A 41,223-nucleotide genomic window follows, 5' to 3' on the forward strand; every position below is an offset into this window, starting at 1 on the left:
AAATTCCATCGCGCACGGGCTCACCGGCCAGGTGGATTCCCTGCGTGAATCGCGTGACAAGATGCGCGTGGAGCTTGATCAACGCGGGGCGCAGCTCGATGCGGCGTCGACGGCGCTGCTCGGTGCCGGCGAGCAACTCAATGCTGGAACGCTAACCAACCGGCGCGTTGCTATCGTGGCGGCGGCCGGCGCGGACGGAGCCATCGTGGAGAAGACCCGGCAGAGCCTAACCGCGGCCGGTGCCCGTATCACGGGTGAAATCACCCTAGCCCCAGCCTTTACTGATACCGAATACGCCACCTACCGTTCCACCCTTTCCGGTAACCTCGGCTCTTATGTCAAGGACTTGCCGGCCGGTGGTTCCGCGGATGCGATTCTCGGGGCGGCCGTGGATACCGTGGTACGTTCCGCGCCCGAAGATGCGGGGGCGACGACGCTCATCACTCTTCTCACCTCCCCGGAAAATAAGCTGATCGACGTGGCGGTTGCTCCGAGTGAAGCCGCGGAGGTGGTTGTTTTTATCACCGCGGATCCGGCCGAGACCGCACCGGTTCCGGCCGACAAGGCGACCACCTCACCGCATATTACGGATACCTACCAGGCTGCCTTCGCAGCTATTGCCGGACGCGGTCCGGCCGTGGCCGTCGGAGCGGGAACAGACGGAAACTCGGTATTGGGAGCCGTGCGTTCCGCAAAAAACGGATCGACGGTGGATTCGGCGCAGACCGCGCTTGGTGATGTCAATATTCCCATGGCGGCAGCTGCTGAACTGCATGAACGCCACGTCCACCTCGGGGTAGCCCCCGGAGCGGATAGCGCGATTGGGGAGCGTCAAAATTCGGCAGCGCCGGCGCAAGCAGCGCCTGCCCCGCACCCCGAACAGGCTCCGGCGCCGGCTCCCGCGCCCGCGGAAGGCGGGCAGGCTCCCGAAGGTGGGCAGGCTCCGGCAGGGCAGTAACGGTACCATGGGTTCATGACCCTTTCTGCTTTCTGGAGGAACCAGGTGCGCCTGGGTGCCGCAGCCCTGGCCGGATACGCCGCCGCCCGCGCAGCCGAGAAGCTGCTCGCCCGGCGCACCGCACCCGCCTGGCAGCGCACTGCCAAGGATGGGCGCAGTGTCAGTTTGCGGGAAGGCCCGGTGGCGGTGGCGGGTGTCACCACGGGGTGCACGGTGGGCTCCCTGCTCTCCGGAGGCAGGTGTTCGGGCCATCCCGTGCTCGCGGCGCTTAGCGGCGGACTGGCCGGTTATATCGACGATTTCTACGAGGGCGCATTTTCGCGAACCTCCAAGGGGTTGCGCGGCCACCTCGGAGCACTGGCGCACGGCCACCTGACTTCCGGAGCTTTGAAAATAGTGATTATTGGGCTCGGCGCGGTCGCGGCAGCGGGTTTCCCGATCAGTGCTACCGGGTCTCGTTCCCGGCAGCTCGCCCTGCGCGCTGAACGCGCCGTGCTTATCGCTGCCACCGCAAATCTTATTAATCTCCTCGACCTCGCGCCGGGTCGCGCCTGGAAAGGTACCCTGATCGCGGCTGCTCCTTTTTCTCTTCTCAGTTACCCGCCATCCGGGCCTATTGCCGCCGCACTTGTCGGTACCGGCGTTGCCTGCCTGCCCGCGGATCTCGCGGGCACGGTCATGCTCGGAGATACCGGAGCAAATGCGGTGGGCGCGGCCCTGGGGTGGACGCTTGCCAGCCGCGGGCCTTGGGTGCGGCGCGGGGCGCTGGGCGTCGTCGTCGCCCTTAATATCGCGAGTGAAAAAATATCATTTTCGCGGGTCATCGCAACCCATCCGTGGTTGCGCGCCCTCGACCAGGCGGGCCGGGCATGAAAAAAGTTCTCGGAACGGCACTCGGAGCAGCCGGAACCATAGCGATTCTCACCCTGCTCTCGCGTGCCATGGGGTTTGTGCGCGCCTGGGTGCAAAACGGGGCGCTGGGGGATTCCCTCGCCGGGGAGGCTTATTCGACGGCGAATACCGTCCCCAATGTGCTTTTTGAAATCGCGGCCGGCGGGGCCTTGGCCGCCGCGGTCATTCCGCTGGTCTCCGGATTCCTGGCCAAGGCATTGGCCGCGGAGGTATCCCGCACCGCCTCGGCCTTGTTCACCTGGGTACTTGCCATCGGGATTCCGGTTGCCGGGCTCGTTACCCTGGGCGCCCGGCCCATTATGGACGTGCTCCTGGGGGAGGGATCGCCTGCCGCTAGCGTGGAGTTCGCTGCCACCCTGCTCCGGATTTTCGCCTGGCAAATCCCGCTCTATGGACTGTCGGTCGTGTGTACGGGACTTTTGCAGGCGCATAAAAAATTTGTGCTTCCGGCTCTTGCCCCGCTGCTCTCCTCCGTCACAGTTATTATTACCTTCCTTATTTTCACGCAGCTAGCCGCGGGCCAGCAGCACGATCCGGCGCGGATTTCGCGCACGGCTCTCTATGTGCTGGCCTGGGGGACCACGGCGGGGGTCGCGGTCTTTTCCCTTCCCCAGCTCATCCCGGTGCTCCGCCGCATCACCCTGCGGCCCACATTCCGTTTCCCGCCGGGGGTAGGGCGTCGGGCGCTCCGGTTAAGCGCGGCCGGGCTGGCTGGCCTGCTTGCTCAGCAAATTCAGATCATCGCGGTCATGCTTTTCGCCAATGCCCGCGGTGATGTGGGAACCTACCCGGTTTTCACTTTCGCGAACCAGCTCTATATGGTTCCTTATGCCGTGCTGGCTGTTCCGATCGCCACCGCGGTTTTCCCACGCCTCGCGGAAGCCGCCGCGATCCCCGGGCGCCCGGGCCTGGCTCGGATCACCGCCCGCTCCTCACGCCTTGTCTTCGATATCGGGCTGCTGTGCGTGGCACTGCTGGTGGCCGTTGCGGAGCCCGCCCAGGCACTCTTCGCGGTGGCGCGTCCGGTGGCTCATATGGATACCGCCATGCTGGCCATGGCGCCGGCTCTTCTCGGTTACGCCTTCATTTACCACGGGTCGCGGGTGCTCTACGCAGTGGAGGCGGCCCGCGCGGTCATTATTGTCAATTCTGCGGCGTGGCTGACGGTGGTTGTGGTTCTTATTGGGGCGGCGGGCTTGGGGGTGCGCGGACGCACCGAGGTCCTCATCAGCATCGGTGTGGCGATGTCCGTGGGAATGATCGTGGGCGGGGTTGGCCACATCTTCGCTATCCGGCGCGCGGTAGGCCCCGGGGCGCTGCGGGGCGTCGGATACTCCCTACGGATCGTACTGCCCGCCGCGATGGTAGCCGGCACGGTCGGATATGCCAGCGGGCGCGGAATACTACGCTGGTGGGGGGACGGTGCCCTTGGGGCGCTGGGGGCAACTGCCGGGGCGGGAGTGCTCACCCTCGCCATCGGGGGAGTGGCGCTCTACTTCGTTGACCGGCGGGCGCTCCGGTTGGCGCGCGACGCGGAGGCGCCGTCGACCCAAGAAATGCCCGCCATTGCCGTTGCTTTCGACGAGGCTAATGCATAAACGGGCCTGATGCTCGCACGCCTGCGCAGGGCGGGAAAGGAAATTTTATGTACCAGGATCTGCGTGACGAGTACTGTCCCGCGCATATGCGGCACGTGGGGCGGCGCAATGTGCTCACGTCCCCGTTCATTAACGTGTACGAGGACACGGTGGAACTGCCCAGCGTGGGGGCGCGGATGGATCGTTACTGGGTGGAGCACCGCGATGCGGTGGCGGTGCTCGCGGTACGGGGCAGCGGCGACGGCGCAGCTGAGGAAGTGCTGCTCATCCGCCAGTATCGGATTCCGGTTCGCTCGTTCCTGTGGGAAATTCCGGCTGGCATCCTCGATATCGAGGGTGAGTATCCGATGGATGCCGCGCGCCGGGAGCTGCGTGAAGAAACGGATTATACGGCCGGGGAACTGGAGTTTCTCACCCGTTTCTACACGTCGCCCGGTTTCACTAACGAGCAGCTCACGGTCTATCTCACTCGTAACCCCGCGCCAGTCGCGGCCGCTTTTGCTCGGGAAGATGAAGAGGCCGAAATTGAGGTGCGGTGGGTGCCGCTACCCCTGGTGCGAGAGGCGATTATGGCCGGACGGGTTGCTAATCCGCAGCTGGTGGCAGCGGTACTTGCGTACCTGGCACGTCGCTCTTAACGGCTAGGGGCGTTCGGGCCGGTAGCTCACCGGGGGCCGGTAGCTCACCGGGGGGGGGGGGCGGTGGCTCCGGGCAGTCTCAGCCACCGGCGTAACTCGGGCGGGCTGCGGATCCGCGCCGGTAAGAACGGGACTTTTCCCGTCCGGTTAGGCTGACCAAACTAGATTACGCAACGTCGGTGTTGTTTAATTGAATGGCGAGGTCCTAGATATGGCAGCCCGGCACGTGATAGGGCGGCGGCGGGACATTCGGGAGAACCTCGGGCTGCGGCTCAGGTACGCACGAGTGCTCGGTGAGGGTGTAGAACGGTGGACAGTGGAAGGGGTGGAGATGCAGATGGCTGACAAAGAAAGTGCAGGGATCCGCCCCCGGGAAGAAACAACCCGCGAAGGGATTCTGCGTCTCATTATGGAGCGCGGGCCCATTAGCGCCGCGGAACTGGCCCACCTGGCTATTCTTACCCCCGCGGGGGTGCGGCGCCATCTCGTGGCGCTCGAAGATGCCGGTGCGATCACCGAATGCGAGAAACCCGGGCAGCGTGAAGCACGGGCCGGGCGACCAGCGCGCTACTACGTGGCGACGGATACCGGGCAGAATGCCGGAGCAACCTCCTATCACACCATGGCAAATGCGGCCCTCGATTTTCTGCGTGAAAGTCTGGGGGAGGCCGGGGTGACAGAATTTGCACGCCGGCGTGAACGCGCTTTGGTGGCGCGCTACCGCGATGCGCTCGGGGATACGGAAAATCCGGCGGAGCGGCTGCGCCGCCTGGCGCGCGCCCTCACCCAAGATGGCTACGCCGCTTCGGTTCGCGATGTTCCGGGTACGCAAGATGGGCCGCGCCAGATGATCCAGTTGTGTCAAGGGCGCTGCCCTCTGCGCGACGTCGCCACACGGAATAACTTTTTATGCGCGGCGGAAACCCGCGCTTTTCACGAACTACTCGGGGTTCCCGTGCAACGCTTGGCAACCATTGCATCCGGGAGCCACGTATGCACGGTGACGCTGCACGCTGACAGCGTTTAAATCGGGAGGAAACACATGGCACAAACACGGCACGAGGCAGCAATTGCGGAGGCCGTGGCGCAGCAGGAACACGTTATTGCGAACCTGTCCGGCGCCTATGAATTTGGGTGGCACGATACCGATACCGCCGGGGCGCACGCGCGCCGCGGTCTGGATGAGGGCGTGGTACGCGCGATTAGCGCGGCGAAGAAAGAGCCGGAATGGATGCTCAAACGGCGCTTGCGTGCGCTGCGTCTTTTTGAGAAACGCCCCATGCCCACGTGGGGAGCCGATCTTTCCGGTATCAACTTTGATGACTTCAAATACTTTGTGCGAGCTACCGACCGCCAGGTTACCGACTGGAATGATCTTCCCCCGGAAATCAAAAACACCTACGACCGGCTCGGCATCCCGGAAGCTGAAAAAGAACGCCTGGTGGCCGGGGTGGCTGCCCAGTACGAATCCGAGGTGGTCTACAACTCGATTCGCGCGGATCTGGAAGAACAGGGCGTTATTTTCGTGGATACCGATACCGCGCTGCGCGAGCATGAAGATCTTGTGCGCGAATACTTCGGTACCGTGATCCCGGCCGGCGATAATAAGTTCGCCTCGCTCAATACCGCGGTATGGTCGGGTGGCTCCTTCATTTACGTCCCGAAGAACGTGCACGTGGATATTCCCTTGCAGGCGTACTTCCGTATCAACACCCAGGCAATGGGGCAGTTTGAACGCACCCTCATTATTTGTGATGAAGGCTCCTACGTGCACTACGTGGAAGGCTGCACGGCCCCTATTTATTCCGAAGATTCCCTCCACGCAGCCATCGTGGAAATCATCGTGAAGAAGAACGCCCACTGCCGTTACACCACCATCCAGAACTGGTCGAATAACGTGCTCAACCTCGTTACGCAGCGGGCCACCGTAGCAGAGGGTGCCACGATGGAATGGGTGGACGGTAATATCGGTTCACGCCTCAATATGAAATACCCGGCCTGCGTGCTCCTAGGTGAGCACGCGCACGGAGAAGCGCTGTCCGCGGCTTTCTCCGGCCCCGGCCAGCATCAGGATACCGGCGCGAAAATGCAGCACCTGGCCCCGAATACCACCTCCTCGATTGTTTCGAAGTCGATTTCGCGCGGGGGCGGGCGCTCCTCCTACCGCGGTCTCGTGCAAGTCTCAGAAGATGCGCGCGGCTCGAAATCGAATGTGGTCTGCGATGCGCTGCTCGTCGATGATATTTCCCGTACGGATACGTACCCCTATGTGGACGTGCGCACGGACGACGTCGAAATGGGGCACGAAGCGACCGTGACGAAGGTGAGCGAGGAGCAGCTCTTCTACCTCATGCAACGCGGCCTGTCTGAGCAGGAAGCCATGGGTATGATCGTGCGTGGTTTCGTGGAGCCCATCGCTCGGGAACTGCCCATGGAGTACGCACTTGAACTCAATCGTCTTATTGATCTGCAAATGGAAGGGAGTGTGGGCTAATGGTCAGTACTGATCATTCCCAGGCGGTGCTGGCAGATGAAGGATTCCATACCGCGCACGCCGACCGCTCGGATCGCTTCGCCTCCTTTAATCCGGAGGAGTTCCCGATTCCGCGCGGAACCGGGGAGGAAGAAGATTGGCGTTTCACGCCGATGGATCGGGTAGCCCCGTTTATTAAGGACGTGGAGGGCGTGCGGGATGCCACCGTGACCGCCACCGTTGTGGGCGGTGCCCGTGTGGAAGAAGTGGACCGCGCCGATCCGCGCCTGGGGACCGTCGGGAAACCCGACGACCGGGCGGCTGCCCTCGCCTGGTCGGCTTTCCAGCGCGCGCATATCGTGACCCTCGATGGAAGTGAGCACGCGGACGTCGTCGCCAACATCACGGGGGAAGGAAAACTGAGCGTTGCCCACACCCTCATTACCGCGGCACCGGAGGCCAGCGGCACCGTGGTGCTCGAGCACACCGGCAGTGGCAATCTCACCGAAACTGTGGAAATTGAGGTGGGTCCGCACGCTGATCTCACCGTCGTTTCCGTGCAGGAACAGGAACGTAGCGCCTCCCAGCATTCCGCCCAGCGGATCCGGGTGGGAGAAGGCGCGAAATTCCGGCATATCGTGGTGACTATCGGCGGGGATCTCATCCGCATGACCACCGCGTGCGAGCTGGAAGGAGAGCGTTCCGATAGCGAGCTGCTGGGTGCCTATATCACCGAAAGCCACCAGCATCACGAGCACCGCATTTTCGTGGATCACGTGGCCCCGCATTGCAAATCCCGCGCTACCTACAAGGGGGCACTCCAGGGCGATGAGGCACATTCGGTGTGGATCGGGGATGTGCTTATTCGCGCGCAGGCCGCCCAGACGGATACCTACGAACTCAACCGTAACCTGGTCCTCACCGAGGGAGCCAAGGCCGATTCGGTGCCTAACCTGGAGATCCTCACCGGAGATATCGCGGGGGCCGGGCATGCCTCGGCAACGGGCCGTTTTGATGATGAGCAGCTCTTCTATCTCATGGCGCGAGGCATTCCCGCGGATGTGGCGCGCCGCCTGGTGGTGCGTGGTTTCTTCGCGGAATTGGTGGAGCAGATCGAAGTGGATTCGGTGCGTACCAAGCTCATGGACGCCATCGAACGGGAACTCGATTTAGCCGATGCCGGGAACGGGGAGGAGGCATGAGCTGGCAGCAGGTGTGTACCACCGCGGATCTCGAACCGGAAAGCGCCTTGAGCGTGGAAGTCCGCGCTGCTAGCGGCGCCGTCGTACCTGTATGTATCGCGCGCGACTGCCACGGAACCTGGCATGCCGTGGGCGATATCTGTACCCATGAAGACGTCAATCTCAGCGACGGCGAAGTTTTTGATACCACAATCGAATGCCCCAAACACGGGGCGGAATTCGACCTGTGTTCCGGGCGTGCCCTCACGCTCCCGGCGGTCACACCCGTGCCCGTCTACCCCTTGACCTGCGATAACGACGGCCGCGTTTTTATTGACGTGGACACAAGACCTGAGGAGAAGTAATGGCTACTCTCGATATTATTGATTTGCACGCCTCGGTGATTACCCCCGAAGGCCCCAAGCCGATTCTGCACGGCGTCAATCTACATATTGGCGATAATGAGATCCACGCGATTATGGGTCCGAACGGTTCGGGTAAATCGACCACGGCGTACGCGCTGGCCGGGCACCCTTCCTATGAGATCACCTCCGGGCAGGTGCTGCTTGACGGCGTGGATATTACCGATATGACGGCTGATGAACGCGCCCGCGAAGGACTTTTCCTCGCCATGCAATACCCGGTCGAAGTGCCGGGGGTATCTGTCTCGAATTTCCTGCGCACCGCGAAAACCGCGATTGACGGAGAAGCTCCGAAGCTGCGGGAATGGTCCCAGGCCCTGCGCAAGGTCACGGAGAAACTGCGCGTGGATGCCGATTTCATTAAGCGTGATCTCAATGTGGGCTTCTCCGGTGGGGAGAAGAAACGCACCGAGGTGCTCCAGATGGAATTGTTGGAACCGAAGATCGCCGTCCTGGACGAAACCGATTCCGGCCTGGACGTGGATGCGCTGCGCGTGGTCTCCGAAGGGATTGTAGACGTGCATGAACGCACCGGTAATTCACTGTTGCTCATCACCCACTACAACCGAATTTTGCAGTACGTCAAACCCGATTACGTCCACGTTTTCGCCGGCGGCAAGATTGTGCGCACCGGCGGACCGGATCTGGCGAGCGAACTGGAAGCTTCCGGTTACGACAGCTACATCGAAGCGGAGGCGAAGTAGGTGAGCGCCGTGCGCCCGCTGGTGGCGCGGGAAGATTTCCCGATCCTCGCCCGGCCGATGCGCGGGGGCCAGGCCCTTGTATACCTAGATTCCGGGGCGACGGCGCAGCGCCCGCGCGCCGTACTAGACGCGATGATGGATTTTGATACACGCTCCAACGGAGCGGTCAAACGCGGTAGCCACCTGCTCGCGGAAGAATCCACCGTGGCCTACGAAGAAGCCCGCGCGAAAGTGGCGGCTTTCATCGGGGCGGCACCCCAGGAAATCGTGTGGACCAGCGGAAGCACCCAGTCCCTCAACCTCATCGCCTACGCGATAGCGAATGCCACGGCGGGACGCGGATGGGGTAATGCGGATCGTTTCCTGTTGCGTAGCGGTGACGATATTGTGGTCACCCGCGCCGAACACCACGCGAATCTGCTGCCCTGGCAAGAACTGTGTGAACGTACCGGGGCCCGCCTCACCTGCCTTGAGCTGGATAGCGAGGGGCGAATTGACCCGGCTAGTCTCGGGGTTATCGGGAGGCGCACCCGGATCGTTGCTTTCACCCACGTCTCGAATGTGACCGGGGCGGTATCTCCGGTAGCACAGATCGTGGAAGCTGCCCGCGCGGTGGGGGCTTTTACGGTTCTGGATGCCTGCCAATCGGTGCCGCACCTTCCCGTGGACGTGCATGCCCTCGACGTGGATTTCGCTGCTTTTTCGGGGCACAAAATGTACGGCCCCACCGGTGTGGGCGCGCTCTACGGGCGCGAAGAGCTCCTCGCGGATCTGCCGCCCTACCAATTTGGTGGCTCAATGATCGAACGGGTGACGATGGAAAAAACGCGCTACGCGCGCCCGCCGGCCCGTTTTGAGGCGGGAAGCCAACCGGTCACCCAGATTGTGGGCCTTGCGCGTGCGGTTGATTATCTCAGTGCTATCGGCATGGAGAAGGTGGCACGCTATGAAGACGCGCTCACGGTCCAGCTCCTCGAAGGCCTCGGGCAGATCCCGGGGATCCGGGTGCTCGGACCGCGCGGGGGAGGTGGCCGTACCGGGATCGCGGCTTTTACCGTTGCCGGTGTGCATCCCCATGACGTAGGGCAATTCTTAGATGCGCGCGGTATTGCGGTGCGGGTGGGGCACCATTGCGCCCAGCCCATTCACGATTTCTTCGGGGTGCCTGCCTCGGTGCGCGCCTCGGTGGGGATATATACAACAAGCTCGGATATCGATGCGTTTCTGGACGCGTTGAGCCAGGTCCGCGGCTATTTCCGGGCGGAAGGATAGGCACGTGAGCGAACTTGATGAGCTCTACCAGCAGATTATTCTCGATGCGGCGCGTGAACGGCACGGGGAAGGCGAGCTGGCGCCGGTGGAGGCCGGCGCGGGTGCGGCTGGCGCGGGCGCGCAATCCGGGCCGCGTGGGGAGTCCACCCAGGTCAATCCCATGTGCGGGGATGAAGTGACCCTTGAGGTGCGCCTGTCTCCGGATGGGGAGAAGATCGCCGAGCTGGCGTGGCAGGGGCAGGGGTGTTCTATTTCCCAGGCCTCGATTTCCATTATGAATGACCTGGTTGCCGGGCAGTCCATCGAGCATCTCGCCACGCTCTACAGCTATTTCCGCGAGATGATGGATAGCCGCGGGGCCGAGCTGCCCGAGGCCGCCGCGGATGCCCTGGAAGATGCCGCCGCTTTCCACGGTGTCGCGCGTTTCCCCATGCGTATCAAATGCGCGCTGCTGGGCTGGATGGCGGTCCGTGAAGCCACTGACGAAGCTCTTCGCCACCTCGGCACCTCCGATGGGCAGGAGAGTGGCTCCGCGGAAGATACGTCGCAGAACACAAAGGAGACCCCGGAACAATGACGGAGAAGAAGGACACAACCCCGCCGGAGCCCGAGGCCACAGCGCCCGTGGCGGAAACCTTGAGCGCAACGAGCACGCCTCAACCGCACCCGACCGAGGCCGGGGAACATATCGGCGAAGTTATTTACACGGACGGCGATAGCCCGGTGGACGACGTCGACCCCTATCTCGTTCTCGAAGCGATGAAAGACGTTATCGACCCGGAGCTCGGCGTCAATATTGTTGATCTTGGCCTCGTGTATGGCGTGACAACCAACGGCCGCCATCTCCACCTCGATATGACTCTCACCTCGCCGGCCTGCCCGCTCACAGACGCCATTACCGACGGCATTATTATCGCCACGGAAGATCTTGTTGATGACGTGGATATTAACTGGGTGTGGTTGCCTCCGTGGGGCCCGGAACGCATTACCGAAGACGGCCGCGATGACCTGCGTGCTCTCGGTTTCAATATTTAGCACGACGACGCACGGGCGCCCAGAAAACTCTGGGCGCTCGTGTTATCTCTACCGGCGCTACTTTAACGCCAGGTATTGCAGGCGTTGAAATCGCCTGTTTCGTAGCCGGTTGTCAGTGCATCCATCCGCTGGGCAGATGACCCGTGAGAGAATTTTTCGGGGTTGACATCCATTCCGGCGCTTTCTTGGATATGGTCATCGCCGATCGCGGCCGCGGCATCAATCGCGCTGGCGAGCTGCTCCCGGGTGGGGGCTTGCAGAATCGGGATTCCGCTGGCCGGATCCACCGTGCTGGCAGCGTGATGCAGCCAGAGTCCAGCGTAGCAATCAGCTTGCAGCTCCGAACGTACCTGCGAAGAATCCGGGCCGGTATCACGCGGATTAATACGTTCGAATACCCCGGTGAGGTTTTGGATATGATGCCCGAATTCGTGGGCAACCACATAGGCCTGCACCAGGGTGGTGTTCTCTGCCCCGAAACTGGTTTCCAGCTCGTCGAAGAAAGTGGTGTCGAGGTAGACGGTTCTATCGGCGGGGCAGTAGAAGGGTCCCACCTGACTGGACGCGTTCCCGCACCCGGTGCTCACTCCCTCAGAAAAGAGCGCGAATCCGGGAAGTTCATAGGACGTGCGAGCCGAGCGAGGAAGTTCACCCTCCCAAAACGTATCGAGTGATTGGGCTATCGCCACCATAAAACACTCGGTGGAAGCATTGGCATCCGCCCCGGTGCGGCATTTGTCCGCAAAATCGGAGGTGGTGGATTGCTGGGCGGAGCTGCTCTGCGCTGAGCCACCCTGGGAGAGGGCCGCCGGCGGGGGAGTACCGGTAACTATGTACCACACCAGGGCAATAATGATGCCGGTCACGCCCATACCGCCGCCGATGATGGTACCGCGCCCGCGGCCGCGATGTTGTACTCTCGCCCCGTCGAGGCGCACGCCGTCGTTAACACTCATGACGTTGAGCCTACCCTCCCGGTGCGCACCCCGTGCGCGTTTCCTCAACCGCGCTTCAGTATTGCGCGATGGCGTACCCGAGGGGCAGCGCGGCCACGATCACACACAGCACACAGGCGAGGAAGCTCCATCCGGCAGCCTTGCGGAACCGCAGCTGTCCGGGAGTGGCGCGTTGTTCGCGCGAGAGGGTGACAGCGGTGAGCACCAGGCCAGCTACCGTGCCGAGCCAGGCGAGGAGTTGGACGAGCAGGCGACCGTGCCCGAGGAATACGCAGGCTGCCGCGCAGACGGATATCATCACGGGCAGCACATAGGTGGTGTGGTTCTCCGGCTGTTCGCCGGGATTCGGCTCGGGTGCGGAAGAAGCTGTTATCACTTCTCCATTGTCGCGCGTGCGGGCTTGGCGCACCAGTGGCGCGTTGGCGTGCCGGCATATGTCGGCCGGGTCCACCCGTAGCGCGCTAGAGTGATGAGCAATGCGGCCCGCGTGCGGTTTTCTCGGTAAAGTAGGCCCTTGTGATTACGGCTTCTGATCTCACGATCCGCATCGGTACGCGTGAACTTGTCCAGCACGCTAGTTTTCAGGTTTACAAGGGTATGCGCGTGGGCCTGGTGGGGCGCAATGGCGCTGGCAAAACCACGATGACTCGCCTGCTGGCGGGCGAAGGCACCACGTCTGATGCCGTTGACTACGAAGGAACCCTGCACCGCAGCGGCACCATTGCCTACCTCCCGCAAGATACCCACGATGGGGATCCGAATCAGATAGCTCGGGATCGTATCCTGGAGGCGCGCGGAATCGACGCCACGATTCGCCGTATCCGCAAAGCGGAAAAGGATATGGCCGAATGCACCGGAGCGCGCCAGCAAAAAGCTATGGAGCGCTACGTACGTCTCGATCAGGAGTTCACCGCGGCCGGGGGCTGGGCCGCCAATGCGCAGGCCTCCCAGATGGCTGCCGCGCTGGGCTTGGATGAGCGTGTCCTCAACCAACCGCTGGGAACGCTTTCGGGTGGGCAGCGCCGCCGCGTCGATCTGGCGCGAGTGCTCTTCTCCCAGGCAGATACGCTGCTTCTGGACGAACCGACCAACCACCTCGACCATGATTCTCTCCTGTGGCTGCGCGATTACCTTTCTAATTATTCGGGCGGTTTCGTGGTGATTTCTCACTCGGTGGATTTGCTGGAAGAAACGGTCACGGCGGTGTGGCATTTAGATGCCAACCGGGCAGCTCTTGACCAGTACGCGATGGGATGGTCGGCCTACCTCAAGCAACGTGAAACCGATGAACGCCGGCGCCGGCAGATGCGCGCTAATGCCGAAAAGAAGGCGGACCAGCTGCTAGCGCAGGCTAATAAGATGCGCGCGAAGGCTACGAAGGCGGTGGCCGCTCAAAATATGGCGAAACGTGCGGAGAAGCTGCTCGAGGGCCTGGAAGAAGAACGCGCGGATGACAAAGTGGCAGCGCTGCGCTTCCCGGAACCGTCCCCGTGCGGAAAAACCCCGTTGCGGGCCCGGGGCCTGTCAAAATCCTACGGCTCGCTGGAGGTGTTTACCGGCGTTGATCTGGCGATTGACCGCGGTTCGCGCGTCGTCGTTCTGGGGCTCAACGGCGCGGGTAAAACCACGCTGCTGCGGCTGCTTTACGGAACGGAAACACCGGATACCGGTGAAGTAATCCCCGGCCACGGCCTCAAGCTGGGATATTACGCGCAGGAACACGATTTTATCGATACTGATAAAACTGTGGTGGATAATTTGCGCTACGTCGCCCCGGAGTTCGATGAAACAGGCTTACGCACCGTGCTCGGTTCGTTTTTGTTTTCGGGCGACGACGCCGATAAGCCCGCCCGCGTCCTCTCCGGCGGTGAAAAGACTCGTTTGGCGCTGGCCATGCTGGTGGTCTCGCGCGCCAATGTGCTGCTGCTAGACGAACCGACGAATAATCTCGATCCGGCATCCCGTGAAAAAATCCTAGCTGCTCTGGGTAAATACGAAGGCGCCGTCGTGCTCGTCACGCACGACGAAGGTGCCGTGACCGCACTTGATCCCGAGCGGGTGCTTCTCCTCCCGGACGGAGATGAAGATTTGTGGAACGACGACTACCTGGAGTTGGTCTCCCTCGCCTAAGCGGCGGGAGTCACTCGCGGAGGTGGAAAGCAGGGAAATATGGCTAGGGGTACGCCTGTGCCCGGTACCGGAAACCGATACCGGGCACAGATACTGGCTGCGGCTAGCAGCTCAGGGCACGCGCTGAGCAACTTAGGTGCTTAGCGGCGCACCACCGCATTCTTGGGAACCACGACCACGCCACCTTCGGAAACGTAGAAACCGCGTTCGCGATCATAATCGTGATTAACTCCCAGTTGCGCGCCTTCTTCGATCTGGACGTTCTTATCTACGATGGCGCGGATAACGGTGGCGTTGCGGCCCACGTTCACTCCGTCCAACAGGACCGATTCGCGCACCGAGGACCAGGAATTCACCCGCACCCCGGGGGAGAGCACCGATCCGATGACTTCACCGCCGGAAACAATCACTCCGGGAGAAACAATGGAATCTAGGGCATGCCCGAGGCGTTCGTGATGCCCGTACACGAATTTTGCGGGCGGTAACCCGGTGTACCCGGTCAGAATCGGCCAGCGTTCGTTGTACAGGTTGAAGTCCGGGGTAACGGAAATAAGATCCATATTCGCCGCGTAGTAGGCGTCAATGGTACCCACGTCACGCCAGTAGTCCTTATCGCGTTCACCTTCACCGGGGATGCGGTTGTAGGTGAAATCGTAGACGCCGCAATTACCGGCCTCCACGAAACGCGGAACAATGCTTCCACCCATATCATGGGCAGAGCTGGGATCGGAGGCATCATTCTGCAATGCTTCGACCAGCGCATCGGTATTGAAAATGTAGTTACCCATGGAGGCCAGGAACTGATCCGGAGCTTCTTCCAGACCCAAGCCGGTAGTATCTTGCGGCTTTTCAAGGAACCGGGAGACCTTCTGGTGGTTTTCTTCATCAACGTCGATAACGCCGAAAGAAGGTGCCAGTTCCAGCGGTTGGCGGATACCGGCGATGGTCAGATCAAAACCGGATTCCACATGCTGATCCATCATCTGGGAAAAGTCCATGCGGTAGATATTGTCTGCGCCGGTCACGAGCACAACATCAGGGCGTTCATCATCAATGACGTTCATGGACTGGTAGATAGCATCCGCACTTCCGGAGAACCATCCCTTGCCACGCCGCTGCTGGGCGGGAACCGGGGCTACATAATTGCCCAAGAGGTTGGACATACGCCAGGTTCTCGTAATATGACGGTCCAGCGAATGTGACTTGTACTGGGTAAGTACGATGATCTGGAGGTATCCAGAATTCACGATGTTACTCAGCGCGAAGTCAATCAGCCGGTAAATGCCCCCGAAAGGAACCGCGGGTTTCGCTCGATCTTCAGTGAGCGGCATTAGACGCTTGCCTTCGCCTCCCGCAAGGACGATGGCCAGAACGCGTAAATCTCTCCTCATGCCTACAGCGTACCGTAAAACGTGAAGTTGAACACCCACTTCTCGAGGTGCGTGTGGACAAGCTGAGCGTCGGTCCACGCTGTGGATAGATATGTGCCACGGCTGTGTTTCCCGGTGCGGTGGGATACCCTTGGGGTAGTACGCACGCATGATCCGCTTCGTGGGGAAGCGGACGGCGGCGAAGAAGCCGGAGGCAGCCATGCGCATTGATTTACTGACCCGCGAATACCCCCCGCACGTGTACGGAGGCGCGGGAGTCCACGTTACGGAACTTTCCCGGGTGCTTGCCCGGCACGCTGATATCCACGTGCGTGCTTTCGACGGTCCGCGCACTCCCGCGCAGAACAAAGATGTTCCCGCGGGCGTGGCGCTCCAGGGTTATGACTACCTCAAGGAACTTGAGGGCGCTAACGCTGCCGTGCGTACGATGGGCGTTGATCTCGCTATGGTCACGGATGTCGAGGGAGCGGATCTGGTGCACTCCCACACCTGGTACGCAAATTTTGCCGGGCATATCGCCTCGATTCTTTACGGAATTCCGCACGTGATTTCGGCTCACTCCCTCGAACCGCTGCGCCCGTGGAAGCGCGAACAGCTCGGGGGTGGCTACCACTTGAGTTCCTGGCTGGAAAAAACAGCATATGAATCCGCGGCCGGAATCGTGGCGGTATCTCACGCGATGCGCTCCGATATTTTGCGCTGCTACCCGAATATTGCCCCCGAACGGGTGCGGGTCATCCACAACGGTATTGATTTGAACGCGTGGAAGGCCCCGGAAACCAGTGCGGATAAAGAAGAAGCCCGCAGGTATTTCGCCAGCTACGGTTTGGATCCGGACCGGCCCACCATTATGTTCGTAGGGCGCATCACCCGCCAGAAGGGCGTGCCGGGCCTGCTGCGCGCGCTCCGCCAGGTAGATAAAGGCATCCAGGTGGTACTGTGCGCCGGGGCTCCCGATACCCCCGAAATTTTGGAGGAAACAAAGGCTCTCGTGGCCGAGCTGCAGGCCGAACGCGAGGGCGTGGTATGGATTGACGATATGCTCAGCCAGGATCGCATTGTTGCCCTGGAAGCGTGCTGCACCACCTTCGTTACCCCCTCCATCTATGAGCCACTCGGCATTGTTAATCTCGAGGCTATGGCGGTGGGATTACCGGTGGTCGGCACCGAAACCGGGGGGATTCCCGATTGCATCGTGCACGGAGCCACCGGGCTGCTCGTACCTATCGAACAAGCTCAGGACGGTACGGGCACCCCGCTCAATCCCGAGCAATTCGAGGCAGATCTGGCTGCGGCTCTCAACGAGGTATGCTCCGATCCGGAACGGGCCGCGCAGATGGGTGCCGCGGGCCGGCGCCGGGTGGAAGATCATTTCTCCTGGGAAGCCATTGGCGAAAAAACCATGGAGTTCTACCGGGAACTCGTGGATAACTATCCGCGGCGCTAACGAGTTCTGCCCCAGCGGCACGCTATTCTAGAACCATGGGTGACGTGCTGTCGTTGAAAGATGTAACGCTACGCCGCGGGGCCACGGAAATCCTCCGCTCGGTATCTTGGGATGTTAATTCCGGGGAGCGCTGGGTTATTTTCGGGCCGAATGGCGCCGGGAAAACCACGCTGATACAGGTGGCTGCCGCGCGGCTCTTCCCCAGTTCGGGAAGCGTAGAGCTCATGGGCGAACGCCTCGGCACGGTAGACGTGCGGGAGCTGCGCAGCGCCGTGGGCGTGACCTCCGCCGGGATCGATGCTCGTATTCCCGGTGGCGAAACGGTTTTCCAGGCGGTGCGCAGCGCCGCGTACGGGCACCTGGCCGCGTGGAATGAGGAGTACGACGCCGCAGATGATGCCCGCGCCCGCGCCATGTTGCGCCGGCTCGGCTTGCGTGACCTCGAGGAACGTAAGGTTGCGTACCTATCGTCCGGGGAACGTAAACGCCTGGGTATCGCGCGCGCTCTCATGCCCAATCCGGAAGTCCTTATCTTGGATGAACCCACCGCGGGTCTGGATCTGGGCGGGCGTGAACGTCTGTTGGGCACCCTGTCACGACTGGCCGGGGAAGTATACGCCCCGGCCATGCTGCTGGTTACCCACCACGTGGAAGAAATCCCGGTCGGATTTACCCACATGCTGCTGCTTAAAGCCGGAAGCGTTGTTGCCGCCGGGCCGCTGGCGGAAGTTCTTACCTCAGCGCAGCTCTCGGATGTTTTTGATTACCCGCTGCGGGTGGAGGAAAACGCGGGGCGTTACACGGCGCGCGCGGCCCGTTAGAAATTTCCGGCGCGCGGCATATCCCAATATCCCGCACCGGTCGATGTGCGGCTCGGTATATCCGGGTAGCAGTGCGTCCGGTAGCATGGCACCAGAGGACGAAGAGGCCCGGAGTCGGAGAACCGGCAGTACGGAACTCTCAGGAAAGGGAGAACAATGACGTGGCAAATTTGGGTCATCGCCGGGTTGGCACTCGCAATTGTTGAGATGTTTACCCTCGATTTCACTTTCCTTATGTTGGGGCTATCGGCCCTGGCAACCGCGGGGGTGGCTCTGGGAACAGATATTCTCTGGGTTCAGATCGTGGCCTACGGGGTTTTCGCTCTTATCCTCTTGCTCTTCGCCCGCCCCTGGGCGCGCCGTCACGTCAATCCACGCGGAGCCGCCGTTGGCAACGTGGAGGCGCAGGTGGGCCGGCGGGCCTACGCGCTCACGGAAATTACCGAACGCAGCGGGCGCGTGAAAATTGGCGGAGATGAGTGGAGTGCGCGCACCGCTGCGGGGCGCATCCCGGAGGGCGGCGTCGTACTTGTGCAGGCAATCGATGGCGCCACCGCAATCGTGACCCCAGAACCATAAGTTGTATCTACTCACGTATCACCGAAAAGTCACCGAGGCCGCCTAGCGGCACAAAGGAACAATCATGGATGTTGATTTCAACGCGAGCACGATTATTGGTGTGCTCCTCCTCTTACTCCTTCTCCTGGTGGTGGTGGCGGTGTTCCGTTCCGTCATCAAGGTGCAGCAGGGCTACCAGGTGGTTGTGGAACGCTTGGGGCGCTACCACTCCGTGCTGCAACCGGGGCTGCACTTCCTGGTACCGTTCTTCGATGCGGTGCGCCAGCGCATCGATATGCGTGAGCAGGTGGTACCCTTCCCGCCCCAGCCGGTTATTACCTCCGATAACATCAACGTGTCCATTGACACGGTTATTTACTATCAGGTGACGAACGCGTACTCTGCAACCTACGAAATTGCCGATCCGATGACGGGTATTGAGCAGCTGGCCGTGACCACCTTGCGTAATATCATCGGCACCATGGATATGGAGCAGGCGCTGACCGGCCGTGACCGTATTAATGATCAGCTCCGCAGCGTACTTGACGATGCGACCGGGCGGTGGGGTATTCGTGTTTCGCGCGTGGAATTGAAGGCGATTGATCCGCCGGCCACGGTGCAGGGCGCGATGGAGCAGCAGATGAAGGCGGAACGTGACCGCCGTGCCGCGATCCTCACCGCGGAAGGTATTAAACAGTCCCAGATTCTGACTGCTGAGGGTGAAAAACAATCGGCTATTCTCAAGGCTGAAGGTCAAGCGCAGGCCACCGTTCTCAAAGCTCAGGGTGAATCCCGGGCTATCCTCCAGGTCTTCGACGCGATCCACAAGGGTAATGCCGATCCGAAGCTGCTCTCTTACGAGTACATCAAGACGCTGCCGCAGATCGCCAATTCCCAGTCCTCGAAGCTGTGGATTGTTCCTACCGAGCTCACCGCCGCACTTGACGCGGTGCAGAAGGGCTTTGGTGGGGGCCGCAGCGGCGGGGGAGATGAACCCAGCCCGGCTGGGCCCACCGGGGTAGATTTTGAGAATGCGGCTGATGTGGCCGATGTACTCAAGGAAACCACCCTCCCGGATATTGATTCGGCGCTGGCCGATGCGCGTGGAGAAGCTAATCGCGCGGTTGATGATGCCCGCGGTTCCGTTTCCGATCCCACCCAGATGCCGCATAACTAAGCGAAGATAAAAAGCTTGCCTGGGGCGTAATGCCGCGGCCTTGCTGCAATATAACTAACCGGGGCTACCCTCGCGTTCTGCGCGATGGGTAGCTCCGGTGATTTGTGTCTGGCACCGGCACGGTGGCACGCTTGCTATGTGTTGATTTACCTCGATGACGTTGCTGCTCCCGAACTCGATGACTATTTCCGGCTGACAGATGTGCATCTCCGCCGCCTGCTGGAACCCGAGCGCGGGGTGTATATGGCCGAATCGACAAAAGTCATCGAGCGGGCTTTACAAGCTGGCCACCAGCCGCGGTCTTTTCTTAGCTCACCGCGGTGGTTACCGGATTTGCAGGCGTGCTTATTACGTTGCGGCTGGGAAGCGGAGGGTGCTGGAGTCCCTGTCTACGTAGGCACTGATGACATGCTCCAGGCGGTGACCGGGTTCAAAGTGCATCGGGGTGCGCTAGCCGCGATGCACCGCCCGGAATTGGCCGATGTTGCCACGCTGCTATCGCGGGCGCGCGCAGGGCGTGGGGCGCGGCGCGTCGTCGTTCTAGAAGGCTTGGTAGATCATACGAATGTGGGCGCTATTTTCCGTTCTTGCGCCGGACTTGGGGTTGATGCGGTGCTGGTGACCGATACCTGTGCCGATCCGCTGTACCGCCGCTCCGTGCGGGTATCTATGGGTACCGTATTTCAGGTGCCGTGGACACGGATCCACGACTGGCCGCGCAGTATCGAAAAATTGCACGAGCTCGGTTTCTTAACGGCCGCCTTGGCGTTGGAAAACGACGCCGAAACTCTTGATGACTTTGCGCAGCGGGCTGATGTGCTGGCCTCGGATTCGCGAGTAGCGCTTATTCTCGGAACAGAAGGGGACGGCCTGAGTGCGCGCACGGTTGCGAGCGCTCAGACCCGGGTTATTATCCCCATGGCCGGGCATGTGGATTCTCTCAATGTGGCGGCCGCGAGCGCGGTAGCTTGCTGGGCGCTGCGCATCCGGGACTGAGGTAGGGGCGCAAAGAAGCGGCACGTAGAGCTGGCCATTGAGAAAATAATTACTGTTAATGCCGGGTATACCCGGTGGAAGGAGGGTGCTGCGCGCGGCGAAAGTGGAAGGGTGCAGGACAGTTCCCAAATTGATTCGCTCGTCGCGTGGCGCCTGGCGAAAACAGTACGTGACCGGCGTGAAAACCTGGGAATGTCGCAAGAAGATCTAGCTTTGCGCGCCAATCTCAACCGCACCACGTTGCAATCGCTAGAAAGCGGGCGCTCCGACCATAAAACCGGAAAGCCAGCTAATCCGCAGCTACGGACGCTGCTCCAATTGGCGCGGGCGCTGGAAATGTCCGCCGGGGAACTACTTGGCGAAGCCGAGCGCTTATATGATCAGGCGCTTCGCGAGGAAGGCCTGTAACTTGATTCCTGGCCGGCGCTGGGATGAGCTCGCGTGAGATGCCGTGCATACGATGCGGGCCATCACACCGGGGATGCCGGTGAAATACCTTAGGAAAATTGGGCGGCACCGGGGTATCCGAGCTGGCGCCAGGCTTCGTAGGTTGCAATGGATGCCGCATTGGCAAGATTAAGGGACCGCAGGTGGGGGAGCATCGGTATGCGCACCGCCGCGGTGATACGTTCGTGGGCGACGACGCGCGCGGGTAAGCCGGTCGGTTCGGGCCCGAAAAGAAGATAGTCATCGGGCTGGTAAGAGACCTCGGCGAAGTTGTTCTGGGTATGTCCGGTAAAAGCAAAGATGCGAGCAGCAGGCGCGCTGGTGAGAAACTCCTCAAAATTCGGGTGAATAACGAGGTCCGCGAGGTCGTGGTAATCCAAGCCGGCACGTTTGAGATGGGCATCGGAAAAATCGAAACCGAGGGGCTCGATAAGGTGCAAGGTGGCGCCGGTGCACGCCGCTAGGCGAATCGCCGCGCCGGTATTACCGGGAATGCGCGGCTCGTAGAAAACAATATGAAGCACCTATCCAGGGTACTAGCCTGAGAATTTCACGCGCGATTTTTGTGTCGTATCCCTTCGGTAGAGTAAAGCCGTATCGTAAAATCGAACATACGTTCTAATATGTTGTGTGGGGGGGGTGCTATGGGTGCGCAGAAACTAGCGGCCGCGCGTGCCGCGCTGGCCCGCGCGGAATCCGCGGTGGGATTAGCTGGATCGCAACCGAAGCCACAGCCGTATTCGGGCGGGAACGGGTGGGATCTCCCACCGGAACTTTCTCCGCTTTTTCCGCGGGGTCTAGCCCCGGGAATGACGCTCGGAGTCAGCGGTTCGCGTATTGCACTGGCACTGGTGGCTGCCCTGGTAAGCGCGCAAGGCGCGTGGTGCATCTATCTGGGCGTTCCTGATATGGGGTGGGAAGCCTGCGCCGGGTTAGGCAGTGATCTCAATCGGATTGTTACTATTCCTTACCTCCCGCCGGCGCGGAGCGGGGCGGCGCTCTCGGCCGCGATTGATCTTTTCGACGTGGTGATTGTGGGGAGCGCGCTGCGAGTGGATACGCGGGAGCAGCGTAGGCTCGCGCACCGGGCACGTAGCCGGGAAACACTGCTTATTGCGGAAAATTGGCAGGTGCGTGATCGGGTGAATGCGCGCTATGAGTCGGTGACGGGCCCGGCCAACGGAAGTGGGCACGTCGCGTATATCACCGTGGAGCTCCGCTCCGCGCACGGTGCGCGCCTGCGTATTTCCTGGGATGCTACCGGCTGGCACCCGGCCGCGGGCCTGCGCGCGGTGCCAGCTGTACGCGAAGCTGCTCCGGCGCCTCGGGTTCCGCGCGGGCAGGCTATTGGAGGCGGGCTCCGTTTGGTACCGGTTAGCGATACGCGGGGGGAGGGGGAAAATAATGCGCCAGGCAACGGTGTGGGTTCCTAACTGGCCCATTATCGCGGCGGAAATGGCCGGGATTGCCACCAGGGAAACGCCCGTAGCACTCGTGGAACACCACCGGGTAGCCAACATCAATGTCTGGGCCTGGCGGGAAGGTGCTCGCGTGGATATGCCCACTCGGCAACTGCAATCTCTCGTGCCGCAGTGCACCGTTATTCAACGTGATAGGGCGCGTGAACTGCGCTTCTTTGACCCGGTGCTGCGTGCTATCTCAAATAGAGTGGCGCGTTTCTCGCTGGTGGAACCGGGGGTGGTTATCTTTTCAGCGGCGGGGCCGGCGCGTACCGAAGGGGGAGAAGAACGCTTATGTGAAAACCTTGTGGGAGATATTGTTGATGCCGCCGGGTGCGAAGCCCGGGTTGGAATTGCGGAGGGAACTCTTCCTAGCCTGTGGGCAGCTCGCACTTCGCGCATTATCGCTCCGGGGGCTTCCGAACAAGCGCTGGCCGGTCAACCGATCTCGCTCTTCCTTCTTGTCGCAACACCAGCAACGCGTCCGGCGCTCCGCGATTGCGTGGAGCTACTTCGTGATCTGGGTATCGCCACTATCGCGGATGTTATCGGGCTGGGGCAGCGTTCCCTCGTTACACGTTTCGGCAATATCGGGCAATACATGTGGGATCTGGCCGTCGCGCGCACCCTGCCCGCGCATGAATCAACTCCGGATACGCGTGATATATCCGTGGTAGCCACCTTTGATCCGCCTCTCACTCACGCGGAGCACGCGGCGTTTGCCGCACGTAATCTTGCCGGGCAGCTCGAAACAAAAATGCGTGCCGGTGCGGCTGGCTCTGCTCGCCTGGATATCCGGGCGAGTGCCGCACACGGAGAAGTGATGACACGCAGCTGGCACCTCGAACTCCTCACCCAAGAAGATGTGGTAGATCGGGTACGGTGGCAAATCTCCGCTTGGATAGCGCAGCCTCGGGAAAACAGGGAAGCCTTAGCGGGAAGTCCCGGCGGTGCTAGCGGTGTGGAAGCCGATGCGGCCGGCATGGAAAACCGCGGAGGCATTACCCAATTAGAGCTCATAGCGCGGGATATTACCCCAGCGGGTAACCATCCGGCCCCTCTCTGGGGCGCGCGCACCGCCAGCGATGCGGCGGCCGCTCGCGGGGCTCACCGCCTCCAAAGTCTCCTCGGTGAAGAATACGTGCGGGTACCTCGCCGGGTGGGTGGGCGCCTCCCCGAGGAAGATGTGCAAGAAATCCCCTGGGGGCAGGCCGTAGATACCTCCCGGGCTCAGCTTCCCTGGCCGGGCCGGCTGCCCGAACCTGCTCCGGTACAGCTGCTGCGCACTCCCTATCCGGTAACTGTGCTGTGTACCTGCGGGAAGCCACTCGCTATTGCCGCTACTACCGCGCTGCACTGCCCGGGGGAGTGCCGGCATCCCTTTCCCGCTACTGTCCGCGCGGTCTTGCCGGCAGAACACGCTGGTCCATGTGTGGGTGATGCTGCTGTAGCCGGTGGTGCTACCTCACCTGCGGGCGGTGCTACCTTATCCACGGGTAGCTCCGGATTTCCCACCGCATCGCTTCACGCTCTTTTCGGGGTGGAAGAATTCCTCACGGTGCTCGACTACGCCGGCCCCTGGGTCAGTGAACAGCGCTGGTGGGCACGCGCCACCCGGCGTGCCTATATCCAGGTGGTCACCACCACCGGGGCTGTACTTCTCTATGTAGAACAGGAGCGCTGGTACCTTGCTGCCAGCTACATCTAGCCATGACCACTTTTATCAGCAGCTCTCCCTATGTTCCGTATGCAGAACTGCATGCCCACTCAGCTTTCAGTTTTCTCGACGGAGCTAGCTTGCCCGAAGAGCTCGTACAACGTTGCTTAGATCTGCGTATCGAAGCTCTAGCTCTTACCGATCACAATGGTTTTCCAGGTGTCATGCAGCTCGCGCAAGCCGGGCGGGATACCGGCCTTCCTACCATCACCGGCACCGAAATAACGCTGAATAGTACCCGGCCGCGCGAAGGCCCGGATCCGGATGGTGACCATCTTGTTTTCCTTTCTCGAACCCCGGCCGGATATCAGCACCTCTCCCGCAGTATAGGAAACGCCATGCTCGCCAGCGGTGCGAAAGGAATCGCGCACCATACTCTAGATCAGCTCGCGCGCAATAATGGCGATATTCTCGTCCTCACCGGTGGCTGCCGGAAAAGCGCACTCCGCCGAATCCTTGACACCCAGCGAGGCAGCTGGGCTCGCAGCGCAGCCCGGCAGGAACTAGCCCTACTTATCGATACCTTCGGGAAAGATAACGTGGTTGTGGAACTCACCTCCCATGCCGGGCCCCTTGATGCGCAGCGGTGTGATTTTCTCGAAGCCCTAGCCCAAGAAGCCGGGGTTCGCGCGGCGGTCACCGGAAACATCCACTACGCGCGTCCCGCAGACCGTCCGATTGCCGATGTATTCGCGGCTACCCGGGCCCGCTGCACTCTCGATGAGATAGATCCCTACCTACCCGCCGCCGGAAGCTACCTGCGCTCCGGGCACGCTTTGCGTACTCTGCACCGCGGGCGCGAACGTTACCTGGAAGCAGCAGCCCACATCGCAGCAGAATGTGCTTTTGACCTCTCCCTCGTTGCGCCGAACCTTCCGCCTTTCCCAGTTCCGGATGGCTATACCGAAGCCACATGGTTGCGGGAACTTGTTATGCGCAAAGCCCGGGAACGCTACGGGACACCGGCGGAATACCCGCGAGCTTGGGAAGTGATTGAGCACGAACTCGAGGTCATCACCACCTTGGGGTTCCCCGGATACTTTCTCATCGTTGAAGAAATAGTGTCCTTTTGCCATTCACGTGATATTTGGTGCCAAGGCCGCGGTTCCGCAGCGAATTCCGCCGTCTGTTTCGCCCTGGGGATCACCGCGGTAGATGCCGTGAAACACTCCATGCTTTTTGAGCGATTTTTATCTCCGGGGCGCTCGGGGCCACCCGATATCGATATTGATATCGAATCTTCACGCCGCGAAGAAGTCATCCAACATGTCTACGCGCGCTATGGGCGTTCCCACGCGGCCCAGGTTGCTAATGTCATATCCTATCGGCCGCGCTCCGCTCTCAGGGATGTGGCTCGGGCCTTCGGATATCCGGAGGGCCATATCGACCAGTGGGCAGAGGCAACCCACCATCGCAGTCTTAGCTCGGATAGCGGCGCACAGCCTCGGCACGCCGGAATACCGGAGCGCGTGGCGGCGCTGGCTGCCCGGATACAGCAGCTCCCGCGGCATCTTAGTATTCACTCTTCCGGAATGGTGCTCTGTGACCGGCCGGTTATTGACGTTTGCCCGGTAGGTTGGGCCTCCAAAGCGGGAAGAACAGTACTGCAATGGGATAAAGATGATTGCGCTACCGCAGGGCTCGTGAAATTCGATCTTCTCGGGCTCGGAATGCTCACCGCCTTGCGTATTAGCTTCACCGAACTCACGCGTCGTGGAATTCTGGATCCGTATGGTCGCCCCCTCAGCTTGCACAATGTGCCGGCAGAAGATCCGGAAGTTTATCAGCTCCTCCAAGCAGCCGATACCGTCGGAGTTTTCCAGGTGGAATCACGGGCACAAATCGCCACTTTGCCGCGCCTGAAACCCGAATGCTTCTACGACCTTGTTATCGAGGTAGCTCTCATCCGCCCGGGACCTATCCAAGGGGGATCCGTCAATCCCTATATTCGGCGTAAACAAGGCAAAGAAAAAGTGACCTATCCCCATCCGCTCCTGAAAAACGCGCTGGAAAAAACCCTGGGGGTGCCACTTTTCCAAGAACAACTCATGCATATTGCTATCGATGCCGCGGGCTTCACACCCGCGCAAGCCGATCAACTCCGCAAAGCCATGGGCGCGAAACGTTCAGCTGCCCGGATGGAACGCCTCCGCGGTCACCTCATGGAAGGCATGGAAAAACAGGGGATTACAGATCCGGCGGTGCGCGCAGAAATCTATGAGAAACTTGCTGCCTTCGCCCAATTCGGTTTCCCCGAATCCCACGCATTTTCCTTCGCCTATCTCGTTTATGCTTCCGCCTGGCTCAAAGTCCACCACCCGGAAGAGTTCTATATGGGCTTGCTCAATGCGCAACCGATGGGGTTTTACTCCCCACAATCCCTCGTTGCCGATGCCCGGCGGCATCACATCGTGGTGCGGCGAGCCGATGTTACACGTTCGCAGGAACACGCCAGTGTGGAAGAACTATGCGATACGGAGTCGCATCCGAAACGGGAACACCCGCGTATCCACGTGGATAGCCACCGTTACCTCCAGCTCGGGCTCGCCGGTATCAAGGGCCTCGGAAGCGCAGCCGTGCAGCGAATTCTCACGGCCCGCTCCCACGCACCTTTCCGTGACCTCGCTGATCTCGCGCAGCGCGCCCGGTTAAAAACAACAGATATCGAGGCCCTTTCTCGCGCCGGAGCCACCGACAACCTGGGCCTGAGCAGGCGGGAAGGCGTGTGGATCGCCCAGGCCGTGAGCAATGCTGATATTGCGCGAGGCACCATATATCAGCCCGCGATCCCCGGAACCGAACCTTTCGGTGCGATCCCCGAGCTCCCGGAACTCACCGCAGTGGAACAAGCTCATGCAGACCTGCGCGCCACCGGGATTTCTCCCACGTCCTATCCGACGCAATTTATTCGCCCAGCTCTCACTGCGCGCGGGATTCTCACCGTCGCCGCAGCGTCCACCCATCCGGAAAAAAGGAGGTGCAAAGTAGCCGGCCTTGTTACCCATCGCCAGCGTCCCCATACCGCGAAAGGCATCACCTTCCTCAACCTCGAGGACGAAACCGGGATGCTCAACGTCCTCATTACCCCGCAGCTATGGGAAAAGTATCGGGATATCGCACGAACCGCGAACGCCCTGGTTATCCGCGGGATGGTCGAACGCGATGGCGGAGCCGCTGTTTTCCACGCGGATGGAATCGCAGCTATTCCGCTCGGGATCAGCCTGCCCTCCCGGGATTTCCGCTAGTCGCACGGGAAGTCTTGTGGCACAAGCGTAGCGGCGTCGTCGCTTAAAACCTCTTAGCGAAAAGAACGCACCGCGCCGCAAACAATCGATACGATAACTGAAGTTGCTCCCTATCTGGAGCAGCACCCGCACAGAATCTGGAGGCACAAGGTTATGGGTAAATATCGGGCACTGTTGCGGCTTGCGCGTCGTATCGGCCCCGCCATCGTTTTCGTGATCACACGTTACGGACCGCAACTGCGCGCCCTCATCCGCGAAAACCCGCAGATTGTGTCCAAAATTCAGAACCGCATGCATCAGCTTGCCGGCAAAAACCCGCACGAGCGGGAAGCGCGTAGCCTGGGCGGCCGCATCGAGATCCTCAAAGAACACGTCACCTATCTCTATGCCTCGGCCAATACCCCGGAAATTGCCGAAAAAGCTGCGGCCTGGCGTGCGGAACTCGATTCTATTGACCGGGCGATCCCCGTCCTTGATGCGATGGCCCGCACCCAGCGGCTCAGCGAGCAGCGCAAGCTCTCCAAGCGGATCGACGCGCTATCCCAGAGCATTCTTTCCGCCAGCCTCAGCGATTACATTGAAGACGCCATTATTGACGACGACGCAGCTGCCCCCGGGAACGCGGTGCCGGGTGACGACGCTACTCCCGGCGCCCCCGAAACTGACAGCCCCGGAACGAATCGCCATTAGCGCGAGTGCTCCGCAGAATTGTGCGGGGCCAGTCCCAAAACACGCGGGATATCCGGGTTGAAGAAATGTGGGCCCTTGAGAACTTTGCCGTCCTCCCGATAGATCGGCCGCCCGTCCGCCCCAAGCTTCGATAGATTCGAAGCCTGTACCTCGGCAAGCACATCGGCCATCGGAATACCCAGCTCTAAAGCCATCCCGTAAATGACATACACCAAATCCGCGAGCGCATCCGAAATCTCAACGATATCGCGGCTCTCATCATCAAGATCGACAGCGCGCTCAAAAGCTGCGCTGATCTGCTCACCAGCCGCCTTACCGTAGGCAGCGGTCACCAATTCGGTGAATTCCTCAGCGATAAGGGACATACGCATCGGCAGGCGCGGCCGATGCGCATTCGGCCCGTCGGTGACGATGGGAAGGGAGTACGTTTCGTGGAATTGCCGTACCAGATCCTCCGGGCGGCGCGGATCGGAAAAAGCCGGATGCTTTTCACTGGGCCCAAACCAAGCGTGCGCGGGCTCCATGGCCTCCCCGCGCTGGAGAGTTGCCTGGAATAAACCGTAGACCTCGCCCTTATTTACCGTGACCGCCGGGCGAATACCAAGGAAGGAAAAGCCGAGCTTCCACGCGATCTTTGCCGAAGCCCAATTAATATCTGAACCTTGCACTTCGCAATCCCAATGCATGGCGGCAAGATCAGTTTTATCAAAGAAATATTCCAGCGCTGCGCGAACGGCTTCCGTCACCATGCCGGTGTTACGGGCCTCTTTGGCGGCCCAAAAGCCGAGCCGGCCGATGCGTCCGTTTCCCGTTACATCTACCTGAACGCATCCCAGCGGCGCGGATTGAGAGGTGTGGCGGATCAACCACACCGGTGAACCTTCGGCCCATTTCCGCGGCGCGAACTCCGTGACGAAAGCTTCGGCATCAGAGCGCGAATACCCGGCCGGAATCGTGGTCCAGCGTTGGATATCCGGATCTGCGCATATCGTCGCTAGTGCGGGAACATCCGCGGGGCGCGGAGCGCTGAGAAAGTACGACGGCGTGGTTAGTGTGAACTCCTGCATGGCTTTAGTGTACGCAGGCCAGCAAGCCTACAAAAACGCGAGGCCCGAACCGCCACACAGTTCGGGCCTCGCGCCAACCCTCGCGCTCTTCGCGGAATCTCAGCAGAACCGCAAGAAGCAGCTAACCTCGGGGCTTAGGCTTCCACCAGGCCGTGCCGCTTGAGCAGCGCGGTGGCATCCACGTCCCGCCCCAGGAGCGCCGCGAAGGACTCCTTCGGATCACGGGAATTACCCCGCGAGAGGACCTCGCGGCGCAACTTCTCGCCAGCCTCGCGATTGAGGCCCAGATCGCCCTCCCGCGCGGCGTCGTGCTGGAACCACGCCACCGTATCCGCGTCCAGGGCTTCACACCAGGTGTAAGAGTAGTATCCAGCAGAATATCCACCGGAGAAAACATGGTTGAAGTAGGCGCTGCGGTACCGGGGCGGCACCAGCTCATGCTGGACACCCGTGGCTCGCAAAGCCTTCTCCTCGAAAGCTTCGAAGTCGGCGGGGCTTGCCGGGACTTCGGCTTCGCTGAGCCGATGCCATGCCTGATCGAGAAGCACCGCCTGCTCAATTTCGCACATGCGGAAGCCGGCACCGTAGCCGCGCGAGGCAACGAGGGCCTCGGTTTGGGCGGCGGGAAGGACTTCCCCGGTCTGGTAGTGGCGAGCGTAGCGTGCGAGTACCTCCGGATGCCGCGCCCAAATCTCGTTGACCTGGGAGGGGTACTCCACAAAATCACGCGGAACATTCGTTCCGGCCACCGAGGGCCAGCGCACGTCGGAGAGGAAACCGTGCAAGGCGTGCCCGAATTCGTGGAAAGCAGTTTCCACTTCGTCCCAGCTCAGCAAGGTGGGCTCGCCGGGAGCCGGCTTGGTGATATTGAGGTTATTGCAGATAACCGAAGCGGGGGATCCCTCCGCGGATTTTTGCACGATGGCGTGCATCCACGCGCCCCCGCGCTTACCGGGCCGCGCATAGTAATCACCCAGGAAGTAGCCAAGGAAGGTGCCGTCTTCTTCAGCAACCTTCCACACGACCACGTCATCGGTGTACCCGCGCTCTTCGGTCCGGGTGAAGGTCAGCCCGTAGAGCTTATTCGCCGCGTAGAAAACACCCTTTTCCAGCACGTTATCGAGTTCGAGGTACGGGGTAAGGGCCTCGTCATCAATGCTGAACTTTTCGGCGCGCGCCTGATTCTGGGCCCGCACCCAATCGCTGGCGGTGAAGGTGTCCTTACCCCAGCGTTCCTTGACGAAAGCGGCCAGCTCCTCAGCTTCGGCAGCAACGTTGCGGGCGATGGGCGCCATCATGGGGGAGAGAAGCGCATCGATGTTCTCGAGCGTCCCGGCCGAAGAATTCGCGGCCACGTAGGCGGCGTGGTTCGGGTAGCCGAGCAGCTTGGCGGCCCGAGCCCGCAGCCGCACCAGTTCCAAAATGGATTCGCGGGTATCGGTTGCCGCGTCGTGGCCGTCGCAGCGCCGCAGGGATGCCTCCAGGAGGCGGGCGCGAGCCGCGGCGTCGTCCAAATTATCCAGCAACGGCTGCTGCGTGGGAAGACGCAGCGTGGCGAGATAGGCGGCCGAGCTATCAGCCGCGGCGGCCTCCCCGGCCAGCCCCTCCCGCTGGGAAGCGGAAAGGCCGCTGAGCTCGGCTTCGGTGAATTCCACTGCGTCATCCAGACCGGCCTGTACGATACGCTGACCGATCTCGGTAGAGAGTTCGGCCATGCGGTTATTGATAGCCGCCAGTTCGCCCCGCGCTGCCTCAGCGAGCCCGGCACCGGACTGCTGGCAGCGCTTGAGGTGTTCGCGGGCGGTATAGGCGGTTTCGGGATCCAGGTCCGCCTCGCATAGCTGTTCAAAACGCCGGTACAACCGCGGATCCATATAGAGCGCGTCCTCGTGCGCGGTCATCTTCGGGCTGAGCTCGGCCTCCACGCGATCCCAATCAGCCCCGCCAATCGAGGAACAATAGGTGTAGAAAATCGAAGCTTCCACCTCGAGCTGCGCTCCGGAGAGCTCAAAGGGGCGCAGGAAATTATCAACGGTTGGCGCATCCGTCACCTCGAGAAGAGAGGCGACGACGCCGCGCTGGTGCTCCATCAAATCAAGGACCGTGGCAAGTTGGGATGCCGGGGTCACATGCGAAAAATCAGGTAAGAGAGTACTCATAGGCTTAACGGTAGCGGCCCGGGCCGAACAAGTACCAGCACGGCTCGCACGACAAGTACCGGCGTGGCCAGGCATAATCAGGCGTAAGTGGAATCACACCTCTGCGCGGGCCTGCGATTTGAAAAAGCAGGCGCGGGCCTGGTAGATTCTTCTCTGTTGCTCAGCACGGCGTGCTGAATGGCAATCACCGCGCGGGTGGCGGAATAGGCAGACGCGCTAGCTTGAGGTGCTAGTCCTCGTATAGAGGGTGGGGGTTCAAGTCCCCCTCCGCGCACGGTGAGAAAGCCCCGGAAAACACAAATTCCGGGGCTTTTCGCATGGCTGGGGTTCCCCGGCCCGGCCTGGGGAGAGGCTCGGTGCCGAAGAAGTTAGCGAATCGCGTGCCTTTCGGGGTATTCTAGGGCCATGGCTACGAATCCGCGCGCTGCGCTTGACCGTCTCATCGGTGCTTTCGAGGATTTCCACCAGGCGGCTACTACCGCTGATGACCCGGAAGCTCCGGCGGTGCTGGAAGCCGCCGATAAGCTGGCGGATGCTTACACCATTTACGATGACGTCATCTTCACGAATTTTGATGTCGAAACACCGCTGGATGTCTTCGATAGCGATAGCGAAGATTTTTACGAGGATGATGATTCCGAGGATTACCTCTACGACACCGATGATTACGACGATCTGGACGACGATGATGACGATTCAGACGATGATTACGATGACGATGATGAGGATTACCCCGGTCTCGATGACGAAGAAGACGACGACGCCCCCGCATCCCGTTCCTAAGAAATATCGTTGAGCGCCTCGATCACCAGATCGGGAAGTTCTTCACCACTCGCGAGGGTTCCCCCCAGCAGGCTTGTTAATTGACTGGCGGTACGTGCGCCCACCAGCGCCGCGCTTACGGGGGCGGATAGTATCCAGCCCAGCGCAACTTCTGCGGGATTCCAGTTCAAGCCGTCAGCGGCTTTCGCCACTGCCTCCACGATCCGGCGCGGTCCTTCGCTCAAATAGGGGGCCACAAAAGCAGCCAGGTGATCGGAGGCAGCCCGCGAGGTGGCGGGAATAGAATGCCGGTATTTCCCGGTGAGCACCCCGCGGCCGAGTGCTGAGGTGGCGAGCACCCCGATCCCCATAGCTTCACACATGGGAAGTGTGGATCTTTCTACACTGCGCTCCACCAGCGAGTATTCTTCTTCCACCACGGTCAGCGGAGGCAGATGGCGTTCCCGCAGCATAGTTTGCATAGCCGCCACCCGCCAGGGTTCATACCCTGATACTCCGATGTAGCGTGCTTTGCCGCGGGTTACCAGCCCGGCCAGGGCTAGTGCGGTTTCCTCATCCGGGGTCACGCCATCGGGGCCACCGGCTACGGCGATATCTACGGTCTCGATAGCGAGCCGGGAGAGCGAGGCGGCGAGGGAACGTTCAATACCGGCCCGCGACACGCTATAGCTCGGACCGCTCGGATTATCGAGGAAACCTACGCGGGTGCAGATGGTGAGCTGGGAGCGAGCGGCGTCGTCGCCAAAAAAAGAGCCGAGCAAGGAGCCGAGCAGTGCTTCTGCCGCGCCATCACCGAAAGCCGGTGAGGTATCTACGAGGGTGCCGCCCGCGTCGAGGAAAGCGCGCAATTGCCCGCGGGCCTCCTCCTCATCGGTATCGCGACCCCACGTGAGCGTTCCCAAGCCGAGAGCGGATACAAGAAGCCCGCTGGCACCAACTGCACGATAATCCATAGCTCCACTCTAAACCACTGTGTCAGCCGGACACCTCACCGCGCGCGCACGTCCCGCCCGCTATGCTTAGGCCCCGTGGGTTATCTAGAAGCAGCCATTCTTGGCTTTGTGCAAGCGCTAACGGAATTCTTGCCGATTTCTTCCTCGGCGCACATCCGGATTGTCGGTGATCTTTTCGGGTGGGGAGATCCGGGTGCGGCGTTCACCGCGATTATTCAACTGGGTACCGAAGCAGCGGTACTCTGCTATTTCTGGAAAGATATCGTGCGCATTATCCGGAAGTGGTTGTGTTCGTGGACCGGGCGGGTGGCGCGCACGGACGCGGATGTACGCATGGGCTGGGTGGTCATTATCGGCACGCTTCCCATTGGCATTCTCGGCCTTCTTTTCGCGGACACGATTGAAACATCGCTGCGCAATCTTTATATCACCGCGGCTGTGCTGGCGCTGTTCGCGATTTTCCTCGGGCTGGCGGATCGCTGGGCCAGCCAGCGCAAAGAGCTGCGCGATATGAGCTACCGCGACGGCTTGCTTCTCGGTTGCGGGCAGGCTCTCGCGCTTATTCCGGGGGTGTCTCGTTCGGGTGGAACGATTACCACCGGCCTGCTCCTCGGCTACACGCGCGAAGCTGCCGCGCGGGTCTCTTTCCTTATGGCGGTGCCCGCGGTGCTGCTCTCCGGTTTCTACCAGCTGGTCAAATACGCCGGAGACGCCTCGATTCCGGCCGGGCCCACGATTCTTGCCACGGTGATTTCTTTCGTTCTGGGGTACGCGGTGATCGTGTGGTTCTTGCGTTTGGTCTCCACGCGTTCGTACCTGCCCTTCGTGATCTACCGTCTTGGATTGGCGCTACTCGTGGTGGTGCTCTTGGGCGCCGGTACGCTCTCTGTTTTTTAACGACGACGCCGCGATGGCTCGCCTTGCACCGGTGTTCTCTGAGAGCTAGCGGCGTACTGGGTAAACTGTGCTTGAGTTCCTCACGTGGAGGACTCGCGACGTAGGAGACTAACGGATAACCAGATGGAGACTTGGACACGCCCGGAGGTACCACCACTGGGATTCACCCCGGACCTCAACCTTTACGATTCCGATAATGAGGAAATCTGCCGGGTAGAAACTCGGCAACCTACCCTCTATACCTGCGGTATCACGCCCTACGATGCCACTCACCTGGGGCACGCTTTTACCTATGTGAGCGCCGATACCTTGGTGCGGTACTGGATGGCGGCTGGCCTTCCGGTTCGCTACGCCCAAAACATTACGGATATTGACGATCCGCTTTTCGAACGCGCCGAGCAAACGCGGGTGGATTGGCGCGAACTTGCCGATTCTCAAATAGCGCTTTTCCGTTCCGATATGGATGCGCTGCGAGTTGTCCCGCCCGGGAAATGGATTGCGGTCTCCGAGATTTTGGACGAGCTGGAGGCCGTTGTGCGCGATTTTGAGGCTCGCGGTCTTACCTACCGTTTGCCCAATGGGGACGGCTCGGAAGATATCTATGTTGACCTCACCCGTGACCCGAGTTTCGCTGCCGCGCCGGTATTTGAGTATTTGGATCTCGAGCAGATTTTTGACGAGCACGGTGGGGATTCCACCCGGCCGGGCAAACGCCGCACCCTTGACCCGCTGGTGTGGAAGGGCGTGCGCGGTAATAATTTCCGACCCGCGGGGGAGAAACCCGGATTCTGGCGGCCGGGCTGGCACGTGGAATGCGCGCTGATTGCCCGCACCTACCTGGGAGAACATATCACCGTGCAGGCCGGTGGGCGCGATTTGCTGTTCCCGCACCACGAAATGAGCGAGAGCCATCTGCGAGAGATGACCGATGATCGCGGCCGGGTAGATATCCACTTCCATGTGGGTATGGTGGCCTACCAGGGCGAAAAAATGTCCAAGTCGCTGGGTAACCTGGTGCGGGTTTCGGAGCTGACCGCGGCAGGCGCGCACCCGAGTGCTATTCGCCTGGTTCTTTTGGCCAATCATTACCGCTCCGATTGGGAATACGAGGCGAGTGCGCTCCGGCGTGCCGAAGCCCGCCTGGAATGCTGGCAGCAGGCAGCCCGCAGTGCGCTCGCAAAGCCCGCGGCCGCTGCGAGCGCACCCGAAACTTCCGCTGCGCCAGCCACAACACCCGCGGAGTTAGCTCCAACGTGCCGGGCACTTATTGACGCTATGTCCGATGATCTGGATACTCCGCAGGCACTGCGCATCCTGGATGACTGGGCGGCAGCCGGGGCACCCGATACGGAACAGGTGGCCCGCGCCGTTGATGCACTCCTGGGGATTCGGCTTCTTACCCACTAACCGCAGAACAAGGGACAGGTGTTCGAGGCACCAGACCTGAGGCAGATGGCTCAGGTGTGGTGCCTGAGGGCGGGCCTGGTGCCCGAGGGCAGCACGGGCGATGCGGCACTGCGTTAACTATGTGCGGTGCGCATCTGCTCCACCCCCTCACTGCTGAGCTGCGGGGGAGTGCCGCCGAAGGCCGGGCAGATCTGCTGGAAATAGCACCAATCGCACAGCCGGGAGGTACGCGGTTCGAATTCCCCCGAATCCAGGCGCGCGGCGATGGCCCGCCAGGTTTCCTCTAAATCCATGGCGATACGCTGGGTATCTTCCGGAAGCGGATCATAGGTGAGGGTGCGTCCATCTTTGAGGTAGACAAGTTGGGTGCGAGCCGGGCGCTGCCCTTCCGTCAGCTCTAAAAGCAGGGCATAAAAGCGCATCTGGTACAGCGCTTCGTTCTGGTAGCGCGGGTGTGGTGACTTCCCCGTTTTGTAGTCAACCACGCGCAAGGCTCCATCGGGTGCCGCGTCAATTCGATCCACGATTCCGCGCAGCGCTAAACCGGAGGGCAGGCGGGCATTGATGAACTTCTCCCGATCCCGCGGCGCCAAAAAACGCGGATTCTCCATATGGAAATAGTTACTAATAAGAGCGCGGGCCTGCTCCAGCCATTGCGAGAGTGCATCCGCGGATTCGAAAAGATCGGCATCCTGAGGGGACTTTTCCAGGTGAGCTTCCCAGCGCGGCAGCAGGAGGGACTGGGCATATTCCTCGGTGCGTTCGTGCTGCGGTGCGGCGTATAGGTACTCCAAAACAGAATGCACGAGAGTGCCGCGTAGCGCGGCGAGGGAAGGCGCTTCGGGAAGGTGATCGACGCTCCGGAAACGGAAGAGTAGCGGGCACTGCTTGAAATCTTTGGCACGTGATGGTGATAGTGCGGCGTGACGAGTCATGATTCCACTTTAACAACTCGCTGCGACAGAAAAATCTGTCGCACGGACAAACTACACTGGAGGAATGACACTACGACGAGGCCCCTTCCGCCCCGGTGAACGCGTGCAACTCACCGATCCTAAAGGGCGGCATTACACCATCAATCTTACGGTTGATGGCTATTTCCAGTCCACGCGCGGTTCCTTCCGCCACAGCGAACTTATTGGACAAGAGGAAGGCAGCCTCATCACCACCCAGGAGGGCCGCGAATTCCTTGCCCTGCGCCCGCTCCTGAGCGATTACGTGCTCTCCATGCCCCGCGGTGCCACCATTGTGTACCCGAAAGATGCGGCGCAAATCATCCACGCCGCGGATATCTATCCGGGGGCGCGAGTTTTTGAAGCCGGGGTGGGCTCCGGCGCGCTCTCCATTTCGCTGCTCCAGGCGGTCGGCACCGAAGGTTTTCTTCTGAGCGCGGAACGCCGCCCGGAATTCGCGGAGATAGCGCAGGCCAATCTGGTGTCCTGGTGGGGGAAGCACCCGGATAACTGGCGGGTGGAATGCGGGGAGGCCGCTGATATTTTGGCTGCTCACCCGGCAGGTTTTGATCGCGTTATCCTCGATATGCTCGCTCCCTGGGAAATCATTCCGGCGGCCGCGCAGGCTCTGGTACCCGGCGGGGTTTTCCTCGCCTACGTTGCAACGACGACGCAGCTCTCCCGCTGCGCCGAAGATCTCAAAGCCACCGGACTTTTCACCGGCCCCGAGGCCAGTGAAACTCTGGTGCGTACCTGGCACTTAGAGGGACTCGCGGTGCGTCCCGATCACCGGATGGTCGCGCATACCGGCTTCCTCATTTTGGCGCGTCGGCTAGCCGGGCCGACCCGGCTAACTCCGGCATCCCGCCCGGCCAAGGGTGCCTACGCCGAACCTATGCCCTGGGAAAATAGCGAAGCTGCACCACTTCAAGAACGCCCGATTGCAGAAAAGAAACTGCGTAAAGTCCGCCGTGACCTGGCACACCGAGCCGACGTAGAAGAAAGCGGGGTATCTACTCCGGGGGAACATTCTCGCAAGATAGCTGAGAAAATCGCGGCGGAAATCGCCGTCCGCGAAGCCGAAAAACAGCGGCGAGCAGAGGAACTCCGGCAGGTGGAAACACAAGGGCAGGTGGAGGAATCCCGCCAGGTAGAGGACTAGTGGCCTAGCTTCGGGAGCGCCGGGGATGCTATATCCCGGGGTGGGCGGTAAGGTTGGCCTGTCCTAGAATAAAGGGACGATCAGAAAGGAAGCCATGAGCACATCGGAGTCGAGCGCGGCTCTTGCCGAAATCGCGTCCTTGCGTGAGAAAAATGAACGGCTTTCCACCTCGCTGGTCGCCGCCCGCAAACGGATCCAGGAATTGGGGGAGAAACTCGATTCCCTTTCCCGGCCGCCGGCTACTTTCGCCACCTTTATTCGCGGGCATTCTTCTGATCATTCCATTGACGCCCTCGTAGGCGGCCGAAAAATGAATGTGGCTGTGTCCCCGTATGTCGCCTTGGAACAATTACGCCCCGGCCAAGAAGTACGCCTGAATGAAGAACTCGTGGTGGTCGGCATCGGCGGCTACGAAAATACCGGGCAACTTGTGGCCGTGGAGCTTGTCCTGGATCCCCAGCGGGTGCTCGTGCGAGTGCACGCGGATGAAACAAAGGTGCTGCGCATTGGCGGGAAGCTCTCAGCCTCTAGCCTGCGGGTGGGAGATACCTGCATGGCGGATCTGAAAACCGGGTTCCTGGTTGAAAAAGTGGAACGGCCGGATGTCGAACACCTCTTACTCGAAGAGGTGCCGGATGTTTCTTACGCGGATATTGGCGGTCTGGATGCCCAGATTGAGGAAATTCGTGACAGTATCGAATTACCCTTCCAGCAACCCGAACTCTACCGAGAGCACGGCCTGCGCCCACCCAAGGGAATTTTGCTCTACGGGCCTCCGGGAACGGGGAAAACAATGATCGCGAAAGCGGTGGCCACCTCCCTCGCGGAGAATGCTGCGCGCGCCCAGGGGGTAGCCAAGGCATCCTCGTACTTCCTCAATATCAAGGGCCCGCAGCTTCTCGATAAATACGTGGGGGAAACCGAACGCCAGATCCGCGAAATCTTTTCGCGGGCCCGGGACCGGGCCTCCTCGGGTATTCCCGTTGTTATTTTCTTCGACGAAATGGAAGCCCTCTTCCGCACCCGCGGCTCAGGGGTTTCTTCCGATGTGGAAACAACCGTGGTGCCCCAACTTCTTGCCGAAATTGACGGGGTGGAACAACTTTCTAACGTCATTGTTATCGGCGCCTCCAACCGGGAAGATATGATCGACCCGGCTATCTTGCGGCCCGGCCGACTCGACGTGAAAATTCGGGTAGAACGCCCCGATTACGCGGGAAGCGTGGATATTCTCTCCAAGTACCTCACTCCGGATTTGCCCTACGCTCCGGCTGATATCGAAGCCTACGGTGGCGGGGCCGGAGCTGCTGCCCATCTGGCTCGCCTCATCGCGGATAGCGTTTTCGAGGCATCCCCGGAGAATCGATTTGTTGATGTCACCTACGCCTCGGGGCGGAAAGAAACTCTTTACCTTGCCGATTTTGTATCTGGGGCGCTGCTGGCAGGCATTGTTGATCGCGCGAAAAAGGCAGCTATCAAAACATATTTGACGAGCGGTGTGCGCGGCATTACCGCGGAACACGCCGTGGCCGCGGTCCACGCTGAAGCGCGTGATAGCTCGGAACTGGATCAGATCTCCAACCCGGATGAATGGGCCAAAGTCAACGGTAAAAACCGCGGGGAGCGAATCGTGGCGGTGCGGCCGCGCCAGGTTGATCCGGCATGCCAGGCCGACGCAAGTGCGCAGCCCGCACGCAACACAACGGGGAAGGAGTCACGGTGACAGCACGTCGAGTCATCGGCCTGGAAACAGAATTTGGGATTATGGAACCCGCTGCGCCGCGGGCAAATCCCGTGGTGCTCTCGGCCGATTTTGTAGAAAGCTACGGGCAGGGCGGGGAAGGAGCCGGCGCGCATGGCCCGGTGGCCTGGGACTACACCGGGGAAGACCCCCTCAATGACGCGCGCGGTTTCCGGATGAGCCGGGAGGAGGCGGATCCCTCTCAGCTCACCGATGACCCCGAACATCCCGCCCCGCCCGCTGGCGTCGTCGTCGTACCTAGTACGGAAGATGACGCAGAGCTGCGCCGCCCGCGCGCCGCCAACGCGGTCCTCACCAACGGCGGACGCCTCTACGTTGATCATGCCCACCCGGAATATTCGGCGCCGGAAACCGCAACTCCACGGCAAGCGGTGCTGTGGGACCGCGCGGGTGAACTCATCGCGCGGCGCGGCATGGAATTGTTGCGCGAGCGCGGGCGAGAATTTGCGATCTACAAAAACAATGTGGACGGAAAAGGCGCGGCCTACGGTTCCCACGAAAACTACCTGGTGGATCGGGCGCTACCTTTTACGGAAATCATCCGCTACCTCATTCCATTTTTCGTGACCCGGCCGATTCTGTGCGGCACCGGGCGCGTGGGGCTCGGCCCGCGCTCCGAACAACCCGGATTCCAAATCTCGCAACGCGCTGACTACGTGGAAAATGACGTCGGGCTGGAAACTACTTTCAACCGGCCCATTATCAATACCCGCGATGAACCCCATGCGGCCGCGCAGCGGTTCCGGCGCCTGCACGTCATCGGGGGAGATGCCAACCAATTCGACGTGTCTATCCTGCTCAAGGTCGGCACCACCTCGCTGGTGCTGTGGATGCTAGAACAGGATGCGGTGCCGCTCGGGCTGGAATCCGTCATCATGGATAATCCCGTGCCCCTCACGTGGACGGTATCCCAGGATCCCACCCTCTCCACCAAACTCGAAGTACACGAAGGCGAACCGCGCACCGCCCTGGAGATTCAGCAGATCTACCTCGATGCGGTGCGCGATGCGCTGGCCGAACACGGTGAGGTAGACCCGGATACCGCCGAGATTCTCGAACGCTGGCAAAACATTCTTGACCTGCTCTCCCGTGATATTTTTTCCGCCGCACCCCAGGTGGAATGGGTAGCGAAATACCAGATCCTCAACGAATTACGCGAACGCGGTGGGGGAAGCTGGGATTCGGATAAGCTGCGTGCCCTCGATGTCCAATGGCACGACCTGCGCCCCGAGCGCTCCATCGTAGCGAAGCTCCGGGCCGCGGGCCGGGTGGAGGAGCTGTTCTCGGAGGCGGAGATCGCCCACGCTGCCCGGCAGGCCCCGGGCTCCACCCGTGCGTATCTCCGCGGGCAGCTCATCTCCCGTTTTTCCGATCACGTGGCTGCGGCCAGCTGGTCGAGCGTGCTGCTACGCGATAGCACCGGCCAGCTTCATCGCCTCAACTTGCCCAATCCGAACGCCGCGAACGAAGCCGCACTGGGAGCTACCCTGACCGCCGCACACACGATAGACGACGTTATAGCCGCGCTCACCGCGGCGGGTTCCTAGGCGAAGTCGCGCCACCGCGCCCGGCCCGGCACCCTGCCCCGGCCGCGCACTCGGCCCGCAGCACCCGGCCACCCGTGCGCATATCACTACCAGAGAAGAGGAAAGGAAGAAATGTCCAGTCAAGAATTCCTGCAGCCCCAACGCCGTCAGGAAGAACACACCGAAGTGGAGGCCCCGCAGGCACAGAACCAAGATTTTGGTATTGATGCGCTGCTCGACGATATCGACGCCGTGCTGGAAAGCAATGCGTCCTCCTTCGTGCAAGGATTCGTACAGAAAGGCGGACAGTGATACCCCGTCGCGTT

Annotated in this window: 38 protein-coding genes and 1 tRNA gene (1 of these 39 cut by a window edge); 31 read left to right on the forward strand and 8 right to left on the reverse strand. The window is 61.0% G+C overall.

Translation table 11 applies throughout. From position 1 onward, the window contains the following. The 12 genes from ACTFPK_RS00245 to ACTFPK_RS00300 all read left to right on the forward strand — a co-directional run. A protein-coding gene (locus ACTFPK_RS00245; protein ID WP_274734093.1) for a copper transporter crosses the window boundary here: on the forward strand, positions 1-958 show its 3' portion. 89 nt of this gene lie to the left of the window's left edge; 958 of the gene's 1,047 nt are visible here — the last part of the coding sequence; the start codon falls outside the window, past its left edge; it ends in the stop codon at positions 956-958. 15 nt (positions 959-973) lie between these two features. Continuing rightward, the gene (locus ACTFPK_RS00250; protein WP_274734092.1) at positions 974-1,831 is read left to right on the forward strand and encodes a hypothetical protein; all 858 of its coding nucleotides are present in this window, start codon (positions 974-976) and stop codon (positions 1,829-1,831) included. Next, on the forward strand, positions 1,828-3,468 hold the full coding sequence (gene murJ, locus ACTFPK_RS00255; RefSeq protein ID WP_274734090.1) for a murein biosynthesis integral membrane protein MurJ: 1,641 nt from the start codon (positions 1,828-1,830) through the stop codon (positions 3,466-3,468). The genes ACTFPK_RS00250 and murJ overlap by 4 nt, the downstream gene beginning before the upstream one ends. 47 nt (positions 3,469-3,515) lie before the next feature. Then, the gene (locus ACTFPK_RS00260) at positions 3,516-4,106 is read left to right on the forward strand and encodes an NUDIX domain-containing protein (RefSeq protein ID WP_274734089.1); all 591 of its coding nucleotides are present in this window, start codon (positions 3,516-3,518) and stop codon (positions 4,104-4,106) included. Positions 4,107-4,437: 331 nt separating this feature from the next. Beyond that, positions 4,438-5,133 (forward strand): helix-turn-helix transcriptional regulator, encoded by a 696-nt coding sequence (locus ACTFPK_RS00265; RefSeq protein ID WP_439910848.1) that lies wholly within the window; start codon positions 4,438-4,440, stop codon positions 5,131-5,133. Positions 5,134-5,148: 15 nt separating this feature from the next. Then, the gene (gene sufB / locus ACTFPK_RS00270; RefSeq protein WP_200807184.1) at positions 5,149-6,600 is read left to right on the forward strand and encodes a Fe-S cluster assembly protein SufB; all 1,452 of its coding nucleotides are present in this window, start codon (positions 5,149-5,151) and stop codon (positions 6,598-6,600) included. Beyond that, a complete protein-coding gene (gene sufD / locus ACTFPK_RS00275; RefSeq protein ID WP_274734085.1) occupies positions 6,600-7,781 on the forward strand; it encodes a Fe-S cluster assembly protein SufD in 1,182 nt (393 codons plus the stop codon). The genes sufB and sufD overlap by 1 nt, the downstream gene beginning before the upstream one ends. Further along, positions 7,778-8,125, forward strand: coding sequence for a Rieske (2Fe-2S) protein (locus ACTFPK_RS00280; protein ID WP_126135592.1), 348 nt, complete (start codon positions 7,778-7,780; stop codon positions 8,123-8,125). The genes sufD and ACTFPK_RS00280 overlap by 4 nt, the downstream gene beginning before the upstream one ends. Next, on the forward strand, positions 8,125-8,886 hold the full coding sequence (gene sufC / locus ACTFPK_RS00285) for a Fe-S cluster assembly ATPase SufC (RefSeq protein ID WP_016442707.1): 762 nt from the start codon (positions 8,125-8,127) through the stop codon (positions 8,884-8,886). The genes ACTFPK_RS00280 and sufC overlap by 1 nt, the downstream gene beginning before the upstream one ends. Next, positions 8,887-10,158 carry a SufS family cysteine desulfurase gene (locus tag ACTFPK_RS00290; RefSeq protein ID WP_439910849.1) on the forward strand — a complete coding sequence of 424 codons (1,272 nt, stop codon included), beginning with the start codon at positions 8,887-8,889 and terminating at the stop codon, positions 10,156-10,158. It abuts the gene before it with no gap. A 4-nt stretch (positions 10,159-10,162) separates the two neighbouring features. Beyond that, a complete protein-coding gene (gene sufU, locus ACTFPK_RS00295; protein ID WP_439910850.1) occupies positions 10,163-10,735 on the forward strand; it encodes a Fe-S cluster assembly sulfur transfer protein SufU in 573 nt (190 codons plus the stop codon). Next, the gene (locus ACTFPK_RS00300) at positions 10,732-11,193 is read left to right on the forward strand and encodes a metal-sulfur cluster assembly factor (RefSeq protein ID WP_439910851.1); all 462 of its coding nucleotides are present in this window, start codon (positions 10,732-10,734) and stop codon (positions 11,191-11,193) included. Before sufU ends, ACTFPK_RS00300 begins: the two co-directional genes overlap by 4 nt. A 62-nt stretch (positions 11,194-11,255) precedes the next feature. Here ACTFPK_RS00300 and ypfJ read toward each other — a convergent pair whose 3' ends face one another. Together ypfJ and ACTFPK_RS00310 are read right to left on the reverse strand one after the other, a co-directional pair. After that, positions 11,256-12,149 carry a KPN_02809 family neutral zinc metallopeptidase gene (ypfJ, locus tag ACTFPK_RS00305; RefSeq protein WP_439910852.1) on the reverse strand — a complete coding sequence of 298 codons (894 nt, stop codon included), beginning with the start codon at positions 12,147-12,149 and terminating at the stop codon, positions 11,256-11,258. A 55-nt stretch (positions 12,150-12,204) separates the two neighbouring features. Further along, positions 12,205-12,525, reverse strand: coding sequence for a hypothetical protein (locus tag ACTFPK_RS00310; RefSeq protein ID WP_039898853.1), 321 nt, complete (start codon positions 12,523-12,525; stop codon positions 12,205-12,207). A gap of 140 nt (positions 12,526-12,665) precedes the next feature. Between ACTFPK_RS00310 and ACTFPK_RS00315 the strand changes: the two genes are divergently transcribed. Next, positions 12,666-14,279 carry an ABC-F family ATP-binding cassette domain-containing protein gene (locus ACTFPK_RS00315; protein WP_439910853.1) on the forward strand — a complete coding sequence of 538 codons (1,614 nt, stop codon included), beginning with the start codon at positions 12,666-12,668 and terminating at the stop codon, positions 14,277-14,279. Between the two features lie 140 nt (positions 14,280-14,419). On the opposite strand, the gene glgC is transcribed toward ACTFPK_RS00315, so the two are convergent. Beyond that, positions 14,420-15,670 carry a glucose-1-phosphate adenylyltransferase gene (glgC, locus tag ACTFPK_RS00320; protein WP_126135598.1) on the reverse strand — a complete coding sequence of 417 codons (1,251 nt, stop codon included), beginning with the start codon at positions 15,668-15,670 and terminating at the stop codon, positions 14,420-14,422. Positions 15,671-15,869: 199 nt separating this feature from the next. Between glgC and glgA the strand changes: the two genes are divergently transcribed. From glgA to ACTFPK_RS00350, 6 genes are all read left to right on the forward strand, one after another. Next, a complete protein-coding gene (gene glgA, locus ACTFPK_RS00325) occupies positions 15,870-17,117 on the forward strand; it encodes a glycogen synthase (RefSeq protein WP_274778563.1) in 1,248 nt (415 codons plus the stop codon). A 35-nt stretch (positions 17,118-17,152) separates the two neighbouring features. Then, the gene (locus ACTFPK_RS00330; protein WP_274778558.1) at positions 17,153-17,938 is read left to right on the forward strand and encodes an ABC transporter ATP-binding protein; all 786 of its coding nucleotides are present in this window, start codon (positions 17,153-17,155) and stop codon (positions 17,936-17,938) included. Positions 17,939-18,094: 156 nt separating this feature from the next. Further along, positions 18,095-18,517: an NfeD family protein gene (locus ACTFPK_RS00335; RefSeq protein WP_126135600.1), complete on the forward strand. Its 423-nt coding sequence runs from the start codon at positions 18,095-18,097 to the stop codon at positions 18,515-18,517. 64 nt (positions 18,518-18,581) lie between these two features. Next, the gene (locus ACTFPK_RS00340; protein ID WP_274778559.1) at positions 18,582-19,673 is read left to right on the forward strand and encodes an SPFH domain-containing protein; all 1,092 of its coding nucleotides are present in this window, start codon (positions 18,582-18,584) and stop codon (positions 19,671-19,673) included. Between the two features lie 138 nt (positions 19,674-19,811). Further along, positions 19,812-20,669 carry a TrmH family RNA methyltransferase gene (locus ACTFPK_RS00345; RefSeq protein WP_274734066.1) on the forward strand — a complete coding sequence of 286 codons (858 nt, stop codon included), beginning with the start codon at positions 19,812-19,814 and terminating at the stop codon, positions 20,667-20,669. Between the two features lie 111 nt (positions 20,670-20,780). Further along, positions 20,781-21,077 carry a helix-turn-helix transcriptional regulator gene (locus ACTFPK_RS00350; protein WP_164545978.1) on the forward strand — a complete coding sequence of 99 codons (297 nt, stop codon included), beginning with the start codon at positions 20,781-20,783 and terminating at the stop codon, positions 21,075-21,077. A gap of 89 nt (positions 21,078-21,166) precedes the next feature. Here the strand turns inward: ACTFPK_RS00350 and ACTFPK_RS00355 are convergent, their stop codons facing one another. Further along, on the reverse strand, positions 21,167-21,640 hold the full coding sequence (locus tag ACTFPK_RS00355; protein ID WP_274734063.1) for a tRNA (cytidine(34)-2'-O)-methyltransferase: 474 nt from the start codon (positions 21,638-21,640) through the stop codon (positions 21,167-21,169). Positions 21,641-21,760: 120 nt separating this feature from the next. Here ACTFPK_RS00355 and ACTFPK_RS00360 point away from each other — a divergent pair, with 120 nt between their 5' ends. The 4 genes from ACTFPK_RS00360 to ACTFPK_RS00375 all read left to right on the forward strand — a co-directional run bounded on the left by ACTFPK_RS00360 (position 21,761) and on the right by ACTFPK_RS00375 (position 28,228). After that, positions 21,761-22,549, forward strand: coding sequence for a hypothetical protein (locus ACTFPK_RS00360; protein WP_274734062.1), 789 nt, complete (start codon positions 21,761-21,763; stop codon positions 22,547-22,549). Next, positions 22,521-24,284: a Y-family DNA polymerase gene (locus ACTFPK_RS00365; protein ID WP_274734061.1), complete on the forward strand. Its 1,764-nt coding sequence runs from the start codon at positions 22,521-22,523 to the stop codon at positions 24,282-24,284. Before ACTFPK_RS00360 ends, ACTFPK_RS00365 begins: the two co-directional genes overlap by 29 nt. Positions 24,285-24,286: 2 nt before the next feature. Further along, complete coding sequence (locus tag ACTFPK_RS00370; RefSeq protein WP_274734060.1) at positions 24,287-27,538, forward strand: error-prone DNA polymerase; 3,252 nt, start codon at positions 24,287-24,289, stop codon at positions 27,536-27,538. A 153-nt stretch (positions 27,539-27,691) separates the two neighbouring features. Then, positions 27,692-28,228, forward strand: a complete 537-nt coding sequence (locus ACTFPK_RS00375) for a hypothetical protein (protein ID WP_439910854.1) — start codon at positions 27,692-27,694, stop codon at positions 28,226-28,228. Here ACTFPK_RS00375 and ACTFPK_RS00380 read toward each other — a convergent pair. Together ACTFPK_RS00380 and ACTFPK_RS00385 are read right to left on the reverse strand one after the other, a co-directional pair. Beyond that, complete coding sequence (locus ACTFPK_RS00380) at positions 28,225-29,295, reverse strand: GNAT family N-acetyltransferase (RefSeq protein WP_274734058.1); 1,071 nt, start codon at positions 29,293-29,295, stop codon at positions 28,225-28,227. The genes ACTFPK_RS00375 and ACTFPK_RS00380 overlap by 4 nt on opposite strands. A 134-nt stretch (positions 29,296-29,429) precedes the next feature. Then, positions 29,430-31,454: a M3 family metallopeptidase gene (locus ACTFPK_RS00385; protein ID WP_274734057.1), complete on the reverse strand. Its 2,025-nt coding sequence runs from the start codon at positions 31,452-31,454 to the stop codon at positions 29,430-29,432. Positions 31,455-31,643: 189 nt separating this feature from the next. On the opposite strand from ACTFPK_RS00385, the gene ACTFPK_RS00390 reads away from it, so the two are divergent. Both ACTFPK_RS00390 and ACTFPK_RS00395 read left to right on the forward strand, forming a co-directional pair. Further along, positions 31,644-31,728 (forward strand) — tRNA-Leu (locus ACTFPK_RS00390). 131 nt (positions 31,729-31,859) lie between these two features. Continuing rightward, positions 31,860-32,237, forward strand: a complete 378-nt coding sequence (locus ACTFPK_RS00395; protein ID WP_126134958.1) for a hypothetical protein — start codon at positions 31,860-31,862, stop codon at positions 32,235-32,237. Here ACTFPK_RS00395 and ACTFPK_RS00400 read toward each other — a convergent pair. After that, positions 32,234-33,190 carry an aldo/keto reductase gene (locus tag ACTFPK_RS00400; RefSeq protein WP_439910855.1) on the reverse strand — a complete coding sequence of 319 codons (957 nt, stop codon included), beginning with the start codon at positions 33,188-33,190 and terminating at the stop codon, positions 32,234-32,236. The genes ACTFPK_RS00395 and ACTFPK_RS00400 overlap by 4 nt on opposite strands. Positions 33,191-33,265: 75 nt before the next feature. Here ACTFPK_RS00400 and ACTFPK_RS00405 point away from each other — a divergent pair, with 75 nt between their 5' ends. Next, on the forward strand, positions 33,266-34,087 hold the full coding sequence (locus tag ACTFPK_RS00405) for an undecaprenyl-diphosphate phosphatase (protein ID WP_274734055.1): 822 nt from the start codon (positions 33,266-33,268) through the stop codon (positions 34,085-34,087). Positions 34,088-34,210: 123 nt separating this feature from the next. After that, positions 34,211-35,494 (forward strand): hypothetical protein, encoded by a 1,284-nt coding sequence (locus tag ACTFPK_RS00410; RefSeq protein WP_274734053.1) that lies wholly within the window; start codon positions 34,211-34,213, stop codon positions 35,492-35,494. A 113-nt stretch (positions 35,495-35,607) separates the two neighbouring features. Here the strand turns inward: ACTFPK_RS00410 and ACTFPK_RS00415 are convergent, their stop codons facing one another. Then, on the reverse strand, positions 35,608-36,429 hold the full coding sequence (locus ACTFPK_RS00415; RefSeq protein WP_274734052.1) for a RecB family exonuclease: 822 nt from the start codon (positions 36,427-36,429) through the stop codon (positions 35,608-35,610). A gap of 64 nt (positions 36,430-36,493) precedes the next feature. Between ACTFPK_RS00415 and ACTFPK_RS00420 the strand changes: the two genes are divergently transcribed. The 4 genes from ACTFPK_RS00420 (at position 36,494) to ACTFPK_RS00435 (ending at position 41,209) form a co-directional block, all read left to right on the forward strand. Further along, positions 36,494-37,609: a tRNA (adenine-N1)-methyltransferase gene (locus tag ACTFPK_RS00420; protein WP_274734051.1), complete on the forward strand. Its 1,116-nt coding sequence runs from the start codon at positions 36,494-36,496 to the stop codon at positions 37,607-37,609. Positions 37,610-37,703: 94 nt separating this feature from the next. Continuing rightward, positions 37,704-39,332, forward strand: coding sequence for a proteasome ATPase (gene arc / locus ACTFPK_RS00425; RefSeq protein ID WP_274734050.1), 1,629 nt, complete (start codon positions 37,704-37,706; stop codon positions 39,330-39,332). Next, positions 39,329-40,918: a depupylase/deamidase Dop gene (gene dop / locus ACTFPK_RS00430; protein WP_274734049.1), complete on the forward strand. Its 1,590-nt coding sequence runs from the start codon at positions 39,329-39,331 to the stop codon at positions 40,916-40,918. The genes arc and dop overlap by 4 nt, the downstream gene beginning before the upstream one ends. A gap of 111 nt (positions 40,919-41,029) precedes the next feature. Then, positions 41,030-41,209: a ubiquitin-like protein Pup gene (locus ACTFPK_RS00435; RefSeq protein WP_126134950.1), complete on the forward strand. Its 180-nt coding sequence runs from the start codon at positions 41,030-41,032 to the stop codon at positions 41,207-41,209. Positions 41,210-41,223 lie beyond the last annotated feature (14 nt).

Source organism: Actinotignum sp. UMB0459 (genome assembly GCF_051905915.1).
In the GTDB taxonomy this organism is placed as follows: domain Bacteria; phylum Actinomycetota; class Actinomycetes; order Actinomycetales; family Actinomycetaceae; genus Actinotignum; species Actinotignum sanguinis.

Bases quoted from the DNA above. Each gene is read 5' to 3' on its own strand.
- ACTFPK_RS00335 (WP_126135600.1), top strand. From the start codon at position 18,095: ATGACGTGGCAAATTTGGGTCATCGCCGGGTTGGCACTCGCAATTGTT.
- arc (WP_274734050.1), top strand. From the start codon at position 37,704: ATGAGCACATCGGAGTCGAGCGCGGCTCTTGCCGAAATCGCGTCCTTG.
- ACTFPK_RS00365 (WP_274734061.1), top strand. From the start codon at position 22,521: ATGCGCCAGGCAACGGTGTGGGTTCCTAACTGGCCCATTATCGCGGCG.
- glgC (WP_126135598.1), bottom strand. From the start codon at position 15,670: ATGAGGAGAGATTTACGCGTTCTGGCCATCGTCCTTGCGGGAGGCGAA.
- ACTFPK_RS00370 (WP_274734060.1), top strand. From the start codon at position 24,287: ATGACCACTTTTATCAGCAGCTCTCCCTATGTTCCGTATGCAGAACTG.
- sufD (WP_274734085.1), top strand. From the start codon at position 6,600: ATGGTCAGTACTGATCATTCCCAGGCGGTGCTGGCAGATGAAGGATTC.
- sufB (WP_200807184.1), top strand. From the start codon at position 5,149: ATGGCACAAACACGGCACGAGGCAGCAATTGCGGAGGCCGTGGCGCAG.
- ACTFPK_RS00265 (WP_439910848.1), top strand. From the start codon at position 4,438: ATGCAGATGGCTGACAAAGAAAGTGCAGGGATCCGCCCCCGGGAAGAA.
- ACTFPK_RS00410 (WP_274734053.1), top strand. From the start codon at position 34,211: ATGGAGACTTGGACACGCCCGGAGGTACCACCACTGGGATTCACCCCG.
- ACTFPK_RS00375 (WP_439910854.1), top strand. From the start codon at position 27,692: ATGGGTAAATATCGGGCACTGTTGCGGCTTGCGCGTCGTATCGGCCCC.
- ACTFPK_RS00250 (WP_274734092.1), top strand. From the start codon at position 974: ATGACCCTTTCTGCTTTCTGGAGGAACCAGGTGCGCCTGGGTGCCGCA.
- ACTFPK_RS00340 (WP_274778559.1), top strand. From the start codon at position 18,582: ATGGATGTTGATTTCAACGCGAGCACGATTATTGGTGTGCTCCTCCTC.
- ACTFPK_RS00420 (WP_274734051.1), top strand. From the start codon at position 36,494: ATGACACTACGACGAGGCCCCTTCCGCCCCGGTGAACGCGTGCAACTC.
- ypfJ (WP_439910852.1), bottom strand. From the start codon at position 12,149: ATGAGTGTTAACGACGGCGTGCGCCTCGACGGGGCGAGAGTACAACAT.
- ACTFPK_RS00260 (WP_274734089.1), top strand. From the start codon at position 3,516: ATGTACCAGGATCTGCGTGACGAGTACTGTCCCGCGCATATGCGGCAC.
- ACTFPK_RS00395 (WP_126134958.1), top strand. From the start codon at position 31,860: ATGGCTACGAATCCGCGCGCTGCGCTTGACCGTCTCATCGGTGCTTTC.
- ACTFPK_RS00435 (WP_126134950.1), top strand. From the start codon at position 41,030: ATGTCCAGTCAAGAATTCCTGCAGCCCCAACGCCGTCAGGAAGAACAC.
- ACTFPK_RS00280 (WP_126135592.1), top strand. From the start codon at position 7,778: ATGAGCTGGCAGCAGGTGTGTACCACCGCGGATCTCGAACCGGAAAGC.
- ACTFPK_RS00415 (WP_274734052.1), bottom strand. From the start codon at position 36,429: ATGACTCGTCACGCCGCACTATCACCATCACGTGCCAAAGATTTCAAG.
- ACTFPK_RS00385 (WP_274734057.1), bottom strand. From the start codon at position 31,454: ATGAGTACTCTCTTACCTGATTTTTCGCATGTGACCCCGGCATCCCAA.
- ACTFPK_RS00330 (WP_274778558.1), top strand. From the start codon at position 17,153: ATGGGTGACGTGCTGTCGTTGAAAGATGTAACGCTACGCCGCGGGGCC.
- sufC (WP_016442707.1), top strand. From the start codon at position 8,125: ATGGCTACTCTCGATATTATTGATTTGCACGCCTCGGTGATTACCCCC.
- murJ (WP_274734090.1), top strand. From the start codon at position 1,828: ATGAAAAAAGTTCTCGGAACGGCACTCGGAGCAGCCGGAACCATAGCG.
- ACTFPK_RS00400 (WP_439910855.1), bottom strand. From the start codon at position 33,190: ATGGATTATCGTGCAGTTGGTGCCAGCGGGCTTCTTGTATCCGCTCTC.
- ACTFPK_RS00360 (WP_274734062.1), top strand. From the start codon at position 21,761: ATGGGTGCGCAGAAACTAGCGGCCGCGCGTGCCGCGCTGGCCCGCGCG.
- ACTFPK_RS00380 (WP_274734058.1), bottom strand. From the start codon at position 29,295: ATGCAGGAGTTCACACTAACCACGCCGTCGTACTTTCTCAGCGCTCCG.
- glgA (WP_274778563.1), top strand. From the start codon at position 15,870: ATGCGCATTGATTTACTGACCCGCGAATACCCCCCGCACGTGTACGGA.
- ACTFPK_RS00300 (WP_439910851.1), top strand. From the start codon at position 10,732: ATGACGGAGAAGAAGGACACAACCCCGCCGGAGCCCGAGGCCACAGCG.